General features: G+C 68.3%; 59 protein-coding genes, 1 other RNA gene and 1 pseudogene (1 of these 61 only partly in view). 23 read left to right on the top strand and 38 right to left on the bottom strand.

Annotation, left to right across the window (positions count from 1 at the left end; all coding sequences use genetic code 11):
- Window positions 1-1,213, top strand: the 3' portion of a protein-coding gene (gene ctaD, locus AC3A3H_RS05600) for an aa3-type cytochrome oxidase subunit I (RefSeq protein ID WP_487613560.1). 536 nt of this gene lie to the left of the window's left edge; 1,213 of the gene's 1,749 nt are visible here — the last part of the coding sequence; its start codon lies beyond the left edge, outside the window; the stop codon is at window positions 1,211-1,213.
- A 3-nt stretch (window positions 1,214-1,216) separates the two neighbouring features.
- Window positions 1,217-1,639, top strand: a complete 423-nt coding sequence (locus AC3A3H_RS05595; RefSeq protein ID WP_487613559.1) for a cytochrome c oxidase subunit 4 — start codon at window positions 1,217-1,219, stop codon at window positions 1,637-1,639.
- Window positions 1,640-2,065: 426 nt separating this feature from the next.
- On the opposite strand, the gene AC3A3H_RS05590 is transcribed toward AC3A3H_RS05595, so the two are convergent.
- The 5 genes from AC3A3H_RS05590 to ctaE form a co-directional block, all read right to left on the bottom strand.
- Window positions 2,066-2,902: a methyltransferase domain-containing protein gene (locus tag AC3A3H_RS05590; RefSeq protein ID WP_487613558.1), complete on the bottom strand. Its 837-nt coding sequence runs from the start codon at window positions 2,900-2,902 to the stop codon at window positions 2,066-2,068.
- An 81-nt stretch (window positions 2,903-2,983) separates the two neighbouring features.
- On the bottom strand, window positions 2,984-4,603 hold the full coding sequence (gene qcrB, locus AC3A3H_RS05585; protein ID WP_487613557.1) for a cytochrome bc1 complex cytochrome b subunit: 1,620 nt from the start codon (window positions 4,601-4,603) through the stop codon (window positions 2,984-2,986).
- A complete protein-coding gene (gene qcrA, locus AC3A3H_RS05580; protein WP_487613556.1) occupies window positions 4,600-5,673 on the bottom strand; it encodes a cytochrome bc1 complex Rieske iron-sulfur subunit in 1,074 nt (357 codons plus the stop codon). Before qcrA ends, qcrB begins: the two co-directional genes overlap by 4 nt.
- 44 nt (window positions 5,674-5,717) lie before the next feature.
- Window positions 5,718-6,572 (bottom strand): cytochrome bc1 complex diheme cytochrome c subunit, encoded by an 855-nt coding sequence (gene qcrC, locus AC3A3H_RS05575; protein WP_487613555.1) that lies wholly within the window; start codon window positions 6,570-6,572, stop codon window positions 5,718-5,720.
- Window positions 6,573-6,596: 24 nt separating this feature from the next.
- On the bottom strand, window positions 6,597-7,241 hold the full coding sequence (ctaE, locus tag AC3A3H_RS05570) for an aa3-type cytochrome oxidase subunit III (RefSeq protein ID WP_487613554.1): 645 nt from the start codon (window positions 7,239-7,241) through the stop codon (window positions 6,597-6,599).
- Window positions 7,242-7,373: 132 nt separating this feature from the next.
- Between ctaE and trpD the strand changes: the two genes are divergently transcribed.
- The 4 genes from trpD (at window position 7,374) to dhaM (ending at window position 10,882) form a co-directional block, all read left to right on the top strand.
- On the top strand, window positions 7,374-8,423 hold the full coding sequence (trpD, locus tag AC3A3H_RS05565) for an anthranilate phosphoribosyltransferase (RefSeq protein WP_487613553.1): 1,050 nt from the start codon (window positions 7,374-7,376) through the stop codon (window positions 8,421-8,423).
- A gap of 25 nt (window positions 8,424-8,448) precedes the next feature.
- The gene (gene dhaK, locus AC3A3H_RS05560) at window positions 8,449-9,450 is read left to right on the top strand and encodes a dihydroxyacetone kinase subunit DhaK (RefSeq protein WP_487613552.1); all 1,002 of its coding nucleotides are present in this window, start codon (window positions 8,449-8,451) and stop codon (window positions 9,448-9,450) included.
- Window positions 9,451-9,521: 71 nt separating this feature from the next.
- A complete protein-coding gene (gene dhaL, locus AC3A3H_RS05555) occupies window positions 9,522-10,154 on the top strand; it encodes a dihydroxyacetone kinase subunit DhaL (RefSeq protein ID WP_487613551.1) in 633 nt (210 codons plus the stop codon).
- Window positions 10,151-10,882, top strand: a complete 732-nt coding sequence (dhaM, locus tag AC3A3H_RS05550) for a dihydroxyacetone kinase phosphoryl donor subunit DhaM (RefSeq protein ID WP_487613550.1) — start codon at window positions 10,151-10,153, stop codon at window positions 10,880-10,882. The genes dhaL and dhaM overlap by 4 nt, the downstream gene beginning before the upstream one ends.
- Window positions 10,883-10,913: 31 nt before the next feature.
- On the opposite strand, the gene AC3A3H_RS05545 is transcribed toward dhaM, so the two are convergent.
- Both AC3A3H_RS05545 and AC3A3H_RS05540 read right to left on the bottom strand, forming a co-directional pair.
- Window positions 10,914-11,414, bottom strand: a complete 501-nt coding sequence (locus tag AC3A3H_RS05545) for a GNAT family N-acetyltransferase (RefSeq protein ID WP_487613549.1) — start codon at window positions 11,412-11,414, stop codon at window positions 10,914-10,916.
- Window position 11,415: 1 nt separating this feature from the next.
- On the bottom strand, window positions 11,416-12,705 hold the full coding sequence (locus tag AC3A3H_RS05540) for an aspartate aminotransferase type Ic (RefSeq protein ID WP_487613548.1): 1,290 nt from the start codon (window positions 12,703-12,705) through the stop codon (window positions 11,416-11,418).
- Between the two features lie 61 nt (window positions 12,706-12,766).
- Here AC3A3H_RS05540 and AC3A3H_RS05535 point away from each other — a divergent pair, with 61 nt between their 5' ends.
- Window positions 12,767-13,411, top strand: a complete 645-nt coding sequence (locus tag AC3A3H_RS05535; RefSeq protein WP_487613547.1) for a DUF1345 domain-containing protein — start codon at window positions 12,767-12,769, stop codon at window positions 13,409-13,411.
- On the opposite strand, the gene AC3A3H_RS05530 is transcribed toward AC3A3H_RS05535, so the two are convergent.
- Together AC3A3H_RS05530 and AC3A3H_RS05525 are read right to left on the bottom strand one after the other, a co-directional pair.
- Window positions 13,408-13,911 (bottom strand): dihydrofolate reductase, encoded by a 504-nt coding sequence (locus tag AC3A3H_RS05530; RefSeq protein WP_487613546.1) that lies wholly within the window; start codon window positions 13,909-13,911, stop codon window positions 13,408-13,410. The two genes, AC3A3H_RS05535 and AC3A3H_RS05530, sit on opposite strands and share 4 nt — an antisense overlap.
- Complete coding sequence (locus tag AC3A3H_RS05525) at window positions 13,908-14,717, bottom strand: thymidylate synthase (RefSeq protein WP_487613545.1); 810 nt, start codon at window positions 14,715-14,717, stop codon at window positions 13,908-13,910. Before AC3A3H_RS05525 ends, AC3A3H_RS05530 begins: the two co-directional genes overlap by 4 nt.
- A gap of 91 nt (window positions 14,718-14,808) precedes the next feature.
- Here AC3A3H_RS05525 and AC3A3H_RS05520 point away from each other — a divergent pair, with 91 nt between their 5' ends.
- The 4 genes from AC3A3H_RS05520 to rnpB all read left to right on the top strand — a co-directional run bounded on the left by AC3A3H_RS05520 (window position 14,809) and on the right by rnpB (window position 19,209).
- A complete protein-coding gene (locus AC3A3H_RS05520; RefSeq protein WP_487613544.1) occupies window positions 14,809-17,163 on the top strand; it encodes a cytosine permease in 2,355 nt (784 codons plus the stop codon).
- A gap of 48 nt (window positions 17,164-17,211) precedes the next feature.
- The gene (locus AC3A3H_RS05515) at window positions 17,212-18,030 is read left to right on the top strand and encodes a Nif3-like dinuclear metal center hexameric protein (RefSeq protein WP_487613543.1); all 819 of its coding nucleotides are present in this window, start codon (window positions 17,212-17,214) and stop codon (window positions 18,028-18,030) included.
- 34 nt (window positions 18,031-18,064) lie between these two features.
- Entirely contained in the window at window positions 18,065-18,799 is a 735-nt protein-coding gene (locus AC3A3H_RS05510) for a zinc ribbon domain-containing protein (RefSeq protein ID WP_487613542.1), read from the top strand.
- Between the two features lie 40 nt (window positions 18,800-18,839).
- Window positions 18,840-19,209, top strand: an RNA gene (rnpB, locus tag AC3A3H_RS05505) — RNase P RNA component class A.
- Window positions 19,210-19,220: 11 nt separating this feature from the next.
- On the opposite strand, the gene AC3A3H_RS05500 is transcribed toward rnpB, so the two are convergent.
- The 4 genes from AC3A3H_RS05500 to map all read right to left on the bottom strand — a co-directional run bounded on the left by AC3A3H_RS05500 (window position 19,221) and on the right by map (window position 24,259).
- The gene (locus AC3A3H_RS05500) at window positions 19,221-19,943 is read right to left on the bottom strand and encodes a response regulator (protein WP_487613541.1); all 723 of its coding nucleotides are present in this window, start codon (window positions 19,941-19,943) and stop codon (window positions 19,221-19,223) included.
- Window positions 19,940-22,483 (bottom strand): DUF4118 domain-containing protein, encoded by a 2,544-nt coding sequence (locus tag AC3A3H_RS05495; RefSeq protein WP_487613540.1) that lies wholly within the window; start codon window positions 22,481-22,483, stop codon window positions 19,940-19,942. Before AC3A3H_RS05495 ends, AC3A3H_RS05500 begins: the two co-directional genes overlap by 4 nt.
- 29 nt (window positions 22,484-22,512) lie before the next feature.
- On the bottom strand, window positions 22,513-23,328 hold the full coding sequence (ppgK, locus tag AC3A3H_RS05490) for a polyphosphate--glucose phosphotransferase (RefSeq protein ID WP_487613539.1): 816 nt from the start codon (window positions 23,326-23,328) through the stop codon (window positions 22,513-22,515).
- A gap of 64 nt (window positions 23,329-23,392) precedes the next feature.
- On the bottom strand, window positions 23,393-24,259 hold the full coding sequence (gene map, locus AC3A3H_RS05485; RefSeq protein WP_487613538.1) for a type I methionyl aminopeptidase: 867 nt from the start codon (window positions 24,257-24,259) through the stop codon (window positions 23,393-23,395).
- Between the two features lie 12 nt (window positions 24,260-24,271).
- On the opposite strand from map, the gene AC3A3H_RS05480 reads away from it, so the two are divergent.
- The gene (locus tag AC3A3H_RS05480; protein ID WP_487613537.1) at window positions 24,272-24,484 is read left to right on the top strand and encodes an SPOR domain-containing protein; all 213 of its coding nucleotides are present in this window, start codon (window positions 24,272-24,274) and stop codon (window positions 24,482-24,484) included.
- A 37-nt stretch (window positions 24,485-24,521) separates the two neighbouring features.
- On the opposite strand, the gene panB is transcribed toward AC3A3H_RS05480, so the two are convergent.
- Window positions 24,522-25,373: a 3-methyl-2-oxobutanoate hydroxymethyltransferase gene (panB, locus tag AC3A3H_RS05475; RefSeq protein WP_487613536.1), complete on the bottom strand. Its 852-nt coding sequence runs from the start codon at window positions 25,371-25,373 to the stop codon at window positions 24,522-24,524.
- Between the two features lie 92 nt (window positions 25,374-25,465).
- Here panB and glnA (AC3A3H_RS05470) point away from each other — a divergent pair, with 92 nt between their 5' ends.
- Window positions 25,466-26,803 carry a type I glutamate--ammonia ligase gene (glnA, locus tag AC3A3H_RS05470; protein ID WP_487613535.1) on the top strand — a complete coding sequence of 446 codons (1,338 nt, stop codon included), beginning with the start codon at window positions 25,466-25,468 and terminating at the stop codon, window positions 26,801-26,803.
- 7 nt (window positions 26,804-26,810) lie between these two features.
- Window positions 26,811-29,852, top strand: a complete 3,042-nt coding sequence (locus AC3A3H_RS05465; protein ID WP_487613534.1) for a bifunctional [glutamine synthetase] adenylyltransferase/[glutamine synthetase]-adenylyl-L-tyrosine phosphorylase — start codon at window positions 26,811-26,813, stop codon at window positions 29,850-29,852.
- Between the two features lie 73 nt (window positions 29,853-29,925).
- Here AC3A3H_RS05465 and AC3A3H_RS05460 read toward each other — a convergent pair whose 3' ends face one another.
- Window positions 29,926-30,186, bottom strand: coding sequence for a YciI family protein (locus AC3A3H_RS05460; protein ID WP_487613533.1), 261 nt, complete (start codon window positions 30,184-30,186; stop codon window positions 29,926-29,928).
- Window positions 30,187-30,248: 62 nt separating this feature from the next.
- Here AC3A3H_RS05460 and AC3A3H_RS05455 point away from each other — a divergent pair, with 62 nt between their 5' ends.
- Window positions 30,249-31,271, top strand: a complete 1,023-nt coding sequence (locus AC3A3H_RS05455) for a helix-turn-helix domain-containing protein (protein WP_487613532.1) — start codon at window positions 30,249-30,251, stop codon at window positions 31,269-31,271.
- Between the two features lie 129 nt (window positions 31,272-31,400).
- On the top strand, window positions 31,401-32,723 hold the full coding sequence (locus AC3A3H_RS05450; protein ID WP_487613531.1) for an LCP family protein: 1,323 nt from the start codon (window positions 31,401-31,403) through the stop codon (window positions 32,721-32,723).
- Between the two features lie 624 nt (window positions 32,724-33,347).
- Here AC3A3H_RS05450 and AC3A3H_RS05445 read toward each other — a convergent pair.
- The 4 genes from AC3A3H_RS05445 to AC3A3H_RS05430 form a co-directional block, all read right to left on the bottom strand.
- Window positions 33,348-33,572 (bottom strand): helix-turn-helix domain-containing protein, encoded by a 225-nt coding sequence (locus AC3A3H_RS05445; RefSeq protein WP_487613530.1) that lies wholly within the window; start codon window positions 33,570-33,572, stop codon window positions 33,348-33,350.
- A 217-nt stretch (window positions 33,573-33,789) separates the two neighbouring features.
- A complete protein-coding gene (locus AC3A3H_RS05440; RefSeq protein ID WP_487613529.1) occupies window positions 33,790-34,029 on the bottom strand; it encodes a helix-turn-helix domain-containing protein in 240 nt (79 codons plus the stop codon).
- 226 nt (window positions 34,030-34,255) lie between these two features.
- On the bottom strand, window positions 34,256-34,810 hold the full coding sequence (locus AC3A3H_RS05435; protein ID WP_487613528.1) for a recombinase family protein: 555 nt from the start codon (window positions 34,808-34,810) through the stop codon (window positions 34,256-34,258).
- A 193-nt stretch (window positions 34,811-35,003) separates the two neighbouring features.
- Window positions 35,004-35,366 carry a hypothetical protein gene (locus AC3A3H_RS05430; protein ID WP_487613527.1) on the bottom strand — a complete coding sequence of 121 codons (363 nt, stop codon included), beginning with the start codon at window positions 35,364-35,366 and terminating at the stop codon, window positions 35,004-35,006.
- Window positions 35,367-35,475: 109 nt separating this feature from the next.
- On the opposite strand from AC3A3H_RS05430, the gene AC3A3H_RS05425 reads away from it, so the two are divergent.
- Window positions 35,476-35,931 carry a hypothetical protein gene (locus tag AC3A3H_RS05425; protein ID WP_487613526.1) on the top strand — a complete coding sequence of 152 codons (456 nt, stop codon included), beginning with the start codon at window positions 35,476-35,478 and terminating at the stop codon, window positions 35,929-35,931.
- Window positions 35,932-35,960: 29 nt separating this feature from the next.
- Window positions 35,961-36,227 (top strand): hypothetical protein, encoded by a 267-nt coding sequence (locus tag AC3A3H_RS05420; RefSeq protein WP_487613525.1) that lies wholly within the window; start codon window positions 35,961-35,963, stop codon window positions 36,225-36,227.
- Between the two features lie 29 nt (window positions 36,228-36,256).
- Here the strand turns inward: AC3A3H_RS05420 and AC3A3H_RS05415 are convergent, their stop codons facing one another.
- From AC3A3H_RS05415 to AC3A3H_RS05345, 15 genes are all read right to left on the bottom strand, one after another.
- Complete coding sequence (locus tag AC3A3H_RS05415) at window positions 36,257-36,667, bottom strand: hypothetical protein (protein ID WP_487613524.1); 411 nt, start codon at window positions 36,665-36,667, stop codon at window positions 36,257-36,259.
- A complete protein-coding gene (locus tag AC3A3H_RS05410; RefSeq protein ID WP_487613523.1) occupies window positions 36,664-37,083 on the bottom strand; it encodes a DUF7718 family protein in 420 nt (139 codons plus the stop codon). Before AC3A3H_RS05410 ends, AC3A3H_RS05415 begins: the two co-directional genes overlap by 4 nt.
- A gap of 47 nt (window positions 37,084-37,130) precedes the next feature.
- On the bottom strand, window positions 37,131-37,940 hold the full coding sequence (locus AC3A3H_RS05405; protein ID WP_487613522.1) for a tail fiber domain-containing protein: 810 nt from the start codon (window positions 37,938-37,940) through the stop codon (window positions 37,131-37,133).
- 12 nt (window positions 37,941-37,952) lie between these two features.
- The gene (locus AC3A3H_RS05400) at window positions 37,953-39,629 is read right to left on the bottom strand and encodes a hypothetical protein (RefSeq protein WP_487613521.1); all 1,677 of its coding nucleotides are present in this window, start codon (window positions 39,627-39,629) and stop codon (window positions 37,953-37,955) included.
- A 267-nt stretch (window positions 39,630-39,896) separates the two neighbouring features.
- Complete coding sequence (locus AC3A3H_RS05395) at window positions 39,897-40,289, bottom strand: DUF7426 family protein (RefSeq protein ID WP_487613573.1); 393 nt, start codon at window positions 40,287-40,289, stop codon at window positions 39,897-39,899.
- 131 nt (window positions 40,290-40,420) lie between these two features.
- Window positions 40,421-40,765: a hypothetical protein gene (locus AC3A3H_RS05390; RefSeq protein ID WP_487613520.1), complete on the bottom strand. Its 345-nt coding sequence runs from the start codon at window positions 40,763-40,765 to the stop codon at window positions 40,421-40,423.
- A 119-nt stretch (window positions 40,766-40,884) separates the two neighbouring features.
- A complete protein-coding gene (locus tag AC3A3H_RS05385; RefSeq protein ID WP_487613519.1) occupies window positions 40,885-41,316 on the bottom strand; it encodes a hypothetical protein in 432 nt (143 codons plus the stop codon).
- Window positions 41,309-42,109, bottom strand: a complete 801-nt coding sequence (locus tag AC3A3H_RS05380) for a hypothetical protein (RefSeq protein ID WP_487613518.1) — start codon at window positions 42,107-42,109, stop codon at window positions 41,309-41,311. Before AC3A3H_RS05380 ends, AC3A3H_RS05385 begins: the two co-directional genes overlap by 8 nt.
- Window positions 42,110-42,415, bottom strand: coding sequence for a helix-turn-helix domain-containing protein (locus tag AC3A3H_RS05375; RefSeq protein ID WP_487613572.1), 306 nt, complete (start codon window positions 42,413-42,415; stop codon window positions 42,110-42,112).
- Window positions 42,416-42,530: 115 nt separating this feature from the next.
- Window positions 42,531-43,136, bottom strand: coding sequence for a hypothetical protein (locus tag AC3A3H_RS05370; protein WP_487613517.1), 606 nt, complete (start codon window positions 43,134-43,136; stop codon window positions 42,531-42,533).
- Window positions 43,133-43,435, bottom strand: a complete 303-nt coding sequence (locus tag AC3A3H_RS05365; protein ID WP_487613516.1) for a hypothetical protein — start codon at window positions 43,433-43,435, stop codon at window positions 43,133-43,135. Before AC3A3H_RS05365 ends, AC3A3H_RS05370 begins: the two co-directional genes overlap by 4 nt.
- Window positions 43,436-43,658: 223 nt before the next feature.
- Window positions 43,659-44,522 (bottom strand): helix-turn-helix domain-containing protein, encoded by an 864-nt coding sequence (locus AC3A3H_RS05360; protein WP_487613515.1) that lies wholly within the window; start codon window positions 44,520-44,522, stop codon window positions 43,659-43,661.
- Window positions 44,523-45,149: 627 nt separating this feature from the next.
- Entirely contained in the window at window positions 45,150-45,389 is a 240-nt protein-coding gene (locus AC3A3H_RS05355) for a hypothetical protein (protein WP_487613514.1), read from the bottom strand.
- A gap of 27 nt (window positions 45,390-45,416) precedes the next feature.
- Window positions 45,417-46,031: a hypothetical protein gene (locus AC3A3H_RS05350; RefSeq protein ID WP_487613513.1), complete on the bottom strand. Its 615-nt coding sequence runs from the start codon at window positions 46,029-46,031 to the stop codon at window positions 45,417-45,419.
- A complete protein-coding gene (locus AC3A3H_RS05345) occupies window positions 46,031-46,216 on the bottom strand; it encodes a helix-turn-helix transcriptional regulator (RefSeq protein WP_487613512.1) in 186 nt (61 codons plus the stop codon). The genes AC3A3H_RS05350 and AC3A3H_RS05345 overlap by 1 nt, the downstream gene beginning before the upstream one ends.
- A 94-nt stretch (window positions 46,217-46,310) precedes the next feature.
- Between AC3A3H_RS05345 and AC3A3H_RS05340 the strand changes: the two genes are divergently transcribed.
- The gene (locus AC3A3H_RS05340) at window positions 46,311-46,868 is read left to right on the top strand and encodes a helix-turn-helix domain-containing protein (protein ID WP_487613511.1); all 558 of its coding nucleotides are present in this window, start codon (window positions 46,311-46,313) and stop codon (window positions 46,866-46,868) included.
- 9 nt (window positions 46,869-46,877) lie between these two features.
- Entirely contained in the window at window positions 46,878-47,990 is a 1,113-nt protein-coding gene (locus tag AC3A3H_RS05335) for a tyrosine-type recombinase/integrase (protein WP_487613510.1), read from the top strand.
- Window positions 47,991-48,017: 27 nt separating this feature from the next.
- Here the strand turns inward: AC3A3H_RS05335 and glnA (AC3A3H_RS05330) are convergent, their stop codons facing one another.
- Complete coding sequence (gene glnA, locus AC3A3H_RS05330; protein ID WP_487613509.1) at window positions 48,018-49,442, bottom strand: type I glutamate--ammonia ligase; 1,425 nt, start codon at window positions 49,440-49,442, stop codon at window positions 48,018-48,020.
- Between the two features lie 175 nt (window positions 49,443-49,617).
- Here glnA (AC3A3H_RS05330) and AC3A3H_RS05325 point away from each other — a divergent pair, with 175 nt between their 5' ends.
- Together AC3A3H_RS05325 and AC3A3H_RS05320 are read left to right on the top strand one after the other, a co-directional pair.
- Complete coding sequence (locus AC3A3H_RS05325) at window positions 49,618-50,043, top strand: RDD family protein (RefSeq protein WP_487613508.1); 426 nt, start codon at window positions 49,618-49,620, stop codon at window positions 50,041-50,043.
- 50 nt (window positions 50,044-50,093) lie between these two features.
- A complete protein-coding gene (locus AC3A3H_RS05320; protein ID WP_487613507.1) occupies window positions 50,094-51,278 on the top strand; it encodes a low temperature requirement protein A in 1,185 nt (394 codons plus the stop codon).
- An 85-nt stretch (window positions 51,279-51,363) separates the two neighbouring features.
- On the opposite strand, the gene AC3A3H_RS05315 is transcribed toward AC3A3H_RS05320, so the two are convergent.
- The 3 genes from AC3A3H_RS05315 to lipB all read right to left on the bottom strand — a co-directional run bounded on the left by AC3A3H_RS05315 (window position 51,364) and on the right by lipB (window position 53,882).
- Window positions 51,364-52,062, bottom strand: a complete 699-nt coding sequence (locus AC3A3H_RS05315; RefSeq protein WP_487613506.1) for a DUF4191 domain-containing protein — start codon at window positions 52,060-52,062, stop codon at window positions 51,364-51,366.
- A gap of 108 nt (window positions 52,063-52,170) precedes the next feature.
- Window positions 52,171-53,160 (bottom strand): lipoyl synthase, encoded by a 990-nt coding sequence (gene lipA, locus AC3A3H_RS05310; protein ID WP_487613505.1) that lies wholly within the window; start codon window positions 53,158-53,160, stop codon window positions 52,171-52,173.
- Entirely contained in the window at window positions 53,157-53,882 is a 726-nt protein-coding gene (gene lipB / locus AC3A3H_RS05305) for a lipoyl(octanoyl) transferase LipB (RefSeq protein ID WP_487613504.1), read from the bottom strand. The genes lipA and lipB overlap by 4 nt, the downstream gene beginning before the upstream one ends.
- Before the next feature lie 517 nt (window positions 53,883-54,399).
- Here lipB and AC3A3H_RS05300 point away from each other — a divergent pair.
- A pseudogene (locus tag AC3A3H_RS05300) lies at window positions 54,400-54,945 on the top strand (hypothetical protein); the annotation flags it as partial.

Here is a 54,945-nt window from a genome sequence, read left to right as displayed (position 1 = left end):
GGGCCTCGGTCTGTCGGGCTTCGGCACCATCCTCGGTGCGGTGAACTTCATCACGACCATCATCACGATGCGCGCGCCGGGCATGACCATGTTCCGCATGCCGATCTTCACCTGGAACACCCTCGTGACGTCGATCCTCGTCCTGATGGCCTTCCCGGTCCTGGCCGCCGCGCTGTTCGCCCTCGCGGCCGACCGCGTGTTCAACGCGCACATCTACGACGCCGCGAACGGCGGAGCCCTGCTCTGGCAGCACCTGTTCTGGTTCTTCGGCCACCCCGAGGTCTACATCATCGCGCTGCCGTTCTTCGGCATCGTGTCCGAGATCTTCCCGGTGTTCAGCCGCAAGCCGATCTTCGGGTACAAGACGCTGATCTACGCGACGATCGCGATCGCCGCGCTGTCCGTCACCGTGTGGGCGCACCACATGTACGTGACCGGCTCCGTGCTGCTGCCGTGGTTCTCCTTGATGACTATGCTCATCGCGGTGCCGACGGGCGTGAAGATCTTCAACTGGATCGGCACGATGTGGCGCGGCTCGCTGACGTTCGAATCGCCGATGCTGTGGTCGATCGGCTTCCTGATCACGTTCACGTTCGGTGGCCTCACCGGCGTCATCCTCGCGTCGCCGCCGCTGGACTTCCACGTCTCCGACACCTACTTCGTGGTCGCGCACTTCCACTACGTCGTGTTCGGAACCGTCGTCTTCGCGATGTTCGCCGGCTTCTACTTCTGGTGGCCGAAGTGGACGGGCAAGATGCTCAACGACCGGCTCGGCAAGTGGCACTTCTGGCTGCTGTTCATCGGCTTCCACACGACCTTCCTCATCCAGCACTGGCTGGGCGTGGTCGGCATGCCCCGCCGGTACGCGACCTACCTGCCCTCCGACGGCTTCACCTGGATGAACCAGGTCTCGTCGATCGGCGCGGGCATCCTCGCGATCTCGATGATCCCGTTCTTCGTGAACGTGTACCTCACGGCGCGCAACGCTCCGCGAGTGATGGTCAACGACCCGTGGGGCTACGGCCGCTCGCTCGAGTGGGCGACCTCCTGCCCGCCGCCGCGGCACAACTTCACGTCCATCCCGCGCATCCGCTCCGAGTCGCCGGCGTTCGACCTCAACCACCCCGAGGCTGGCATCCCGATCGGCGTCGGCGGCGGCAAGGACGCTCCGGACGCTCCCGTGCTCGACATCTCGAACAACAAGGTGAAGTGACCAATGAGAGCCAATTCCATCCTCTTCTGGATCCTGTCGGTCTTCTTCATCCTCTCGGCGATCGTCTACACGCTGTGGAGCCTGCTCGACCCGATGCACATGAAGGTCGAGTGGGTCGGCACGGTGGCGCTGACGCTGAGCGCCATCCTGGCCGCGTTCATCGCGTTCTACGTGGGCCGCTCGCACGCCGCCCAGGGCGGTGAGCTGCCGGAGGACCGCCTCGACGCCAACATCGACGACGGCGACCCCGAACTCGGTCACTTCTCCCCGTGGAGCTGGTGGCCGGTGTCGCTCGCGGTGGGCGCCGCGCTGGTCATGCTGGGCCTGGCGGTCGGCATCTGGATCTGCTTCATCGGCGTCGCGTTCAGCATCGTCTGCATCGTCGGCTGGGTCTACGAGTACTACCGCGGCTACTTCGCCCGCTGAACCTCGCGCACGTCACGAAGGCCGTCTCCCCTCGGGAGGCGGCCTTCGTCGTCGAGGCGGCGCATTCTCCGCCGCCTCGCGCGTTCCGGGCCCACTTTGCGCCCCCTCGACGTCCCCCATCTACCTGACAGAACACGCCGTCTGGAACCCATGGCAGGCGGCGCGTCCTGTCAGGTAATGCGTCCAGGGGACGCAACACGCCGCGTCGCGGCCGGCGCGGCGGCGTGTTGTGCCCCCTCGTTTGGGAGACGGCCGACGTCGCGCCGCAATCTACCTGACAGGTCACGCCGCTTGGAGGGTGCGTCGGACGGCGTGACCTGGCAGATAGTTCGTCCCCTTGAGCGCGAGGTGGGCTTCGCCCGCCGTCGAGGCGGCGCAGAATGCGCCGCCTCGCGCGATGGGGGCTAGTTTGTGCCGCCTCGCGGGTCAGCGGGGGGTGAAGGTGAGTAGGTCGACGGAGACGGTGGTGGCGTCGACGGGTGCGGGGGCGGCCGCGGCGTGGCGGGCGGACGGGCCCATGCCCGCCAGGGCGGCCCGGAGGGCGTCGTCGAGCGCGAGGTCGTACCGCACAGGTTCGCGCGTCAGCGGGGCGTACAGCGCGTCTGCAGCGGCGATGACGTCCTCGGCCTTGTCGGAGGGGATGTCGAGCATGGTGCCGGCCTCCCGGAGCGACGCGAGGTGGTCGGCGCGGGGAACGACGACCGCGAGCGTGCCACCCGGGCGCAGCACGCGGTGGAACTCGGGGAGGTTGCGGGGCGCGAACACGTCCAGGACCGCGTCCACGCTGTGCGAGCGGACCGGGAGCGGCCGCCAGGTGTCCGCCACCAGGCCGTCGACGTCGGGCGACGAGCGCACGGCGCGGGCGACGGCCGCGGGGGAGAGGTCCATCGCGAGGCCGACGGCGCCGGGGGAGGCGGCCAGCACGGCGCGCAGGTAGTGGCCGGTGCCGGCTCCCGCATCCAGGACGCGCCCGGCCGGGGCGAGCGCGTCCGGGGTGAGCCCGGCCGGGGCGAGCGCGGACGCCAAGGCCCGGGCGATCGGTTCGTAGGCGCCGCCCTCCAGCACCGTGTCGCGCGCGTCCAGCATCTCGGCGGTGTCGCCGACGAACTTGCTTCCGCCGCCGAGCAGCGACACGTAGCCCCGCTTATTGACGTCGTGACGGTGTCCGGCGGCGCAGCCCAGGGTGAGGCGGTCGACCGGTTCGAGGTCCCGCTCGCAGACCGGGCAGCGCAGCCACGACGCCAGGCGGCTCAGGTCGGTCACAGTGGTCTCCACGACGGTCGGTGGGCGGGGGATACGCGAAAGCGCCGGTGCAGAAGCTGCACCGGCGCCTTCACAGCGGGATCAGTGGTGGCCGTGGCCCGACTCGAGCTCCGCGCGGGTCGGCGGGACCAGCCGGTCCTCGAAGAACCAGCGGGACAGGCTCGCGCGCATACGCGTGCCGGCCGTGATCTTGCCGCGCCGGTTCGGGCGGATCATCAGCGGCTCGTAGGTCTCGAAGCTCACCAGACGCCAGCGCTCGTAGTCACTGAGCTGCTCGTGCACCTCGATGAACTCGCCACCGGGGAGCTTCACGATGCGACCGGTCTCGTAGCCGTGCAGGGCGATCGAGCGGTCCTTCTTCTGCAGCGCTAGACAGATGCGCTTGGTGAGGAAGTACGCGACCACCGGGCCGACGAAGAGCAGCGCCTGGAGGGTGTGGATGACGCCCTCCATCGTGAGCATGAAGTGCGTGGCGATGATGTCCGACGAGGCCGCAGCCCAGAACACCGCGTAGAAGGTCACGCCGGCGGCGCCGATGGCCGTGCGGGTGGCCGCGTTGCGAGGACGGTCCAGGATGTGGTGCTCGCGCTTGTCGCCGGTGATCCACGCCTCGATGAAGGGGTAGATCATCACGGTGACGATGAAGACACCGAGGATGACGACCGGGACGATGATGTTGAACGACCAGGTGCGGTTCAGCCAGACGAACTCCCAGCCCGGCGGGACGAGACGCAGCGCGCCGTCCGCGAAGCCGATGTACCAGTCCGGCTGCGTACCGGCGGACACCGGGGAGGGGTCGTACGGGCCGTAGTTCCAGATCGGGTTGATGGTGAAGAGCGACGCCATGAGCGCGACGACACCGAACACGATGAAGAAGAAACCGCCGGCCTTCGCCGCGTACACCGGGAGGACCGGGTAGCCGACGACGTTGCCCTGCGTGCGGCCGGGGGCCGCGTACTGCGTGTGCTTGTGGACGACCACGAACAGCAGGTGCAGCGCGATGAACGCGACGACCAGCGCGGGCAGCAGCAGGATGTGCAGCGTGTAGAGGCGTCCGACGATCGCGGTGCCGGGGAACTCGCCGCCGAAGAGCAGGAACGAGATCCAGGTGCCGACCACGGGGAGGCCCTTGATCAGGCCGTCGATGATCCGGAGGCCGTTGCCCGAGAGCAGGTCGTCCGGGAGCGAGTAGCCGGTGAAGCCCTCGGCCATCGCCAGGATGAACAGCGTGAAGCCGATCACCCAGTTGAGCTCGCGCGGCTTGCGGAACGCGCCGGTGAAGAAGATGCGGAGCATGTGCAGACCGATCGCGGCCACGAACAGCAGAGCCGCCCAGTGGTGGATCTGACGCACGAGCAGGCCGCCGCGCACCTCGAACGAGATGTTCAGCGTGGACTCCATCGCCGCGGACATGTGGATGCCCTTGAGCGGCACGTACGAGCCGTTGTAGACGACTTCCGCCATCGACGCCTGGAAGAAGAACGTCAGGAACGTCCCCGTGAGCAGGATGACGATGAAGCTGTAGAGGGCGACCTCACCGAGCAGGAAGGACCAGTGGTCGGGGAAGATCTTGCGACCGAACTCCTTGACCGCGCCCGAGATGCTGGTGCGGTCCTCGATGTAGTTGGCGGCCGCCGCTGTGAAGCCGCCGCTCTTGACCTGAGTGGGTGCCGCGGGTGCCGCGGCGGTCGAGGTGCTCAATGACGCTCCCAGAAACTCGGGCCGACGGGCTCGTGGAAGTCGCTGCGGGCGACCAGGTAACCGTCGGCGTCAACGGTGATCGGCAGCTGCGGCAGTGGCCGCTTCGCCGGTCCGAAGATGACCTGCGCCTCGTGCGTGATGTCGAACTGCGACTGGTGGCACGGGCACAGCAGGTGGTGGGTCTGCTGCTCGTAGAGGGCCACAGGGCACCCGACGTGCGTGCAGATCTTGGAGTAGGCGACGATGCCGTCGTAGTTCCAGTTCTCGCGGCCCTTGGACACGTGCAGGTCCTCGGGCTTGAGGCGCATGAGCAGGACGGCCGCCTTGGCCTTCTGCTCCAGCATGTCGGGGGCGTCGTTGAGGCCCTCGGGGATGACGTGGAAGGCGCTGCCGAGCGTCACGTCCGACGCCTTGATCGGCGTGCCGGACGGGTCGCGGGTGAGGCGGATGCCCTTGGCCCACATGGTCTGCGACAGCAGCTCGGCCGGGTCCTCGCCCTGCGGCGCGAGACCGCGGAACAGGATGATGCCGGGCAGCGGGAATGCGATCAGCGCACCGATCAGGCTGTTGCGGATGAGCACGCGGCGGTTGAAGCCGGACTCCTCGTCGGCCTGGCGGAAGATCTCCGCGGCGCGCTCGGTGGTCTGCTCGGAGCCGCGCACGGGGTGACGGAGGTCGACGCCCTCCTTCTCGTGCATGAGCGCCTTGCCCCAGTGCACAGCACCGATGCCGATCGCGAGGAGGGCGAGGGTGATGCCGAGGCCGATGAACAGATTATTCAGGCGGACCGAGCCCGGGTCGCTGTCGTTGATCGGGAACGCCAGGTAGGCGGCGACCGCCCAGACGGAGCCCGCGATCGACAGGTAGAACAGCGTGTAGACGGTGCGCTCGGCGCGCCGCTCCTTCTTGGGGTCGAGGTCGGTCACTCGCTGCCGGTGCGGCGGGAAGCCGGGGTTCTCCACGGCGTCGCGGATGATCACCGCCGTCCCGGGGTCACCGGTCCGGTGCACGTCGACGGCCGACGAACTGGCTGGCGTCAGCTCGTGACCGCCGTTCTCGTCCTGTGCCATTGTTCTCCTTCTTACGCTGTGCTTCTACAAGTACGACAGAACGGTCAGTTGGACTTCGCCGTGATCCACACGGTCAGCGCGACGATGGCGCCCAGACCGAAGATCCAGAGGAAGAGTCCCTCGGCCACCGGGCCCAGCGAGCCGAGCTCGAAGCCGCCCGGGGACGGGTTGTTCTGGATGTACTTGAGGTACGTGATGATGTCGGCCTTGCCCTGGGGCGAGATGTTCAGGTCGTTGAACACCGGCATGTTCTGCGGGCCGGTGATCATGGCCTCGTAGATGTGCTTCGCGCTCACACCCGTGAGCGGCGGGGCGAACTTGCCCTCCGTGAGCGCTCCACCCGCGCCGGCGACGTTGTGGCACATCGCGCAGTTGATGCGGAAGAGCTGGGCGCCGTTGGCGGCGTCGCCCTTGCCGGCGAGGTACTTCTGCTCCGGGATCGACGGGCCGGGCGCGAGCGAGGCGACGTAGGCGGCCAGGGCCGCGACCTCCTCGTCGGAGAACTGGACCGGCTTCTGCTCGGCCTGCGGGCCCTGCATCTGCATCGGCATGCGGCCGGTGCCGACCTGGAAGTCGACAGCCGCGGCGCCGACGCCGATGAGCGAGGGGGCGTTGACCGTGCCCTGCGCGTCCATGCCGTGGCAGGTGGCGCAGTTGGCCTGGAAGAGCTTCTCGCCCTGCTCGACGGACGACTTCGTCGCCGTCTGCACCTGCGGGGTGTCCGCGGAGGCGGTGGTGGTCGTGAAGGCGGCGTACGCTCCGCCGGTCAGGCCGAGGCCGATGGCGAGCAGGGCGACGGTGGCGAGCGGGTGGCGGCGGCCGGTCTTGCGCGCTGCCTTCGCGTTACGCGAGGAGGCCGCTGCGCGGGACTTCTGGGTGCCGGGGACGCGGGGACGCATGAGGTGAGGTCAGCTCCTGTTGATCTATCGGATGATGTAGATGACCGCGAACAGTCCGATCCACACGACATCGACGAAGTGCCAGTAGTACGACACGACGATGGCGCTCGTGGCCTCTTTGTGGCCGAAGGTCTTGACCGCGAAGGCGCGGCCGATGACGAGCAGGAAGGCGATGAGGCCGCCGGTGACGTGGAGGGCGTGGAAGCCGGTCGTCAGATAGAAGGCGGAGCCGTAGGCGTTGGCGTCGAGGGAGATGCCCTCGGAGACGAGCGTGGCGTACTCGAGCACCTGGCCGGAGACGAAGATCGCGCCGAGCAGGTACGAGAGGGCGAACCACTCGACCATGCCCCACTTCCAGAACTGGAGCACACCGCCCGCGCGGCGCGGCTGGAGGCGCTCCGCGGCGAACACACCGAACTGGCAGGTCACCGAGCTCAGCACAAGGACGATCGTGTTGGTGAGCGCGTATGGCACGTTGAGGTGCGCCGTCTCGGCGGCCCACAGATCGGGCGACGTCGACTTGAGCGTGAAGTAGATCGCGAACAGACCCGCGAAGAACATCACCTCGGAGCCGAGCCAGACGATGGTGCCGACGGCCACGACATTGGGCCGGTTGATCGCCGGCGCGCTCGTTGCAGGAGAAATGGAGGTGCTCGTCACAAATCCCATTATGGCTGAAAAGAAGCCGTGGTTTTCTCACCTGAAAGGCACGAATCCGCCTCGATTCTGGTGAAGGCCGGTTTCCACCTGGTACAAACCCCCGCCTCCCCGTGGCGTGTCGCCTCCCCATAGGATCGCTGTATGACGGAAATGCAGTCCTGGTCGTCCGTGCTCACCTCACTTCTGGCCCGCGAGGACCTCAGTGTGGCGGACGCGGCATGGGCGATGGACCAGGTGATGGCGGGCGAGGCCACAGAGGCCCAGCTCGCCGCATTCCTCATCGCGCTGCGCGCAAAGGGCGAGACCGTCGACGAGATCGTCGGCTTCCGCGACGCCATCCTCGACCACGCCGTCCCGCTGGACGTCGACCCGATGGCGCTCGACATCGTCGGCACCGGGGGCGACCGGTTCGGCACCGTGAACGTCTCGACCACCGCCTCCATCGTCGCCGCGGCCGCCGGGGTGCCCGTCATCAAGCACGGCAACCGGGCGGCCAGCTCGTCGTCCGGGTCGTCGGACGTGCTGGCGGCGCTCGGGATCGACCTCACGCTCCCGCCGGAGCGGGTCGCCGAGGTGCTGCGGAGCACGGGGATCACCTTCGCGTTCGCCAGCGCCTTCCACCCCGGTTTCGCCAACGCCGGCCCGGTGCGCTCGCAGCTCGGCGTGCCGACCGTGTTCAACTTCCTCGGGCCGCTGTGCAATCCGGCGCGCCCGGAGGCGTCGGCGGTGGGCGTGGCGACGCTCGACCGCATCCCGCTGATCGTCGGCGTGTTCCAGACCCGCGGCGCGACCGCGCTGGTCTTCCGCGGCGACGACGGCCTCGACGAGCTGTCGACCACCGGCCACAGCCACGTCTGGGAGGTCTCCAGGGGCCTCGTCACCGAGCACGACATCGACCCGCGCGATCTGGGCATCCCGCGCGCGAGGATCGAGGACCTGCTCGGAAAGGACGCCGCGTACAACGCGGCTGTCGTGCGTGCCGTGCTCGCGGGCCAGGAGGGCCCCGTGCGCGACATCGTCCTGCTCAACGCGGCGGCCGGGCTCGTGTCCTACGAGCTCGCGTCCGACCCGTCGAGGGTCCAGGTGTCCATCCTGGATCGGTTCCGTTCGCACATGGCGGTCGCCGCCCAGGCGATCGACTCCGGGGCTGCGGCCGCGAAGCTCGAGGAATGGGTCGAGGCGACGCACTGACAGCAAGTGGAAGGAAGGGTTTTCGATGAAGAAGCTCATCAACGACGTACCCGACGTCGTGACCGAGTCCCTCGCGGGGTTCGGACGGGCTCACGCGGACATCGTCACGGTGTCGCAGGACCCCCGCTTCGTCTCCCGGGCCGACGGCCCGGTGCGCGGCAAGGTCGGCCTGGTCAGCGGTGGGGGCAGCGGTCACGAGCCGTTGCACGCCGGATTCGTGGGGCAGGGCATGCTGGACGCCGCCGTCCCCGGTGAGGTCTTCACCTCGCCGACGCCGATGCCGATCGTGGAGGCCACCAAGGCCGCGGACGGCGGCGCCGGCGTGCTCCACATCGTCAAGAACTACACGGGCGACGTGCTGAACTTCGAGACGGCCGCCGACCTGGTGGGCGCGGAGGGCATCTCGGTGCGCGCCGTCGTCACCAACGACGACGTCGCCGTGCAGGACTCCCTCTACACGGCGGGCAGGCGCGGCGTCGCCGGCACCGTGCTGGTCGAGAAGATCGCCGGGGCGGCCGCCGAACGCGGCGACGACCTCGACGCCGTCACCGCGGTGGCGGAGAAGGTCAACGCCAACGTGCGCTCGATCGGCCTCGCCCTCACCGACGGCACCGTGCCGCACGCGGGCGAGCCCGGCTTCGTGCTCCCGGAGGACGAGATCGAGTTCGGCGTCGGCATCCACGGCGAGCCGGGCCGCGAGCGGATCAAGATCGAGCCGGCCGACCGTCTGGTGGACCGGATGATGGACGCCGTCCTCACCGACCTGCCGTTCTCCTCGGGTGACACCGTGCTGCTGTTCGTCAACGGGATGGGCGGCACTCCGCTCTCGGAGCTCTACATCCTGTTCCGGCGGGCGGCGGAGAACCTCGACGAGCGCGGCATCGTCCTCGGCCGGTCGCTGGTCGGCAACTACGTCACCTCGCTGGAGATGCAGGGCGCCTCCATCTCGGTGCTGAAGCTGGACGACGAGCTGACCGCTCTGTGGGACGCGCCGGTGCGCACGGCCGCGCTCCGCTGGGGTGTCTGAGCCGGGCGTGTGGGCCGGGGCGTACGCTCCACACACCGGATGACGGAAACGACACGAGGAAGGATGCGCTGATGGCGCTGGACACGAACTGGGTCTCGTCCTGGATCTCGGCGGCGGCGACGACCGTGACCGAGCACAAGGGGGAGCTGAACACGCTCGACCGGGAGATCGGCGACGGCGATCACGGCGAGAACATGGACCGCGGGCTCCGCGCGTCCGTGGACGCGCTCGCGAAGCTGCCCGCCGACGCGACGCCGTCCGCGGCGCTGCGCTCGGTCGCGATGACCCTGATCTCCACGGTCGGCGGCGCGTCCGGCCCGCTGTACGGCACGGCCTTCCTCAAGGCGGCCGAGCCCGTCGGCGATGCGGACGCGATCGACGGGGAGACCCTCGTCGCGCTGCTCACGGCGGCGCGCGACGGGATCGTGTCCCGCGGCAAGGCGGAGTCCGGCGACAAGACGATGATCGACGCCTGGACCCCCGCGGTGGAGGCGGCCTCGGCCGCGCTCGCCGCGGGGGACGCCCCCGGCGCCATCCTCGACGCCGCCGCGACGGCGGCCGAGCAGGGGTCGGACGCCACGATCCCGCTCGTCGCCCGCAAGGGTCGCGCCAGCTACCTGGGCGAGCGCTCCGCCGGCCACAGGGACCCCGGAGCGCAGTCGACCGCGCTGATCCTGCGGACCGCCGCCGAGGCGGCGGAATGACGGGGGACGCCGGGACCACCGATCGCGTGGGACTCGTCTTCGTCTCGCACAGCTCGCAGCTCGCCGCCGGCGCCGTCGCCCTCGCGGGGCAGATGGCGCCGTCGGTGACGCTGCTGGCGGCGGGCGGCACGGACGACGACGGGATCGGCACCAGCTTCGCGAAGGTGATGACCGCGGTGGGGGAGGCCGACACCGGCTCCGGCGTCGTGGTCGTCAGCGACCTCGGGTCCGCCCTGCTGACGGCCGAGACCGTGCTCGACCTGCTCCCGGAGGACGAGCGCGCCCGCGTGCGCGTGGTCGACGGCCCGTTCGTGGAGGGCGGCGTCGCCGCGGCGGTCGCCGCGGAGACCGGCGCCGACCTCGCGGGGGTGGCGGCCGCGGTGGAGGACGCGCGCTCGGCGTGGGGGGAGGCGGAGGCGCCTGCTGCGCCTGCGCCGGCCGCCGCGGCTGCGCCGGCCGTGCGCGACGCGTCCGGCTACACGCGCGAGGTGCTCGTGCGAAATCCGCAGGGCCTCCATGCCCGCCCCGCCGCCGAGTTCGTGAAGCTGGCCAACACCTTCCCGGTGAAGGTGACGGTCAACGGCAAGGATGCGAAGAGCCTGCTCGGCGTGATGTCGCTCGGCCTCACCGCGGGGGCGACGGCCTCGATCGCGTCCCCGGACGACGAGGGGGAGGCCGCAGTGGACGCCCTGGTGGACCTGGTGGAGAGCGGGTTCGGGGAGGTCTGACCTCCCGTCCCTCCCGTCACTGGCGACCCGGCTAGAGGTCGGCCGCCATCTCCAGCTCGAGGGTGCTGCGGTCGAGCGGGTACGGCTGCGTGTGGCCGGTGAAGGAGAAGCCGCGGCGCTCGTAGTATCGGATCGCCGCCGCGTTGTGCTCGTGCACCTCCAGCAGCAGCCGCCCGGAGCGGGCGCGCGCCCAGTCCGCGACCGCGTCCAGCAGGGCGTCGGCCACGCCGTGCTCGCGCCCGCGCGCCGACGGCGTCACGTACACGCCCACCAGGTGCGGATCCGAGCCCGACGCATGGAAGCCGCCCATCGTTCCCAGCCAGCGGCCGTCGGGCGCCACCGCGGCGAACAGCCGGCTGGTCGGCGAGGCGTTCGCCGCGCGCCGCCTCCAGTGCTCGTCGGGGTGCGTGCGGGCCGTCGCCAGCGTCTCGAGGAATGCGATGGGCGTGTCCTCGAGCATCTCCAGGCGGATCGCGCGGTATGCGACCCAGTCGTCCTCCGTGCTCGGGCGGACGACCCAGCCGTCGGTCACGTCAGTTCCGCTCGGTCAGCAGTGCTTCGGTCTCGGCGAGCAGGATGGCCGTGCAGAGACCGTCGAGGGCCGCGCGGAGCTCGGCGAGCGGCGGGAAGGTCGGGGCGATGCGGATGTTCGCGTCGCGCGGGTCCTCGCCGTACGGGAAGGTCGCCCCGGCCGGTGTGACCGCGATGCCGGCCTCCTTCGCCAGCTGCACCGCACGCTTGGCGCAGCCGTCGAGCACGTCCAGGCTCACGAAGTAGCCGCCCCGCGGCGCGTTCCAGGAGCCGGCGCCCCACGGCTCGAGCCGCGCGCGGAACGCCTCGTCGACCGCCGCGAACTTCGGCTCGAGGATGACGCGGTGCTTCTCCATGTGCGCCGCCAGACCGTCCGCGTCGCCCAGGAACTGCACATGGCGCAGCTGGTTGAGCTTGTCCGGGCCAATGCTCTGGGCGGCCGAGTTGTGCTGGAACCAGGCGATGTTCGCCTGCGACGCCCCGATGAACGCGACACCGGCGCCGGGATAGGTCACCTTGGAGGTGGACGCGAAGATCAGCGGGCGGTCGGGGTTGCCCGCCTCCGCGGCCAGCGCCAGGATGTCGATCGGCTCCGGGCGCTCGTCGCTCAGGTGGTGCACGACGTATGCGTTGTCCCAGAACAGCCGGAAGTCCGGGGCGGCGGTGAGCGAGACCAGCGCGCGGGCGACCTCCTCGCTGTAGACCGCCCCGGTGGGGTTGGAGTACACCGGGACGCACCACATGCCCTTGATGCTGTCGTCGGTCGCCAGCAGCGTCTCGATCGTCTCGATGTCGGGGCCGTCGTCGTTCATCGGCACCGCGATCATCCGGATGCCGAAGCGCTCGCAGATCGTGAAGTGCCGGTCGTAGCCGGGTACGGGCGCGAGGAAGCTGATCGGCTGGTGGCTCCACGGCAGGTCCCCGCCCGGGACGCCGTGCAGCAGCGCCTGCGCGACCGTGTCGTGCATGACGGTGAGGCTGGAGTTGCCGAGGGCGAGGAGCTGGGCGACCGGCACGCGCAGAGCGTCGGCGAAGATCGCGCGCAGCTCCGGGAGGCCGTTCGGACCGCCGTAGTTGCGCAGGTCCGTGCCCGCGGCGTCGCGGTAGGCCCCGTCGGGCAGGTGCAGGAGGTCGTTCGACAGGTCGAGCTGCTCGGCGGACGGCTTGCCGCGCGTGATGTCCAGCGCGAGGCCGGCCGCCTTGAGCTCGTCGTAGGCGCGCGCGAAGTCGGCGTGCGCGGCGCGGAGCGCTTCGGTGTCGAGGTCGGCGAGGGGTGCGGGAGCGGTGGTCACAATCCGATCGTAGCGGCGCGCTGGCGGGGCCGCCCGGCCGGGACGTGCGAACATCCACTCTGTGACGGACGAACTGAAGCGCGGACGCGGCCTCACCCGCGTGAAGCTGTACATCGCCCTGGCGGCGGGCGTCGTCGTGGCGGTCGTGGCCTCCTTCTTCGACGTCGTGCACCACGCGATCATCGCCGGCTGGGCGACCGCCTGCCTGGTGTACGTCGTCTGGGTGTGGTCCACCGTCTGGCGCATGGACGCGAAGGACACCAAGAGCCACGCGACCCTGGAGGATCCCGGCCGCAGGGTCGCGGACCTCGTCCTGCTCATCGCGGCGCTGGCCAGCGTGGTCGCCGTCGTGTGGGTGCTGGTCGACGCGCGGAGCCTGAAGGGCGGCGCGCAGCTCGGCGTGGCCCTGCTCGCCGTCGTGAGCGTCGCGCTGTCCTGGCTGCTCGTCCACACGCTCTACACGCTGCGCTACGCGCGGATCTACTACCGCAGGGACGGCGGCGTCGACTTCAACCAGGAGGAGCCGCCGCAGTACAGCGACTTCGCGTACCTCGCGCTGACGCTCGGGATGACGTTCCAGGTCTCCGACACGAACATCTCCAGCTCCTACCTGCGCCGGACGATCCTCGGCCACACACTGCTGTCGTACGTGTTCGGCACGGTCATCGTGGCGGCGACCGTGAACCTGGTGGCCGGGCTGACCTAGCGCAGGTAGCGCACGAAGCGGTACCGGATGCCGTTCGCGGCGGACAGCCACGGACCGGCTTCGCCGTGCCACTCGGGCCCGAGCTCCGGGGCGACGGTGTCGCCGGCCACCGCGAGGTCGAGCTCGGTGACCTCGACCCGGTCGGCGACGGGGAGGGCCTGGCTGTAGAGCTGCGCGCCGCCGATCACCCAGACGGTGTCGGCCGCGGGGTCGGGTTCGGTGCCGTCCGCGGTCTCGCGCAGGGCGTCGTCCAGCGAGTGCACGACGGTCGCGCCGGGCGCGTCGAACCGGGCGTTGCGCGTCACGACCACGTTCGCCCTCCCGGGGAGCGGGCGGAACCGCTCCGGGAGCGACTCCCAGGTGCGCCGGCCCATCACGACGGGGCCGCCGCCGGTGAGCTCGCGGAAGTGCTTCAGGTCCTCGGGGAGATGCCAGGGCATCACGCCGGCCGCGCCGATCACCCGGTCGTGGGCCTGCGCCCAGATCAGCGCGACGCTCATACGGCGACGGTCGCGCGGATCGCGGGGTGGTGCTGGTAGTTCTCGATGACGAAGTCCTCGTAGCGGTAGTCGAAGATGCTCTCCGGCTTTCGCGCGAACCGCAGGGTAGGCGCCGGATACGGGTCGCGGGTGAGCTGCTCGGTCACCTGCTCGACGTGGTTGTCGTAGATGTGGCAGTCGCCGCCGGTCCAGACGAATTCACCCGGCTCCAGGCCGACCTGCTGGGCGACCATCATCGTGAGGAGAGCGTAGCTGGCGATGTTGAACGGGACACCGAGGAACATGTCGGCGCTGCGCTGGTAGAGCTGGCAGGAGAGCCGGCCGTCTGCGACGTAGAACTGGAAGAACGCGTGGCAGGGCGCGAGCGCCATGTCCGGGATGTCGGCGACGTTCCAGGCCGAGACGATGATGCGCCGGGAGTCCGGGTCGCGGCGGAGGGTGTCGATGACCTGCTGGATCTGGTCGATGTGCGTCCCGTCGGGCGCCGGCCACGACCTCCACTGCACGCCGTAGACCGGGCCGAGCTCGCCGCGCTCGTCGGCCCACTCGTCCCAGATGGTGACGCCGTTGTCGCGCAGCCAGCCGACGTTGCTCTCGCCGCGCAGGAACCAGAGCAGCTCGTAGGCGATGGACTTGAAGTGCACCCGCTTGGTGGTGATCAGCGGGAACCCGTCGGCGAGGTCGAACCGGAGCTGGCGCCCGAACACGCTGCGCGTCCCGGTGCCGGTGCGGTCGGACTTGTGGCTGCCGTTCGCGAGGACGTCGCGCAGCAGGTCTTCGTACGGAGTCGGGATCGGCGTGCTCATCGAGACGATGGTACTTCGCCTGCGGCCGGTGAGGTGGGTGACCCGCGGATGCCCCCTGACCGCTCGGTCCATCCGGTCGTAGGCTTCGGTCATGGAGCGGGCCGATGACGTGGAGGGCGGCGGCGCCGCCGAGCCGGACGGTGCGGTCCGCCACAGCGACGACGAGCTCGCGGACGCCCTCCAGGCCGAGGTCGACCGGGCGACGGCGGCCATCCCGATCGTGGCCGAATCCCGCGCCGAGCGGCCCGCGGCGGAGAGGCCGGTGGCAGAGCGGCCGGTGGCGGAGTCGGTAGAACCGGCTGAGGATGCCGCGGCCGGTCTCAGCGATGCGGAGGTCACGGCGATCGTGGACGCGGACCTCCGGATCCACGACACCTTCGGCGCCATCCAGCATCTGCAGAACGCGCTCCGGGCGCGCGAGACCACCGCGGCCGTGCCCGTCGCGGCCGAGGACGGCGCGGAGGACGACGAGGACGACTGGGTCGGGCCGCCGACGCAGCTCATCAGCTTCGACGACCTCCCCGTCCCGCGGAGGGACCACGGACCGCAGCCGACGTACAGCGCGTGGGTGGGCGCGGCGGTCCCTCAACCGGTGGAGCGCGCGCCGGAGCCGCCGGCGGAGGTGTCGGCGTCGGATGTGTCGCCGCCCAAGTTCCCGACGCTGGCGGTCGAGACCCGCAGTGCCCAGCCCGCAACACCGGAGCCCGCGACGCCGCGCGTCGAGCCGCTCGGTCTCGTTCCGGAGGAGTACGCGCCGAGGGACTCCCAGCCCCTCCCGCTGCTTCCTGCCGCCCTCCCGGCCGCGCTCGCCGCGCCTCCCGCCCCGGTGCCCGCTCCCGCCCCCGCCTCCTCACTCGACCCCACCACCCCCACCCCCACCCCCGAGCGGATCGACGCCGCCGCGGACCACACCCCGGACAGCATCGCGGCCGCCCCACCTGCCCCTCCGACCCCGCCCGCGCCGCACCGGCTCCCCACCGCCGCCGCCGTGCTGGCCGACGCGAGTCCGGTCGCGCCCGCCGCGTTCGTCCCCGAGTCCGTCGATCTCGGGCCCACCCCGCTCGAGCAGCGTGCGGGGCAGGCGTCCCGGCTGTTCTGGCTCTGGTTCGCGGGGACCTCCTCGCTGATCAGCGTCGGAGTGGGAGCGACCCTGTTCCTGCTCGGGCTCAGCCTCCGCCAGCTCCTGGTCGCGACGCTGGTCGGGGTCGCGCTGTCGTTCCTCCCGCTCGGTCTCGGGACGCTGGCGGGCAAGTGGAGCGGGCAGCCGACGATGGTCGTGTCGCGCGCCACGTTCGGGCTGCGCGGCAACGCCCTGCCGACCGTGCTCGCGCTGCTCACGAAGCTGTTCTGGGGAGCGGTGCTGCTCTGGCTGGCCGGGTCGGCCGCCGGTTCGCTGGCGGTCTCCGAGGGCTGGTCGCGGGGCGCGGCGCTCCCGACGGCGATCGCGCTGTTCGTCACCATCGCGGCGGCGGGGGTGGTCGCGTTCTACGGCTACGGACTGGTCTCGCGCGTGCAGCTCGTCCTCACGATCGCGTCCGCCGTGCTGATCGCCACGACGATCGCGGCGACCTGGCGGCACGTCGACATGTCGCGCGCGCTCGCCGTGCCGGACGCGTTCTGGACGCACGTCGTGACCGGTGCGGTGCTGGTGTTCAGCTACGTAGGGCTGGCCTGGGCGATGAGCAGCGCGGAGGTCGCCCGCTACCAGCGCCGCCGTTCGTCCGGGGCAACGGGGATGCTGTGGGCGACGTTCGGGGCCGGCGTGCCGCCGTTCGTGCTCGTCTCCTACGGCGGGCTGCTCGCGGCCTCCGACCCGGAGCTGGCCGGCGAGCTGGCGAGGGACCCGGTGGGCGGCTTCGTGATGCTCGGCCTCCCGGCCTGGTATCCGGTGCCGCTGCTGCTGGCGGTCGGCCTCAGCCTGATCTCTGCGCTCGTGCTCACGATCTACTCGGCGGGCTTCACCCTCGACGCGCTCGGCGTGCGCCTCGGTCGGCGGTGGAGCACGCTGATCGCCGGCGCGGCGATCGGCGTCGCGGGGGTCGTGCTCGCGCTGACGGTGAGCGACCTGGACGTCGTCATCCGTGGCGTGCCCACCGCGCTGTCGGTGCCGGTCGCGGCGTGGGCGGGGCTCTTCGCCGGCGAGATGATGCTGCGCACCCGCCGCTTCCACCACGCCTCCCTGATCCGCAGGGGCGGGGTGTACCCGGACTGGCGCTGGATCAACCTCAGCATGCTCGTGGTCGCGAGCGTGATCGGACTGGGCTTCGTCAGCTCACCGCTGCCGTGGCTGGCCTGGGAGGGCTACCTGTTCCGGCTGCTCGGGGCGGACCCGCACGGTATCGGCGCCAGCAACGTCGGCGTGCTGCTGGCCCTCGGGATCGGTCTGGTCACGCCGATGGTGTCGGGGCTGCACGAGGTGCGCCGCCAGGAGCGCGCGGTCGCCTGACCTGTCCACACCACCAGGCGCCCGGCCCGTCCGGGTAGGCTCTACTCCGTGCCGCACACTCTCCGTTCCGTCTGCGAGGTCGCCGAATCGCTCTGGCCGATCGCCGGAGCGGAGGGCTGGGACGCGCCGGGGCTCGTCTCCGGCGACCCGGCCGCGAGCGTCGAGCGCATCGTGCTCGCCGTGGACGCCGTGGCCGCGACCGTGGAGGAGGCCGTCGGCCTGCACGCGGACCTCCTCATCGCGCACCACCCGCTCCTGCTGCGCGGAGTGACCTCCATCGCCGAGGACCGCTACAAGGGCTCGCTCCTGGCCACCCTGATCCGCAACGACTGCGCCCTGATCGCGGCACACACCAACGCCGACGTGGTCGCCGACGGCACGAGCGCCGTGCTCGCCGCCGCCCTCGGCCTCCGTGACACCGTGCCGATCGCCCCCGCCGCCGACGGCGTGACGGGCATCGGCCGGGTGGGTGCGCTCGCCGAGCCGACGACGCTCGGAGCGCTCGCCCGCGCGCTCGCCGACCTCCTGCCGCCCACGGCCGGGGGAGTCCGCGCGGCCGGCGACTACCACCAGCCCGTGTCGCGCGTCGCCGTGTGCGGCGGCGCAGGCGACTCGCTGCTCTCCAGTGACGCCGTGCGCGGCGCCGACGTCTACATCACGGCCGACCTCCGCCACCATCCGGCGTCGGAGGCACGCGAACAGGCCGTGCTCGGCGGCGGTCCCGCCCTGCTCGACGTCTCGCACTGGGCGAGCGAGTGGCTGTGGCTCGACACCGCGGCCGAGAGCCTGCGGCGTGCGCTGCCCGGCGTGGAGGTCGTGGTGAGCGAGCTGCGCACCGACCCCTGGGATTTCGCGATCCTGCAATGACCCACCGCACGACGACAGCAGAGAGCAGAGCACTGTGAAAGCCAGCCCCTCCGACCAGAACGAGCTCCTCCGGCTGCAGGCCGCCGACACCCGGCTCAGCCAGCTCGACCACACCATCCGCAACCTCCCGCAGACCGCCGAGCTCGCAGCGCTGCAGCCCGACGTGGACGCGCTGCGCGGCCGCTGGATCGGTGCGACGGGCGAGGTGGAGGACGCCCGCGCCGAGCTGAAGCGCGTCGAGTCCGACGTGGAGTTGGTGGAGGCGCGCAAGCGCCGCGACAGCGAGCGCCTGCAGCACACCTCGTCGGTGAAGGACGTGCAGGCGCTGGAGGCCGAGCTCACGTCCCTCGCCAAGCGCCAGGGCGACCTGGAGGAGATCGAGCTCACGGTGATGGAACGGCTGGAGGAGCTCGAGGCGACGCTGGCCTCGATCGAGGCCGAGCGCGGCGAGCTGGACGTCCGGGTGGAGGCCCTGACGGCCTCCCGCGAGGCCGAGGCCGGGACGGTCGGCACCCAGCGTGACGCCCTCGTCCGCGACCGCGCCACCATCGCGGAGGCGCTCCCCGCCGACCTCGTCGCCCTGTACGAGCGGCAGCGGTCGCGGTACGGCGTGGGCGCAGCCCTGCTGCTGCGCGGGGTGTCGATGGGCTCGAACGTGAAGCTCACCGAGTCCGACCTGGCGGAGATCCGCCGGGCGGCCGCGGACGACGTCGTGCTCTGCCCGGACAGCGGGGCGATCCTGATCCGCAACGAGGAGTCGGGGCTCTAGGCCGAGCGCTCGTGCGTGTGCGCTAGTGTGGGGGCCGGAACGGGTCGGCCAGACGGTCGCGTCGGTCCGCGCGAGCGGGCCGCCGAGGAACGTCCGGGCTCCGCAGAGCAGGGTGGTGGGCAACACCCACCCGGGGCAACCCGCGAGAAAGTGCAACAGAGAGCAGACCGCCTCGCACGCGAGTGCGCGGTAAGGGTGAAACGGTGGTGTAAGAGACCACCAGCGGCCGGGGTGACCCGGCCGGCTGGGTAAACCTCGCCTGGAGCAAGGTCAGACAGGGGACCATGAGGCTGCTCGCCTCGTCCCCGGGTAGACCGCTAGAGGGCGGCGGCGACGTCGTCCCGAGAGAGATGGCCGTCCGCGACGCGCAAGCGTCGTGACAGAACCCGGCGTATCGGCCGGCCCGTTCCCTACCTGCCGATCACGTCCCGTCCGCATCCGGATGCGCATCCGGGTCGGTGTCGGGCACGAACCGGTAGCCCATGCCCGCTTCGGTCAGCAGGTAGCGCGGCGACGACGGCACGGGCTCCAGCTTCTTGCGGAGCTGCGCCAGGTACAGCCGCAGGTAGCCGGTGTCATTGGTGTACTGCGGCCCCCACACCTGCGTGAGCAGCGCCTGGCGCGTGACCAGGCGGCGCGGGTTGCGCACCAGCACCTCCAGGATCGCCCACTCGGTCGGAGTCAGCCGCACCGGCGAATCGCCGTCGGCGCCGCGCTTCAGCACCTGGTGGGCCGCCAGGTCGACCGTGATGTCGCCGAACCGCGTCGCCGGCTCGTCGGCCGGCCCGGACTGTCGCCGGGTCAGCGCCCGGATGCGCGCGAGCAGCTCGTCGGCCGCGAACGGCTTGGTGACGTAGTCGTCGGCGCCCGCGTCGAGCGCGTCCACCTTGTCGGCCGAGCCGGTGCGGCCGGAGACGACGAGGATGGGCACGCTCGACCAGCCGCGCAGCCCCTCGATCACCTCGATGCCGTTCAGCTCGGGCATCCCGAGGTCGAGCATGACCAGGTCGGGATGGTGCTCCACCGCCTCCGACAGGGCCTCGACGCCGGTGCGCGCGGTGAGCACGTCGTAGCCGCGGGCGGTCAGGAGGATGCGCAGCGCGCGCAGGATCTGCTGGTCGTCGTCGGCGATCAGGATCCTCATGGGGTCTCCTCCGGGTGGGCTGTGGGCGTGCGGGCAGTGGATGTATGGGCTGTGTGCGTACTGGAAGGGGTGGCCGCAGGCAGCGACACCACCATGGTGAGCCCGCCGCCCGGGGTGTCCTCGGCCTCGAGCGTCCCGCCCATCCCCTCGGCGAAGCCCTTGGAGAGCGCCAGGCCCAGGCCGATCCCGCTGTCGTTGTCCGTGTCGCCCAGCCGCTGGAACGGCAGGAAGACGGCCTCGCGGCGCTCGCCGGGGATGCCGGGCCCGTGGTCGACGACCCGCAGCTGCACCGTCCCACCGAACTCGCTGGCCGCGATGACGGGAGGCCGGCCCTCCGGCGAGAAGCGCAGGGCGTTGCCGAGCAGGTTGACGAGCACGCGCTGCAGCAGCACTCCGTCGGCGAGCACGTCGGGGACGGACTCCGCCAGGTCGAGCTCCACCTGCGCCGGACCGACCCCCAGCTCCTCCAGCGCGGCCGGGATGATGTCCTCCAGCCCGGTCGGCGCGAGCGAGACGCCCAGGACCCCGGCCTGCACCCGGCTGACGTCCAGGAGGTTGGTCACGAGCGTGGCGAGGCCGTCCAGGCTGTCCTCGGCGGTCTCCAGCAGGGCCTCCCTGTCGGCCTCGCTGAGCGCGATGTCGCGCTGGCGCAGCGTGGTCACGGCGGCGGTCGCGGCCGCCAGCGGCCGGCGGAGGTCGTGGCCGACGGCCGCGAGCAGGGCGCTGCGCACCCGGTCGGTCTCGGCGAGCGGCCCGAGCTCGCTCGCGGTGGCGGCGAGCTCTCGGTGCTCCAGCGCCGCGTCGAGCTGCGCGACGATCGCCGCGAGCAGGCGCCGGTCGGCGGCCTCCAGGTCGCGCCCGGACAGCTCCAGCGTGCCGCGGCCGCCGACCGGGATGCGCTGGGTGTGCTCGGAGTCGGCGGGCTCGCCGTCGGTGGTGACGACCTCCTCGCCGTCGAGCAGCCGCACGCCGGCGAGCCCGAACGCCTCGCGCGTGCGGGTGACGAGGGCCTGCAGGGCGTCCTCGCCGCGGATGACGCCGCCGGCGACCGTGGCGAGCAGCTCCGCCTCCGCCCCGGCCCGCTGGGCGGCGCGCGTGCGGCGTGCGGCCTGGTCCACGACCAGGCTCACCAGCGCCGCGATGATGAGGAACAGCACCAGGGCGAGCAGGTGCAGCGGCTCCGCGATGGTGATGGTGTAGAGCGGCTCGACGAAGAAGAAGTCCAGGGTGAGCCCGGAGAGCAGGGCCGCGAACAGCGCCGGCCAGATCCCGCCGATCAGCGCGACGATCACCACCAGGAGCTGATAGCTGAGCACGTCGGCGGTCATCGACTCGTCCGAGCGCATCGTCACGAGCAGCAGCGTCAGCAGTGGGCCGCCGATCACCGCCAGCAGGAATCCGTACACCCGGCGCCGCACGGTCAGGCCGCCGCGCGGGCGCGGCAGTGCGAACCGGCCGCCCGCGCGGGAGTGCGAGACGATGTGCACGTCGATGTCGCCGGACTCCCGGATGACCGTCGCGCCGATCCCGGGCCCGGTCAGGAGCGCCGCGAGCCGGCTGCGCCGCGAGACGCCGATGACCAGCTGCGTGGCGTTCTCGCCGCGCGCGAACTCGACCAGCGCCCGCGGGATGTCGGTGCCGACCACCTGGTGGTAGCTGCCGCCGAGCTGCTCGACCAGTGCGCGCTGCGCCGCGAGGGCGCCCGGCGTCGCCTCGCGCAGCCCGTCCTGGCTGGTGACGTGCACCGCGAGCAGCTCGCCGCCGGCCGAGCGGGCGGCGATGCGGGCGCCCCGGCGCAGCAGGGTCTCGCCCTCCGGCCCGCCGGTGAGCGCGACGACCACGCGCTCGCGGGCCTCCCACGTGCCGGCGATGCCGTGCTCGGCGCGGTACCGCAGCAGCGCGCTGTCGACCTCGTCGGCCAGCCAGAGCAGGGCGAGCTCGCGCAGGGCCGTCAGGTTGCCGAGCCGGAAGTAGTTGGAGAGGGCGGCGTCCACCCGCGCCGCCGGGTACACGACGCCCTCGGCGAGCCGGTCGCGCAGCGCCTGCGGGGCGAGGTCGACGACCTCGATCTGGTCGGCGCGGCGCAGCACGGCGTCCGGGATGGTCTCGCGCTGCTGCACGCCGGTGATCTGCTCGACCACGTCGTTCAGCGACTCGATGTGCTGGATGTTGACCGTCGACATCACGTCGATGCCGGCCGCGAGCATCGCCTCCACATCCTCCCAGCGCTTGGCGTTCGCCAAGCCGGGCGCGTTGGTGTGGGCGAGCTCGTCGACGAGGGCGAGCTGCGGCGCGCGTGCGAGGACCGCGCCGAGATCGAGCTCGGCGAGCTCGACGCCGCGATGCTCGACCGGCCGCCGCGGCACGACCTCGAGACCGTCGAGCATGGCGGCGGTGGCGGCGCGGCCGTGGGTCTCCACGACCGCGACCACCACGTCCTTGCCCAGGGCCTTGAGCCGCTTGCCCTCCTCGAGCATCGCGTACGTCTTGCCGACGCCGGGCGCCGCGCCGAGCATCACCCGGAGGTGGCCACGGGCCATTCGCTCTCGATCCCTCTCTCGGCGTCGGCCTACGCGTCGGGCGAGACGCCGACCTCGGCCGCCCGGCCGCGTGCGCCGGCGTCGCGGCGCTCGTTGCGCACCGCGAGAGCGGCCGCGCCAAGGATGCCCGCGTTGTTGCGGTGGGTGGCCGGGACGATCATCGTGTTGAGCTCCAGCATCGGGAGGAACTCCGCGTAGTTCTTGGACACGCCTCCGCCGACGATGAACAGGTCGGGGGTGAACAGGAACTCGAGCGTCGAGTAGTACTTCTGCAGCCGCTTGGCCCACCTCTCCCAGGAGAGGTCTTCGCGCTCCTTGGCCGAGTAGGCCGCCCGCGACTCGGCGTCGTGGCCGTCGATCTCCAGGTGGCCGAGCTCGGCGTTCGGGATCAGCACGCCGTCGTAGATGAGTGCGGAGCCGATGCCGGTGCCGAGGGTGGTCATGATGACCAGGCCGTCCGTGCCCTTCGCCGCGCCGAACCGCGTCTCGGCGTAGCCGGCGGCGTCGGCGTCGTTGACGAAGTGGATGTCGCGGCCGAGCGCCTTCTCGAACAGCTCCTCGGCGTGCAGCCCGATCCACTTCTTGGAGACGTTCGCCGCCGAGAGGGTGACGCCGTGGCTGACGATCGCCGGGAAGCACACGCCGACCGGCGCGTCCGGCTCCTCGGCGGCCAGCTTCTCGACGATCTCCTTGGTGGTCTCGACGATGTCGTCCGGCTTGCCGCCCTCCGGCGTGGGGAGCTTGACGCGGTCGCTGACCAGCTCACCGCTGTCGAGATCGACCAGCGCCCCCTTGATCCCGGTTCCGCCGACGTCGATGCCGATTGCGTGGTTCTGCGCGCTCATGCCCACGAATCTACCCCGGTGGGACATGCGACGGCAGGAGGCCGGAAGCCGAGCCGGGTGTTCGTCAGGGCAGCGTCAGGACCTCCGCCCCGCGCTCAGTGACCACGAGGGTGTGCTCGAACTGGGCCGTGATGCTGCGGTCGCGCGTGACGACGGTCCAGTCGTCCGCCCACATGTCCCAGTCCTGCGAGCCCAGGGTCAGCATCGGCTCGATCGTGAAGACCATCCCGACCTCCATCACGTCGTCGAACGCGGGGGCGGCGTCGTAGTGCGGGATGATCAGGCCGGAGTGGAACGTTGCCCCGACACCGTGGCCGGTGAAGTCGCGCACCACGCCGTAGCCGAACCGCCTGGCGTAGGACTCGATGGCGCGGCCGATCACGTTGACCTCGCGGCCGGGGGCGACGGCCTTGATGCCGCGGTTCAGCGCCTCCCTGGTCCGCTCGACCAGAAGGGTGACCTCCTGCGACGCGGTGCCGACGATGAAGGTCTGGTTGCTGTCGCCGTGGAAGCCGTTCTTGAATGCGGTGATGTCGATGTTGACGATGTCGCCGTCCGCCAGCACCGTGTCGTCGGGGATGCCGTGGCAGACGACCTCGTTGACCGAGCTGCAGATCGACTTGGGGTAGCCGCGATAGCCGAGCGTCGACGGGTAGGCGTCGTGCTCGATCAGGAACTCGTGGCCGATCGCGTCGAGCTCCTCGGTCGTGATGCCCGGACGCACTGCCTGACCCACCCGCTCGATGGCGCGCGCGGCGATCCGGCCGGACTCCCGGATCAGCTCGATCTCCGCCGGGGAGTACACGTCGCCGCGGTCGGACCGGGCCGGGCCGGCCTTGCCGACGTACTCCGGGCGCGGGATGCGCGGCGGGACCGGACGCAGGGCGGTGACACGGCCGGGGACCAGGTGACCGGCGGAATCCTTGGGCATAGGATCAAGCTTATGACCGGCGAGAACGACTACGGGATCCAGCAGGATGCCGAGCACAAGTACTGGTACAACATGAAGACCGGCCAGGTCGAGCAGGGTTTCCTCTCGCCCGCCCCGAACCGCGTCGGCCCGTTCGACACCCGCGTGGAGGCCGAGCACGCGCTCGAGAAGCTCCGCGAGAACAGTGCGAAGTGGGCCGAGGAGGACGCCGAAGAGGGCAAGTGACCACTGCGGGCTGGCCCCCTCTAGGAGCAGTGTCGCTCTAGAAGCTGTGCTCGGGGCCGGGGAACACCCCGCCCTGCACCTCTGACTTGTAGGTGCGCGCAGCGTTCGAGAGCGCGCCCTTGAGGTCCGCGTACTGCTTCACGAAGCGGGGGATGCGCCCGGTCGTGAACCCCGCCCAGTCCGTCCAGACCAGGAGCTGCCCGTCCACGTGCGGCCCGGCGCCGACGCCGATCGTCGGGATGCGCAGCTCGTGGGTGACCCGCTCGGCGACGTCGGCCGGCACCATCTCCATCACCACCGCGAACGCCCCGGCCTCCTGGACCGCGTGCGCGTCCGCGAGGACCTGCTCCGCACCCTCGCCGCGACCCTGCACGATGTGCCCGCCGAGGCCGTGCTCGCTCTGCGGCGTGAAGCCGATGTGCGCCATCACCGGGATGCCGGCGTCCACGATGCGGCGGATCTGCTTGGCGCTGCGCTGGCCGCCCTCGAGCTTGACCGCGTGCGCGCCGGTCTCCTTCATGAAGCGCACCGCGGTGTGCAGCGCCTCCTGCGGGCCGGTCTCGTACGAGCCGAACGGCATGTCGGCCACCACGAACGCGCGCTTGACCGCCTTCGCAACTGCCCGGGTCAGCGGGATCAGGTCGTCCACGGTGACCGGGAGGGTGGTGTCGTAGCCGAGCACGTTGTTGCCGGCCGAGTCGCCGACCAGCAGGAAGTCGATGCCCGCCTCGTCGAAGATCTGGGCGGTCAGCATGTCGTAGCTGGTCAGCCCGGTGAACGGCTCGCCCGCCTCCTTGGCCGCCTGGAAGTGGCGGGTCCGCACCCGCTTCAGTCCCTCCATCGACGAGGTCGCGGGGTGGACGGAGGGCACAGGGGACTGCTCGCTCATGCGCCTCAGTCTAGTGACGCGGCACGGGCGGCGATCGGGCATGTCCGCGCCCGCGGAACCACTAGTCTGGAGTGGCCGACGAAAGGGGCAGGATGGACAAGCAGCGCGACTTCGTTCTTCGCACCATCGAGGAGCGCGGCGTCAAGTTCGTGAGGCTGTGGTTCACCGACGTGGTCGGCACGCTCAAGTCCGTGGCGATCGCTCCTGCCGAGGTGGAGGGCGCGTTCAGCGAGGGTCTCGGCTTCGACGGCTCCGCCATCGAGGGACTGACCCGCGCGTTCGAGTCCGACCTGCTGGCGCATCCCGACCCCACGACGTTCCAGATCCTGCCGTGGCGCGGGGAGATCGACCCGACGGCGCGGATGTTCTGCGACATCACGACGCCCGACGGCCAGCCGTCGGTGTCCGACCCGCGCAACGTCCTCAAGCGCACGCTCGAGAAGGCGGCCGACCGCGGCTTCACCTTCTACACGCACCCGGAGATCGAGTTCTACCTGCTCAAGTCGTCCACCTTCGGCGACGAGGGCCCGGAGCCCGTGGACTCGGCCGGCTACTTCGACAACGTGCCGGGCGGCACGGCGCACGACTTCCGCCGGCGCTCGGTGCGGATGCTGGAAGACCTCGGCATCTCGGTCGAGTTCAGCCACCACGAGGCGGGGCCCGGCCAGAACGAGATCGACCTCCGCTACGCTGACGCGCTCACCACCGCGGACAACATCATGACGTTCCGCACGGTGATCAAGGAGGTGGCGATCGAGCAGGGCGTCTACGCGACCTTCATGCCGAAGCCGCTCTCCGGCCACCCCGGGTCGGGCATGCACACGCACATGTCGCTGTTCGAAGGCGACACCAACGCGTTCTTCGAGGCCGGCGCGCAGTACCAGCTCTCGAAGACCGGGCGGCAGTTCATCGCCGGTCTGCTCAAGCACGCGCCGGAGATCACGGCGGTCACCAACCAGTTCGTCAACTCCTACAAGCGGCTCTGGGGCGGCGACGAGGCCCCGAGCTTCGTCTGCTGGGGCCACAACAACCGCTCCGCGCTGGTGCGCGTGCCGCTCTACAAGCCGAACAAGGGCCAGAGCTCGCGCGTCGAGTACCGTGCGATCGACTCCGCCGCGAACCCGTACCTCGCGTTCTCGCTGATGCTGGCTGCGGGCCTCAAGGGCATCGAGGGCGGCTACGAGCTGCCGCCGGAGGCCGAGGACAACGTCTGGGCGCTGTCCGACGCCGAGCGCCGCGCGCTCGGCTACAACCAGCTCCCGGCCAGCCTCGACCACGCCATCTCGCTGATGGAGGACTCCGAGCTCGTCGCCGAGACGCTCGGCGAGTCGGTCTTCAACTACGTTCTGCTGAACAAGCGGCGCGAGTGGGCGGAGTACCGGGCGCAGGTCACGCCGTTCGAGCTGCGGTCGAACCTCGAGATCCTCTGACCCGCACGTGACCCGCGAGCAGCTCTCCCTCACGACGCTGGCTCGCGCCGGTTTCGTGGGGCTGAGCTCGGTCCGCGGCGAGCTGGACGAGCTGGTCGAGCTGACCGGCTTCGGCGTCGACGACCTCCTGCCCGCGCTGTCGGCGGCGGCCGATCCGGACACCGCGCTCGCGCTGGCCCTCCGGCTGCTGCGGCACGCACCCGTGCAGACGGCCCGCTACGTCCCGTCGCGCAACGATGCCCGCCGGGTGTTCCGCGTGATCGGCGCGTCGGAGGGCGCAGCGGAGTTCTTCCTCCGCCAGCCGGCCGAGCTGAGCGCGCTCGACTACCCGATCACCGTCCTGCCGACTGCGGACGAGCTGCGCGCCGACCTGCTGGAGTCCGTCGGCGCCGTCGACGGTGTCGCGGCGTTGGAGGACGACGCCGCGCGTGTCGCGCTCCGGGTGCGCTACCGGCGGCGGCTCGTGCAGCTCGCGAGCTTCGACCTCGAGCAGGAGGACCCCGTCGCCGGGTTCGACGCGGTCGCCGCCACCCTGTCCGACCTGGCCGCCGCGGCGCTCGAAGCCTCCCTCGCCGTCGCCCGCCGTCAGACCATCGGCAGCGGCCCCGGCCGGTTCCCCGAGGCCGAGGTGCGCGCGACCCGCTTCGCCGTGATCGGGATGGGCAAGGCCGGCGCGCGCGAGCTCAACTACGTCAGCGATGTGGACGTCATCTACGTCACCGAGGGCGACGAGGCCGCGGGCCTCAGCTCCGGCCGGGCCGTGGACATCGCCACGCGGCTGGCGATGCTCACCCAGCGCGGCATCCACGAGCCCGCGATCGAGCCGGGCCTCTGGGAGGTCGACCCCAACCTGCGCCCGGAGGGCAAGGACGGTGCGCTCGTCCGCACGCTGGAGTCGCACATCGCCTACTACGACCGCTGGGCGAAGGGCTGGGAGTTCCAGGCGCTGCTCAAGGCCAGGCCGCTCGCCGGCGACCGGGAGCTGGGGGAGCGCTACGTCGCGGCGCTCGCGCCCAAGGTGTGGAGCAGCGCGTCGCGCGAGAACTTCGTGGAGTCCGTGCAGCGGATGCGCGAGCGCGTCACCGACAACATTCCCGACGACGAGACCCACTACCAGCTCAAGCTCGGGCCGGGCGGGCTGCGCGACGTCGAGTTCACGGTGCAGCTCCTTCAGCTCGTCCACGGCCAGACCGACGAGCTGGTGCGTCAGCGCGACACGCTGTCGGCCCTGGCCGCGCTCGCCGCGCAGGGCTACATCGGCCGCGAGGAGGCTGCGGCCTTCTCGCAGGACTACCGCACGCTCCGGCTGATGGAGCACCGCCTCCAGCTCCGGCACCTGAGCCGCACGCACCTCATGCCCAGGGACGAGGGCGACGTGCGCATCCTCGCCCGCGCGACCGGGCTGGCGCCGAGCGCCGAGCAGCTGCTGCTGCGCTGGAACGAGATCAAGCACCGCGTGCGCGGCCTGCACGAGCGGCTGTTCTACCGGCCGTTGCTCAGCGCCGTCGCCGCCATGCCCAGCGACGACACCGGCCTGACCGCGGGCGACGGGGCGACCGGCGGCGCCGGCCTGACCAGCGAACAGGCCGAGGCGCGGCTCGCCGCGATCGGCTTCCGCGACCCGCGTGGCGCGCTCGCCCACATCGCCGCGCTCACCGCGGGCGTCTCGCGGCGTGCGACCATCCAGCGCCACCTGCTGCCGGTGCTGCTCCAGTGGTTCGCCGCGGGCGCCGATCCCGATTACGGGCTCCTGACCTTCCGCCGGCTCAGCGAGGATCTGGGCACGACGCACTGGTATCTGCGGATGCTGCGCGACTCCACCGGCGCCGCCGAGCGGCTCACCCGGGTGCTGTCGGGCTCGCGGTTCGCGGGCGAGCTGCTGGGCCGCATCCCGGAGTCTGTCGCCTGGCTGGAGTCCGAGGAGGACCTGCGCCCGCGCTCCGCCGAGGTGCTGGGCGAGGAGACGGCGGCCATCCTCGGCCGGCACCAGTCCGCGGCGACCGCTGCCGCCTCGCTGCGGGCCGTCCGCCGCCGCGAGGTGCTGCGACTGGCTTTCTCCGCGATCCTCGGCTTCAGCACGATCGAGGAGCTCGCCCGCGGGCTCAGCGACGTCAACGAGAACGTGCTCGCGGGGGTGCTGGCCGCAATCCGGGCCGAACGGGACGACACCGCGGCCCTGGAGTTCGCGATCATCGGCATGGGCCGGTTCGGCGGCCGCGAGCTCGGCTTCGGCTCCGACCTCGACGTGATGTACGTCTTCCGCCCGCTCGCGGCGGACCAGGACGCAGCCCACAAGGCCGCCCTCGCGATCGTCGCCGACCTGAACCGGCTCACCGAGGACAACCGCCTCCCGCTCGACCTCGACATCGGGCTGCGCCCCGAGGGCAAGAACGGCGCCGCCGTCCGCTCGCTGGAGGCCTACCGCGCGTACTACCGGCGCTGGTCGCTCACCTGGGAGGCGCAGGCCCTGTTGCGCGCCCGCGGTGTGGCCGGCGACGCGGCGCTGCTCGCCGACTTCGACGCCGTCGCCGACGAGGTCCGCTACCCGGCCGCCATCGGCGAGCAGGAGGTCCGCGAGGTGAAGCGGATCAAGGCCCGCGTCGAGAACGAGCGCCTGCCGCAGGGCGCCGACCCCGCCCGGCATCTCAAACTGGGCCGCGGCTCGCTGAGCGACGTCGAGTGGTTCGTCCAGCTCATCCAGCTCCAGCACGCGGCGGCGATCCCGGCGCTGCGCACGCCGTCGACGCTGGACGCGCTCGCGGTCGCCGTCGACAACGGCCTGGTGGGGGAGGACGACGCCGCCAAGCTCCGCGAGGCCTGGCTGTTCGCTTCCCGCGCCCGCTCGGCGATGACCCTCTGGACCAACAAGACCGCCGACGTCCTCCCGGCCGACCGGGTGGCGCTGGAGGGCGTCGCGCGCCTCCTGGAGTACCCGCCCGGCTCCGCGAGCCGGCTGGAGGAGGACTACCTCGCGGTCACCCGTCGTGCGCGCGCGGTCTTCGAGCGCGCCTTCTACGGCCTCCCGCAGCGGCCGGCGCCGACGGGCTGAGCGGAGGCGTCGCGGTCCGCCGTCGTCCGGACCCGCGCGCCGCCCACCGCGCGCGAGCCCGAACGGCCGGACGTCACATCCCGGGGATGGGCGTCAGCTCGTAGACGTCGATGGTGCCGCCCATGGCACGGTGCGGGTGGCCGGTGAGGAGCGTCTCGACCGCGTCGGCGCCGTCGGCCTCGATGAGCGAGTAGCCGCCGACGCTGCGGTCGGCGCCCTCGGACACGGCGGCCGTCGGCGCACCGAAGTCGAGCAGGCCGGCGCCGACCTGCTGGGCCCAGGAGTTCCAGGCGGCGTTCATCTGCTCGGCCTGCTCGGGAGTGGGCTCCGGCATCGAGCGCGCCAGGCGGGAGGAGTACGCTCGGGAAACATCGCCCACACGACGAACGGAGCCGGTTGTCCGACTACTTCGAGCAGACCTTCGGCTCAAACGACGTGGGGGAGTCCGAGGCCTGGCTCAACGGGCAGTACGGCAGCGTGGACGTCACCCGGCGTCTCACCCGTTACGACGAGCGGGTGGTGGGTGACGAGCGCTTCTTCCTCACCTCGGTGAGCACCCTCGGCCGCTACGAGTGCGCGATCGACCCTGGCACGGTGCTGGTCGTGGCGGCGACTCCGGGATTCCGGTGGGAGTTCGACGGCGAGGAGGGCTCACCGACCGACCGTCCGGCGCTCTTCCAGCCCGGCCGGCCCTATCTGGCGCGGGTGTCCGACTCAGACATCCTCGGCGTCGGCCTACAGACGGAGGCGCTCCAGCGCACCGCGCGGCTGTTCTACGGCCAGGACGACCTCGTCGTCCGGTTCGACGGGGTCCACGCCCGCGGTCCACGGGCGGGCGCCCAGTGGCTCGCCGCCCTGGAGCTCGTGCGCCGGGAGGAGGCGCAGGGCATCCTCGACAACGACCTGATCCGCGCGAGCGCCTACCGGATGCTGGCGGTCGCCGCGCTGGAGTCGTTCCGGCTCGTCGGGGATCGCCGCACGCTCAGGGTCTCCGCCGAGCGCCGCGCGTCGGTCTACCGGGCCGGCGCGCAGTTCCTGCGCGATCACGCGTCGCTGCCGATCACGGTCGAGGACGCAGCGCAGGCCGCGGGGACGTCCACGCGGGAGCTGCTGCTCGCCTTCCGCTCCCAGAACGACGAAGGGGTCACGCCCGCGCGCTACCTCCGCCGGGTCCGGCTCGACGCCGCGCGCCACGAGCTGACCGCCAGCGTCCCCGATGCGCCGGTGGACCTGGGTGCGCCGCTGGAGATGGCTTCGTCGGTGGGCCTGGACGCGCTGGATGGGCCGCTGGACCTGGACGGACCGGCTGCGCCGGCCGACGGCGGCGCGCAGGCGATCGTCGAGCGCTGGGGTTTCGCCTCGCGCCTCGCCTTCGAGCTGGCCTACCGCTGGGAGTACACCAGCCAGCGCGGACGCTGAGTCCGGGCCGCTGCGTCGAACCGTTTCTGGGAGTTCAGCGGGCGTCCGCTGACTGTTCGGGATTTCGGTGGGACGATCGGGACGCCCCGAAGCCCGTCCCGAATCGACACCTCCCGAGGAGACCCCGCCATGCCCTCGCCCCGCCAGCCCGACCCGGCCTTCCCGGTCGGCGACAGCGGCGCCGCCGAGCCCGCCCGCGGCAACGTCGCGCACGCCCGGCGTCGCCGCCTCTCCCCGACGAAGCGGATCCTCCTCTCGGTCGCCGCCGCTGTGGCTGTCGTCCTCGTCGCGGTGGCCGCGTTCGCCGCCTACTCGTATGCAGACCTGTCGAACGGCCTGCACCGCTCCACCATCAGCCTCCCCGGCGGCGCGCAAAAGAAGCCGGTCGCCGAGAGCAACATCCTCGTGATGGGCCTGGACAGCCGGCTGGACGAGAACGGCAACGCGTTGCCGGACGACGTCTACAACGCTCTGCACGCCGGCGGTCAGGGCGACGGCGGCTACAACGCGAACGTGCTGATGCTCATCCACATCCCGGCGGGCGGCAGGAAGGCGGTCGGCATCTCGATCCCGCGCGACGACTATGCGCCGCTGTCCGGCAGCCCCGACGGAGTGTCCGCCTCCAAGATCAAGGAGGCGTACGGCCTGGCGCTCGACCAGAAGCTCACCGAGCTGACGAACGCAGGGACCGCGCACGACGACGCCTACCAGCAGGCCCGCGCCTTCGCACGCCAGACCGAGCTGCAGACCGTCTCGGACTTCCTGGGCGGCGTGCGGATCGACCATTTCGTGGAGGTCACCATGGCCGCCTTCTACCAGGTGGCCCAGACGGTCCAGCCGATCACGGTGTGCGTCGCGCAGGACACCCAGGACCCGTACTCCGGCGCCGACTTCAAGGCCGGCGTGCAGCAACTGACGGCGTCCCAGGCGGTGAGCTTCGTCCGCCAGCGCCGCGACGAGAACAACCCGTCGCTGAACTTCACCGACCTGGATCGGGAGCGCCGCCAGCAGGCGTTCATCGTCTCGCTCGCGACGAAGCTGAAGAAGGCCGACACCTTCGCGAACCCGGCGACCCTCGAGTCGCTGATCGCCGCCGCCAAGCAGAACATCGCCCTTGACTCCGGCTTCGACCTCCTGAGCTTCGCGTCGGAGGCGCAGCACCTGGCGGGCGGCAACATCACCTTCACGACGCTTCCGATCACCGGTTACGGGGTGAAGGACGGCAAGGACGTCAACCTCGTCGACCCGGACCAGATCCACGCGGTGGTCCAGCAGCTCCTCAACCCGGCGACGCCGACCGCGACGCCGACGCCCGGGACGCCGGCCCCGAGCGCACCGGCCCCCTCCACGGCAGCACCCGCGCCGACCCCGTCGAAGGCGCCCGGCCCGAACGGCACTTACACCGACCCGACGGCCCCGCTGCCGTCCGGGGGAGTGCCCTGCGTGAAGTGACCCCCGCAGACGCGGAAAGGGCCGCACCCCCCACGGGATGCGGCCCTTCCACGATCAGCCGAGGTGTCAGACCCCGTAGTACAGCTCGTACTTTCGAGACGCAATTGGGCATGATTGGCGGTGCTTGAATATGCTGGTCAAATTACATTTTCGTGATTGTATGCATTCGTTTGAACGTGCACCAAATCGGGATTCCTGCGGACTAATTGCGGACTGGATGGATTCCTCCGCCGAGAATGCGCGGCCCATCCAGCGGCTAGGGGCGGTGCGGAACCTATTCCGAAGTTCTACACTGTGGGTCGTGACCCCACGCGCTCTGATCCTCGCGACCGCGCAAGCTCAGTTTCCATCGAGCGCGAACAAAACTGTCCTCGTCTACGCAGCTTGGCATCCGGAGCGCTCGACGCTCTCAAGTCCGGCCCCGAACGGTAGCGATGGGTGGGTGACGGTCGGAAAGCCAGCCACGTCTGAAGTCATACGTGACCTGCGCGATCGAGGGTTCACACACGTGAACCTCCAATCCGGCGGTGTGGCCAACCCGTTCCGGGACGTCCCAATCTCGGAGCTCATCGGGAAGCCCTAGCGGCCACGACCGGGCGCCTGCCGAACAAACACAGGAGCCAACTATCCCGGCAACCGTCGCCGTCCACGCGATTGCGGCGACTGGACCGGCTTAGGCTCGATACGTGGCGAGGAGAGCGCAGCTTCGACTTCGGAGATCTTGAAAAGCCACAACTTCCCCGGTTTGAACCCGGGAATCCGGCCCTCGTTCACCCATAACCGGATGGACTGGGCAGACGTTCGAAGATGGGCGGCCAGCTCGTCGGCGGTCACCCACGGCTCACTCATCGATCGCTCCCAAGAGGATCGTCGCCAACCTATAAGGCGGTACGTCTAAGACCTGTGCCGCCTCGAATATCTGAGAAAGCGTGATGTCGCTCAATGCGGATGTCATGGAGGGCAGTCTGTCACGGTTTTCCAACAACTAATCGCCTGTCATATCGATATCGATATGTAACTGGACGTACTTATGGAAAGCTCGAACGATCTGTAGGCTCCGCTGCGCTCACAATCGCCGCCGACCCCGAGACTTACGGGACTGTGCCCACGGGTCAGGCTCAGGCTTGATGAGGAAGGCATCGATCAGCGACAGCTTGAACCGCCACTCCGAACCAACCTTCGTACCTGGGATAGCGCCGGACTTCGCCAGCTCACGCACCGTCCAGGGCTTCTTATCCAGGTGCACCGCAACAACGGGAACACCCACCCACGGCTCAAAATCTTTAGAACTCTCTCCATCTGCCATACGACGAGCATGCACGCGCAGATGACGACGGTTACAGGAGTCGACATTCAACCCCACCCTTGTAAGTGCTGATTCACCCCGTAAAGGTCGGTCGTCGCCCCCGAATATTACGGACCCACCCAATCGCCGCACTGAAATACAAACCGAGTTTCCATCCTGGTTCGCGCGTATCGCGGCACATAGCGGGGCGTCTGCCGTTTGAGAAAGGGGGGCCCGCCGGGGGTGTCTAGTCGACGTTGAGGTACCGGTAGACGGTCGCCCTGGACACACCCACAGCACGGGCAATGTCTGGTGCTGATAGCCCTTGTGACCTCAGCCGTTGCACCTTGGCTGCTGCCTTGGCGTTGACCTTGCGTGGTCGCCCACCGTGCCTGTTGTTGGCGGCGGCAGCGGCGAGGCCGGCGCGCGTGCGCTCGATCATGGTGTCTCGCTCTAGCTGGGCGAATGCAGCCATGATGGTGAGCATGGCGACACCCATCGGCCCGGTAGTGTCTAGGCCCTCAGTGAGGCTCCTGAAGCCGATCTGACGCGCTCTAAGGTCGTCGATGACTTCGAGTACGTGGCGGGTGTTTCTGCCGAGCCTGTCGAGCTTCCATACGGTGAGCACATCCCCGGCCCGGAGGTGGTCGATCGCGGCTGCGAGCTGCGGTCTATCGGTGGATGCACCAGACAGACCGTGGTCGGTGAAGATCCGTTGGGCGCCGGCTTCCTGCAACGCATTCACCTGAAGGTCTAGCTTCTGCTCAACCGTGGATACGCGGGCGTACCCGATGACAGCCATGATCCGCTCCTGTCTCAAAAAGCCGTTGCCGTGAGACTAGAGCAAACGAGACGGAATTAATAGACCCCTCGCCCAATGAATTCGTGGGCGCCTGTTGCTGCGGTGAGTGTCGCATAAAGCCATCGTTTTTGAGACAGGCTCATGCGCGCGCGGGGCGTTTTCCCGAACGGCCACAACGACGCGGACGGACCGATCACGACTCGTTTTGTGGTTTGGGGCTTCCGTCTTCGTTGAAGGGCCATTCGAGGTCTTCGTCCATGTTGGCATTTGCCTCGTCTTCGACGCCTTTGTCGAGTGCGGTGTATTCGGCCCATTCGGCTGCTTCTTCGGGGCTGTCGTGTTGTTGGAGTATGGAGTTGGCGAGCTGGTATGCGAGGTCGAAGATGAGGTTGCGGATTAGTCCGTTGTTCTCGGCTCCCCACCAGGTGAGTAGTTGTTCGATCCGGGCGTTGCAGGCGTCGTGTTCTCCGCGTAGGAGCATTGCTGCGAGTTCGTAGGAGAGGTCGGGGCCGTAGAGTCTGAAGCCTTCGGGTGGCTGCGGGGGTTCGGCGGTCATGGTGGGCCCGATCTATATCGATTGAAAGCAAGAAGTATGCATAGCTGACCAGGGAAAATACGTGCTGGCACCTATTTTAATTGGCTGAGGATCGCTCTACTATTCGTTCATGGACACCACGGCCTATGCGGTCATCTTCAGCGTCGCCATCGTCGGATTCGTCGCGTTCGGAATCTGGTGTTACAAGAACCAGGCCGACAAGAACCGCGCTGACGGCGTGATCGCCACCCTCGCCCTCCCGGATGGTGCACTGCGTCTTACCTCTACTGAGCTGATCGAAGGATGGGGCGACAATGCACCCCGGCATTCGATCGCCGGCCTCTCCGCAAGCGTCGAAGACTCTGGGACAGTCAACCGCAGGCTCACGGTCACTCGCATGGCGACGCTTGGCCCGCTTGCGCTGGCGTTGCCGAAGAAGTTGGACGATCGCGAGCTGTACTTGATGATCGAGGGACCGGATGCGGTGATCCTGCGACAGGTCTATGTGAAGAAGTCCCCCAACATCGGGAAGCAAGCGCGAGAGTTCGCAATGCGCCTCAACCAACTGAGCAACGCCACCAACTGACTCATTCGAACATGTGTTCTAATTAACGCGTGACCCGCCCGAAGCCCATCCGCTACGACAGGGACACCTGGCTAGTCATGCGCAACGACAAGGTGCTACCCAAAGCCGTGATACGCCGCTACACGGATAAGCGGGGCAAAGACCAATACTTACTGATCCGGTGGGACCTCGACCCTGCAGAGCGGCGACTGATGGCGGTATGTGAGTCGCTGGAACGCGCTGACGATCTCGTGCGCTACGACAACAACGTGCACGGTTATTGGGATGGGCCACCCAACCCGCATCCGGGCGGCTAGTCGTTACGACCGTCCAACGGACGGATGGCTCAAGTAAGCGCGAATTCTCTCGAGGCGCTATCAGTGTTTACCCTTACGCGATTGAACGTAAAGGTGCCGCGCGCGCGGCTGCGCTTGCGCTGAAGCATAAACATTCCAACCGATAGAGTCTTTGTGATCTGTTCGGAGTCGGAATCGGGATCGTCCGCTGTTGGCTCACGCCAAAGCTCGATCACGCGGAATGCTTGAGCCTCCGCAACCACAACGTTGGCATGCCCGCCAGCGTTGCGAACGCGCGAAACCACGTCACTCATTTGGTCGCTCGGAAGCGCGACGACAATTGGCCGGCTACCGTCTGGTGCCTGATATGGCATAAAAATAGGCGCGTCAGTACTCGCAAGATGCTTCATAATCTTGCGAGTCAGTGAATTTCGGCGCTCTTCACTGGAGGGGACTGTCACAATGCTCCTCCCACGTATTCACTATATCTTTCCCAGATAGCATCACAAGAGTCCCCGAACGAGTCCTGAACGTCCTTCTGCTCAAAGATTGGTCTCAGCGTTTTGGCTGTACCGGCACCGTGTATCCCGTCTTCATGAAAATGCACGTTTCCGTGGCGGCAATCGATCGAGGCGATTTCTGACCATTCGCCTTCAGCAACTTTGCGGGAGAGAATTACTGCATAGTCCACGAGTTGGCCTTTGTATTTGCTCTGTCTCTGGGTCATCTGCACGGTGGCACCCGCATCGAGGAAGAACTGGAACGTCTCCTCTTCACAGAGAGATGCGTCAGGTGGAACCCACCGTGGGGGGTCGGGAATCGGGACTGGTCTGCGATCACGTTTCGCATTGCGCTGTCGGTCCCCCTTTCTCGCCATGCCATGACTCTATTGCAGGCCCAGCGGCACAGAACTCTCATCAGGAGTCACATTCCGAGTTGAACTTTGATTGCATCCACGTCGGCCGCCAACTGGCCGAAGGCGGACGCGATCACCAACCCGATCCGCTCGTATGCGACCGACAATGTGCGCCCCTTCGCGTCATGGATCACGAACTCCGGGAAGCCAGTTTTGATCAGTTCCTCCGCGATCACGCCCACCTCGACGGGCGCATCGTCGCCGTACGCTTTCACCGCTTCCTTCAACCGGTAGTTCACGACGAGCTGTGACAGCCGCTTGGCGTCCTCAACGGTGTACTGCTTGCGGCGGATGTTCTGCTTGAACCTGCGTGCTGAGGGTGTCGCCCCGAAACGGCCGTCTGGGCCGTTGATGTACGCGGCTACGTAGCCAGTAACGACCGGGTTGCTGAGGGCGTAAGTGCTGTAGAGGGTTCCAGAACCGCCCAGCCTCACGTTGGCCGCGCTGAGATCGCTGGTGAGCGAGCAGGTGGTCCCGGAGAACGAGCCGCCAGCAACACTGCCACTACCCACATTCAGCGACGCTCCACTCAGGGCGCCGCCAGCCGAGATCGATCCGCCCGCGGTGATCGTCGTGCCCGCACTGATCGACCCGGCCGAGTTCAACGCACCCGAACCAACATTCAGGGACCCAGAACCGCTGATGGTGATAGAGCCGCCACCGTTGACCAGGATGCCGCCCGAACCGAACTGGGCAGCCTGAAGCGTGTTGGCCGCCGCCTGCTCCCGCTGCGCTCTTTCTAGGTCGTGCTGCGCTCGCACAATGTCGGATATCCGCGGCGGCATCTGCCACGAAAGGTTCCCGGGACCACCAGGCATGTCTTGATCTCCCTAGATGCGGAACGCGTTGAGTGCCATCGCCACTTTTCCGACGAGTTCGTTCGGATCATTGGCGTGCACATGAAATGTGTTGTGATAAGTGTTTGTTGGCCCTGCCGTGATGGGCTGAGACGCCCGAGAGCCGGTCAGCCGGGCAACCTCCTGCGCGACCCCCAACCGGTTGCCGGAGTTCATTAGCTTGAGCGCGGACCGCCAGTACGATGCCTGACCATGCATGTTCGAAATGACCTCCTCGCCGGGCGCGAGAACAGCGGGAACCGAGTCAACTGACGACGATCCGGCCCCTCTCACTGTGAGACCATCCGCAGCGTGAATCGCGCCCGGAATGGTGCCGCCCCGCGCGAACGCGTAGAGCTGACCGGCGACGCCCGCATTTGCGATCGCCTGCACCTGGACCGTCTTCCCGTGCAACGAGTCAATCCACTTCTGCAAGCCAATGACATTGTTCTTGGCTTCGTCCACCCCCGTCACTGCAACAGCCGTTGTGACGTTCTTCGGAATCAGCCCATACTGGTCCGCCAAGGCGTTCGCTTGGTCAGCAGTCGCACCCGCAGCCTCAGCCGCATTGATGAACGCCTGCCGCGCCGCCGCCATATTCGCGGTCAGAACATCCGTGGATGTTCCTGCCTTCGCCTGAGCTGCGATCAACGCTGTAGCCGACGACGCAATGTTGTCCAGGGCGGACATGTTCTTACGGCCCGCGTCGGTGGTCACATCAAGGCTCTTGCCGTACTGCTTCGTGGCAGCTTCCGCGTCAGCGACGGACTGGTTGTACTGGATGTTCGCCTGCGAGGCGTCCAGGTTGACCTGACCGAGCCCGGACAGTTCCTTGGACAGCTTGTCGGTGGCAGCAGCAGCCGCATCTGTCTTGTCTTTCAGATCCGAGAGAAGATCGCTGTTCTTTACCAACGTGTCATTCGCGCCCTTGGTCGCGTCTGCCTTCTCCCGTTCGCGGATCGCGCCAGCTTGCAAATCCTTATTCTGCTTTCCGATCGCGACACTGACATTTGAGAGCGCCTTGTACTGCTCGTTCTGCTTCTTGGTACCCTCACCCGTCGCCGCTCCAGTCGAACTAAGACTCTTCCGATAGCCGTCGATGATGCCCGAAACCTTGGCGTAAGCAGCCGCGTTTCCAACAGCCGCTTCCGTAGACCCCAACAGAGCATCCGCCGCGGTGCTGCCGAGCGAATCCAACACGGCTTTCAGCGAAGACAGGCCGTTCTTGTACGCCTCTCCCGTGACAGTCGCGTCCTTGGTGGCTTTGATGATTCCGTAGATCGCCAGGGCCCCGGCAGCGCCCATGCCCGCGAACGCACCTGCTACCCCGAGCGCGTACCCCGCAAGCGGCGCGATGAGCGGCAGCAGTGCGACGATCGCCGCCGCGATCAACTGCCACCGCTGAACGCCGGCCGCGTTCGTGTCATTGACACTGCGGAGCGACGTGTTTAGGGACCGAGACGAACCATCAAGCTTCTTCGCCGCCGCATCCACCGCAGCGAGTTTCGTGATCGCCCCGTTGTCGTCAACATCCACCCGGACAGTCGGGTCCGCCCCGCCGAGCTTGCGGGCGGCAGCGTCCGCCGCAGCAAGCTTCTCCATCCAGTCGGATGCGTCAAGCTTCAGCTTGCCGACGATACTGCCGGCAGTAGTGGGACCTTCGTCAACCAAAATCGGTGTCCATTTCGGGGTCGGTCTGGGTGGGATCGGTTGTGGTGGAGGACTCCTCCGGGTCGGGCTGGAAGACGCGTGCTAGACGGCTCTGAGGGCTCGCCAGGAGGCCTTTCACGCGGACGACGAACCACCGCCAGGTCTTGCGTCGGCGGAGCTTCCGAGACGACACATCGACGCCGTACTCGGAATGGAAATCGGCTTCGAGGAACGCCCAGTGCTGAAGGATCTGACCCCACGTCAACGAGACGCCCTGACCCGACGCGGTTACTTCTTTCGGGACGCCTTCGTAGTACTCGTAGAGGCCGGTCGTCTCGTCGTACTTGCCCCGTCCGTATTGCGCGATGGCTGCGAGGCCTTCGGCTTTGCCGCCCGCCTCTGCGCCCTGTTCGGCAGCAGGGCCTGAATCTCTTTTGGGTCGCCACCGGTCTTCCACATGATTTCCGCGGAGAAACGGCCCGACTTGAAGTCCGCGAGCGCGGTCAGCATCACTCGCCCGACCCACTCGTCAGGCACATTGTCCGCACGCAGCTCGTCATCCACGCCCCCGAGGAGGATCCCGCGCACCTGGTCGTTCGTAATCGACTCGTCAGGGGTGCCGTCGAGCACGGAGCGGAGGATCAGACCGTCATCGAACGACACTGCCGGCAGGCGATACACCTTCCCCCGGATCCGGAGTTCGAGCGGTTCGATCAGTTCGGTAAGTTCTTCAAATGGCACTGGGTTTCTCCCGGGTTAAATACGAAACCGCCCCTGAAGGCGGTCAGAGTTGTGGTGCGGGGAACGTTGGTTTAGATGGCGTCCCGGATCTCCTGCGCGACGACTGCGAGTGCAGCGTCGGCCTGCTGCACCATCGGCAGCGTCAGGAACAAGGCGTGCCCCGTGTTGTGGTGATATGACAGTTCGTACTCCTGTCGTCGCGCGTATGGGCCAGGAATGTACAGTTCAGCGCCCTCATCAGTCGGCCGCACATCCTCAGAGCCGACAAGATGGCCCGTCTCAACGGGGGTGCCCTTTGCCACCTCAGGCCGGATTACCCCATCCATCGCCTTCATAGCGGCGGGAATCAACGACGCCTCCACGCGTGCAGCGATGTCGTCCAGGTGCAGATCTTCGAAGCTGTACTCAATGCCCACGGACCACCGCCGCAATCGCGTCAGTCTCCGCAAGCGAAAGGTGCACAGCGGCCAGGTCCGCTTTCGGGATCTGACCGACAGCCGCAACGAGTCCTTCGAGCGCTTCGCCCACCGTCGCGTCACGCATACAGCCCGCCCATCGCGTCCCGAACCTTCTGTCCAACCTCTGCGAGCCTGGCGGCCTCGTTGGTGACGTCTCGGCCCAACAGGTTGTTCAGTTCGCCTGCCTGCTCGGCCGCGTAAGCAGCCTGCGGCGTCGCGGATTCCAACCACTCCAGCTTTTCCCGCTGCTCGGGCGTGAGGTCCCGGCGTTTGGCCTCCAGCATGGTCGAACCATAGGAACTCGCCATCGCAGCCATCTGGGGGTGCGTGGCGAATCCCAGAGCTTGCGCATAGAGCCGATCGGCACTGCCATTCACGTAAGCTTCGTGAGCCCGTTCGTCGTCTGTTTTGCCGCCCATATAGTGAGCGAGTTCGCCGGCCTGGAACGCACGGGCACGCTCCTCAGGCGAGGCCGAAGAGACCCATTCTGCGTTTCGCTGTTCAGCCATTCAGGGCCTCCTCCCGCGTGATCTGCCGCAGACCGTCCCGCTTCATGACTTCATCCGAAAAGGCGTTGTTCGGGCCAGTCACGAACAGGCCACCGTCGCGGGTGCGGAAGAACAGAGCATCCTCAGGAATCGCTTGCGCCTCGTGATCGAGGTTCGTCACCATCGAGCGGACAACCTCAATGTCATTAATCGGCCCAGAGCTGGAGTGAGCATCACGGAAGTACGGAACCAGGTCGGTGGACGTTGCAAGGCTGTAGATGAGCGAGGCCAGAATCCGGCCCGAATACTGCAGAGAAAGGACGCGCGTCCCGACCTGGAGCATCGCGTCCGGGCCGTTCACCAGCGCGATTCCGCCATCATCAGGCGACGGGACCAGACGACCATTCATGGCGCCTACATCGAGGTCTTCGGCGCTTTTCCTCCACGTCAAAACCTTGCCGTTGCGGTCCTGGAACGCCTTAGCGAACGCCTTCGCAGCATCCACAACGTTCTCAAACAGAGTCACGATCTCATCACCTGATGCAAGGGACTCGGCGTCAATCTCCTCCCAAAGCTTCGCGAGAGCGACCTGACGCACGCTCTCGTTGTACCGGTCACGGTCGCGGCCCAGTTTGATGAGCTGCGCCTCGGCAAACTCGATAACGGCTTCCTGCGACTTCACCGCGTCCCATTCGCCCCGGCCGTCGAAGAACGCTTCTCGGGCGTCTTCCAGCGCCTGCTTGCCCTGGACTAGAGCAGCCTTCGCTTCCTCAACGTCCGCCGCGGTTACGGCCCTTACTGTTTCCTTCGCCACTTACCGGCCTTTCCCCTCTAACCACGAATCGATTGATGAGGCCGGGATGACCCACACCCGGCCCAACTTCCACCCCTCCAAACGCTTGGTATTGAGTAACCAAGTGACAGTGCGGACGGGTATCCCCATAGCCTCCGCAGCCTGTTTGGTGGAGCGAGTGGAAGCCGGGCCAACCGGCGCATCACCTGATTCAATTTTAGTTGTTAGCACATAGGACTTGCCGTCAACGGCAATAGAATCCGATGCGCGAGACAATGCGTCCAACAGTCGAAGGACCAGGGGATAGTCGGCCGGACTGCGGCGCATCCGCGCGAGATCGTCCAGCATCAACCGCCGCACCCACGGCGCTAGGTGCGGTTCGACTCCGATGCGGCCGTTCTCGACAGGTTGGAGCACGCGAAGCCGGCGAGCGTCCGCCTCGCTACCCGATTCCATCGCCCTCGGCTTCCACTGTGCTGGCGTCATCGCTCTTGAACAGTTCCGGCCATTGAGCCAGCGCCATGCGGTCCATTCGATCGACCTCGGCTGTCTGGCCAGAGGTCAAACCCTCGCGCTTCATGGACGCCCAAGTTACAAAATCGAACTTGTTCGCGGTGGAGTAGTCACGTCTAATGCGCGCCCACGACACGGGATCAAGTCCCAGTTTGTTTGCCTCGTTCGCTGCGGTTGTCTTCCATTTGCGCAGCAGCTCCAGCGGGCTTGTCTGCCCTTTGTCGGATCTAGCAGCCTCCTCGTCGCTCATCCGCGACACCCAAGCTTCAAGGCGCATCACCCTGGCCTCAGAAAGGCAGTAGGACCACAGTCGCTTCTGGAAACGTGGGGCCATCAAGTAGTTCGCGTCGGGATCAGTCAGGATCGTCTCTCGGAACTTCTCCGCCTCCGGCTCCACGAGCGCAGGACTGAACGCCCCGTGAGTCTGCGCCAGCGTGTTTCCCGCTCCGACCCGGTACTCGTTTCCCGCCTGGAAGGGAGGGCGCTGGCCCTCGAACTCCGGCTCCCACCCCTCGGGGATAGGCAGCGGGCTCACTCGGAATCACCCTTGAGCTGTTCGGCGATATCGGCAACTGAACCGCCACCGCTGAGGAATACCAACTGTTCCCGCAGCACGGCCTCCGCACCCGCGCGGCCGCCATACGCGTCGGCGAGCAACGATTCCGCCATCCCCTGGTACGCCAACATCAGATGCAGCATCGCGGAACGGGGGTCTGCCTGCGCGTCCGCCCACGCGAGCAAACGACCTTCAGCCGTCGCCACGTCGCCCCCATCCAGGCATGAATACATGGCCGTGAGAGCTACCAGCATCACCGTGTCATCGGAGTTGGTCAAGATTCGCCCCCAATCTCAGCAGCACCATCGGCGCCCACCGGTGTCCGGTCCCGGGCGCACCTGTCGCACGGCAGTGGGTAGTACTTGTGCTCGGGGCACTCGCTGCCGGGGTAGTAGCCCGTCCGGGGGCGCGGCACAGTCAGGTTGAGCACGTCACAGTCGCCGCAACGGGGCGGGAAGACCTCGCCCACGTGGCGGTCGCATCGGCATCCGTAATCGATCATCAGAAGGGCACTCCTTCGGGAAGGGTTGGGTCGAGTGGTCCGGTATCCAGCTCCGCCGGTTCCGCAGCCTCGCGCAGGCAGCGTCCGCAAGGGGCAAGCTGTGTGTTCGGGTACCCGGGATGAAGTGGGCACTCCGCCGCTTCGATCTCGGATTGCCGCGGTGGACGCCCGTGTCCGTCCGACAGCGACAACGTCTGACGGGCCCTCGCTTCGGGGGTGACCCTCGCTGGGGATTGGTCAACGTCCTCGTCGTTCCAGCGCTGATCCCGAAGCCAGCCGGCGGGCAGCTTCAGAAACTTCTTCTCGGTCCCAGTCGTCAGCAGGTTGTAGCGCTGGGCTCCCGCAAGGATCGCCTCAGCAGATTCGATCTTGCGTGCCGCGCGGTACGCCTTCAGGGCGTCTGCGGGCGCCTGCTTCCGCGGATACGCCTTGTAGAAGTCGGCGAACTCATCCTCGATCGAACGTTTATTTGAATGATCAACTGAATGATCAATGAATGATCCTTTCGCTACGTCACCCTGACGTTTAGGCTTCTGCACCCTGACGTTTAGGGTTTTGCTGTCAGCCGAGTAGGCTGCCTGCCTAGTTGGCTCTGTGCCTACTTGGCTGTCTGACGTCCAGGACTTGTCGAGCGTGATCAGATCCGACGTTCTGTAGCCAGCCGCGGTCGTGCGTCGAGCGCGGTGGAGGATACCCATAGACTCCAGCACGTCGAGCGAGCGTGTGACAGTCGCGAGCGACGCACCGCAGGCCGCGGCTAGCGTCTTCTGGCTGGGGAAACACTGGTGCGTCTTGTCGTCGGCCTTGGCCGCAGTGACGACCAGAACGGCTTTGTGCCAGCCGCTGACGCCGTCGAGATTCATAGCCCATTCGGAAAGTTCGTATCCCATCAACGCACCTCCCGATCGAGAAGCGTGTGGCCCAGCGCCTCGCTGCCGGATGTGTTAAACTTTGGATAACCAACCGAATATTTGTAAGCCGCCTCGTTGCCACCGGGGCGGTTTTCATTTGGGGGTGTAGTCATGCGGCCCCCTTGAAGTCGGCGAGGTTGACCAGCTCGACTAGCAGCAGGCGCGGGCCGACCCGGTTGCCGCGAAGGATGCCGTCTCGGACCCATCGGCGAATGGTTACGTCGCTCACGCAGTAATGGACTGCCGCTTCAGATACGCGGCCCCAATGTGTTTCGGACACAGTTCTCCCTTAAAAGCAGGCGACCGGGCACTTCGCGGAGCGTGATGCTCTGAACGCGAGTTGCCCGGTCGACGCCTGGTACGGCCGTTAGAAAGAAGGACTCCGCATTTGGACTCCTGGTCCTCTAAGCGGGTGCCGCAATCTGGCTTGTGTCCGATCGATGATCGTTATGCTCAGCATAGCACAACATTCGAACACATCTTCGAGTAATGCGGGGGATTCACAGCAATGGGAATGCCCACGATGACGGCGGCATACGGCGAAGGCCCCCCGAGCGGGAGGCCTTCGCCGGTCGACGACTACTTTCGTACCATTTTCGGCACCGCCAGCCACGGCTTGAAGCTCGGGTTGTACAGCTCTTGCCACACGTCGGCGGCGAACTGCTTGGCGTTCCAGCCATTGCGCTTCGCTTCCTTGCGGATCTGTGCGAGTGTCGATCCGCTGTAGTACTTCAAGAGGGCCTGCTGATATGCCGTAAGGGTGGCGGAATCAGTGCCCGCACTGATGCCCGTGGCGGCTGTTGCGATAGAATCAGACATGGTTCATTTCCTTCCAGGGTGATGGATTCAAGCCTCGGGAGCCGCTGCAACGGCGACCGAGGCGTTTTTTTGATGGGGGTATGTGGCGGCGATGCGACCTGAGTTCAGTCGCGTGAAGATGAGTGCGTCCAGTGCGGTCGACGCTTGGTTGCGTCGTATGTGCAGGTCGACCCCGGCCGAGCTGCTGACCTGCCAGTCTCCAACGGTGAAGACGCCGGCTTGCGTTGACCCATCCTGGATGTGGACGATGACTGACTGATCGTTCTTGCGTTCATATTCGCGCTGGAGGCGAAGACTCGGCCGGCCGTTGCGCGTGGTATCGAGGGGTTCCGTCCAGTCGAAGAACGCGAGGAGCCAAAACCTGAGGCTCTCAACATCGATGGAAGCGATTCGGTTGTTCGCTGCGACGAGAACATACGTGGCAGTGGGGGCTAGCACGGCAGCGCCGCCGCCGGGTCGCGCGATCAGATGGCCATCGTCGTCGGCCTGGACTCGATAGACCCTCCCGAATCGAGGGCCGATGTCGGTCCATCCTGCCGGACCGCGTAACAGGTCGGTTATCGCGCGGCGGCGCTCCTCGGCCTCGATCCGTTCTTCCCATCCACCTGAGCCATTGGCAACGTCGGCGGTCCGTTCATCCATCAGGCGACCTCCGGGTTGTCGAACTGTGCGTTGATGTACGCCTCGACATCCTCGGCCCGGAACATGCGTCGTCCGCCGATCTTGGCCGATGTTGGTGCCGTGCCGGCGTGAATCATCCATCTGAGCTGCGCTTCGGACTTGCGGAGCATGTTCGCGACCTCTTCAAGCGTGAGCAGTGTAGGCATTGCTACCCCCGTTCCTAGTTGTGGATTACTGCCATTCATAGTCAACCATGGATTCTTGTGGTGCGCAACTGGCGAATCTAGTAGAGTCCTAGCTATGGGACTTTCCGATGAACAAATAGGCCAGCGGCTCGCGATACTTCGCGGTGGCGAGAGTCAGAGCGGGCTCGCACTGCGAATGAGAGATCGCGGCTTCAAGTGGTCGCAGGCGACAGTGTGGAGCATCGAGAAGGGAGAGCGGCCCTTGCGGTTTAGCGAGGCCGTCGAACTGTCAGCGATTCTGGGATATCAGCTGGAGCAACTGATCGGCGACGAGCTTGATCTCCAACTGGATGTCCTGTTCGTCAAGCCCTACGCCATGGCCCGCGTTAGCGCCGTTCCGCAAATCCGGAAGGCGGTAGTTGAAAGCCTCGACAGGGCGCAGGTGATGGACGAGATCGGGCAACCCCTTACGGGCAGTGTGGAAATGGAGATCCACAACACGATCCTCACCGAGATTCACCTCCATTACTGGCACTCGGTCACCCGCGAGATCAAAAAGAGAACGGGCGATGAAGGCCCATTCGCGTCGGCCGTTCTCGACGCCTGGGAGCGTGATCGCGAAGTCCTGAAGCGTCTCGGCGACATCGCCGATGAGCACATTAGCGAGAGTTGAGGGGTTGCGATGGCGAGCATCAAGAAGCGCCCTGACGGCAAGTGGCGTGCCCGTTATCGCGATGCGACGGGCAAAGAGCATTCCCGGCACTTCAAGTTCAAGGACAACCCGCGCGATCCAGAGAACTCGGCGCAGCACTGGCTCGACCGAGAGACGACCAAACTCGTCACCGGTACGTGGGTAAGCCCGAAGACGGCGAAAATCACGCTGGGGGAGTGGTGCGATACCTGGCTCGCCGGCTACGCAACGAATCGCAAGTCAACGGTCCGTCAGGCCCGCACTCACGTGAAGCGCATCGTCGCGAAGTTCGGCACGCGCCCGCTGGGGAGCCTGCGCCCGTCTGAGGTCAAGAACTGGATGGCCGAACTCAAGGCCGAAGGGCTCGCAGATTCGACGGTCTACGCCCTGCATAGGCGCCTCTCGCAGCTGTACTCCGATGCTGTGCACGACGGCATCGTGCCGAAGTCCCCGGTGAGCCGACGTACCTCGCCGGGAGCGCCGAAGCAGCGGCCCTACGTGGCCACCACAGCGCAGATCTGGGCGCTCCACGACGCGATGCCCGACCACTTCCGCCCTGTCGTTCTGCTGGGCGCGTTCGCTGGCCTCCGGGTGGCCGAGATCGCAGCGCTGCGGGTCGAGGACGTCGACTTCATGCGCGGCGTTATCTCGCCCGCGATCCAATACCCCGGCGAGCCGCTGAAGACAGACATGTCGAAGACGCCGATCCCGATCCCGCACGAGGTCGGGCTAGAACTCAACCGAGTGCCCGCCCATTGGGGGAGCACCACGCTCGTCGTCGGCGCATACGGGCGACCGATCGCGCCGTACACGATCGAAGAGGCATTCCGCGTTGCCCGTGTGACCGTGGACGGCCTGCCTGATGGTTTCCGCATCCACGACCTGCGGCACTACTACGCGTCCCTGCTTATCGCGGCAGGGCTCGACATCAAGACCGTGCAGGCGCGCCTTCGGCACGCCTCAGCGAAGACGACGCTCGACACCTACGGGCACTTGTGGCCGGACAAAGACGAGTCCGCACGAGCTGCGGTGTCGGTCGCTTTCGCGGACCGTCCTGCAACTCGTGCGGACTATTTGCGGACTAACGCGTCCGCGACGTCTTGAAATCCGCGTGATCACGCGGGTTTCTGGCTACACCCCGTAGTACAGCTCGTACTCGAACGGGTGCGGGCGCTGCGCGAGGGGCTTGATCTCCTTCTCGCGCTTGTACTCGATCCAGGTCTCGATGAGCTCCGGGGTGAACACGCCGCCCGCGATGAGGAAGTCGTGGTCGGCCTCGAGCGCGTCGAGCGCCTCGCCCAGCGACGCCGGGACCTGCGGGATGTTGCGGGCCTCCTCGGGCGGGAGCTCGTAGAGGTCCTTGTCGACCGGCTCGTGCGGCTCGATGCGGTTCTTGATGCCGTCGAGGCCGGCCATGAGCTGGGCGGCGAACGCGAGGTACGGGTTGCCCGAGGCGTCCGGCGCGCGGAACTCGATGCGCTTGGCCTTCGGGTTGGTGCCCGTGATCGGGATGCGGATGGACGCCGAGCGGTTGCCGGCCGAGTAGACCAGGTTGACCGGGGCCTCGAAGCCGGGGACCAGGCGGTGGAACGAGTTCACCGTCGGGTTCGTGAAGGCCAGCACAGCCGGGGCGTGCTTGAGCAGGCCGCCGATGTACCAGCGGGCGATGTCGGACAGGCCGCCGTAGCCGGCCTCGTCGTAGAACAGCGGCTTGCCGTCGTTCCACAGCGACTGGTGGGTGTGCATGCCCGAGCCGTTGTCGCCGAACAGCGGCTTCGGCATGAACGTGGCGGTCTTGCCCCACTGCTCGGCCGTGTTCTTCACGATGTACTTGAACTTCAGGATGTCGTCCGCCGCGTGGACCATGGTGTCGAAGCGGTAGTTGATCTCCGCCTGGCCGCCGGTGCCCACCTCGTGGTGCGCGCGCTCCAGGATCAGGCCGGCGTCGATCAGCTTCAGCGAGATGTCGTCGCGCAGGTCGGCCTGCTTGTCGACCGGGCTGACCGGGAAGTAGCCGCCCTTGTACGGGGTCTTGTTGCCGAGGTTGCCGCCCTCTTCGACGCGGCCGGAGTTCCAGGCGCCCTCCTCCGAGTCCACGGAGTAGAAGCTGGAGTTCTGCTTCACCTCGTAGCGCACGTCGTCGAAGATGTAGAACTCGGCCTCGGGGGCGAAGAACGCGGTGTCCGCGATGCCGGTCGAGGCGAGGTACTTCTCCGCCTTCTTGGCGACCTGGCGCGGGTCCTTCGCGTAGATCTCGCCGTTGCGCGGGTTGTAGATGTCGAACACCATGATCAGCGTGCGCTCGGCGCGGAACGGGTCGATGTAGGCGGTCGACACGTCGGGGATCAGCTGCATGTCGGACTCGTGGATCGACGCGAACCCGCGGATCGAGGAACCGTCGAACAGCTGGCCGACCGAGAAGAACTCCTCGTCGACGGTCGCTGCGGGGATGTTGAAGTGCTGCTGAACACCGGGCAGATCGGTGAAGCGGATATCAAGGAACTTGACGTCGGTGTCCTTGATGTACTTGAGCACCTCGGAAGAATCACGGAACATACGGAGGACTCCCAATGGCTTGCGGTGACGGACTGCACCTGCAGCCCAAGCTACACGGTAGGGGGAGGCCGTTTCCCTCCCGTGACGCAAATGTTTCCGGCATGTTACGGCCTGGCCGGTCAGCACCCCGTTTTCGCCGCGGGGAGCGGTCAGCCTCGCCCGGTAAACTTCAGGGGTGCCGCAGAACACCCCGCCCTCCCGCTTCGGCGACCTCGCCCCCAGCCGCTATCCGGGCGAGCGCCTCGGCCTCCCGGAGGCGGGCCCGCGATCCATCGGACGGCTCGGCAGGCGCCTCGGCGCCATCGTCGTCGACTGGGCGATCGCGTCGCTGATCTCGCTGGCGTTCTTCCACTACGACCCGTGGGCGAACATCGGCATCTTCGCGCTGATGCAGGTCGTCTTCATCCCGACGATCGGCGGCAGCATCGGCCACCGGATCTTCGGGATGCGGGTGGTCGCGGTGGCCGGCGGCTGGGTGGGCGTGTGGCGGCCGGTCGTCCGCACCGTGCTGCTGTGCATCGTCATCCCGGCGCTGGTCTGGGACTCCGACCAGCGCGGCTTCCACGACAAGGTGGCGGGCACCGTCCTGATCCGCGGTTAGCCGCGGCGCCTCTCGTCGCGGAGACGGAGGGGCGTCGCTACACTCCTGCCATGCGCGCCTTCGGCTTCGCCCGCGATGTGCTCCGCTCCGACGCCGCCGGCGCCCACCGCGTGACCTACACGGAGTTGTTCTTCGACCTCGTGTTCGTCTTCGCGGTCACCCAGGTGTCGCACCTCCTCCTGCACGACCAGTCCGCCCTCGGGCTGCTGCACGCGGTCATGCTGGCGATGGTGGTCTGGTGGGTGTGGATGTTCACCACCTGGGCGTCCAGCTGGCTCGACCCCGAGCGGGGAGCGGTGCGTGCCCTGTTCGTCGTGCTGATGCTGCTCGGCCTGCTGCTGGCCTCGGCCATCCCGGAGGCGTTCGGCGACCGGGCGGTGCTGTTCGCGGTCAGCCTGGTGCTTATGCAGCTCAGCCGGAGCGTCTTCACACTGTTCGCGTTCGGCCGGTCGCGCCCGGAGCACGCGGTCAACTTCGTCCGCATCATCGTGTGGCACGTGGCGGCTGGGACGCTGTGGCTGGTCGGCGCGTTCCTCCCCGACGAGGGCCGCCTCGTCGTCTGGCTGATCGCCCTGGCCGTGGACTACATCGGGCCCCGGCTGCGGTTCTGGACGCCCGGGCTGGGGAGCTCGCCGCTGTCGAGCTGGAACATCTCCGGCGCGCACATGTCCGAGCGGGTGAGCCTGTTCCTGATCATCGCGCTGGGGGAGTCCATCGTGGTCACCGGCGCCGCGTTCTCGACAGCGCCGCTGGACGTCGTCCACCTCGCCGCGTTCCTGGCGGCCTTCGCGGGCACGGTGCTGCTCTGGCTGCTCTACTTCTCGCACAGCCAGCAGCGCGGCAGCGAGTACCTCGAACGCGCGGCCGAGCGCGGGATGGTCGCGCAGACGGCCTACACGTACATTCCGCTGCTGCTGGTGCTCGGGATCGTGCTCTCCGCGGTCGCGGACGGCCTGGTGCTGCAACGGCCGGTGGGCGTCCCGACGGCGTGGACGGCGGGGATGCTGTGCGGCTCCGGGATCGTCTACCTGGTGGGGCTGCTGCTGTTCCGGCGGGCGACGGGGATGCGCTGGTCGGTCGCCGTGGCGGCGGGCGCGGTCGCGCTCGCGGTGCTCTGGCCGTTCGCGGGACTGCTGCAGACGGCGGTCGTCGTGTGGAGCGTCAACGCGGTGCTGGCGCTCGTCGTCCTCGCCGAGTGGCTCGTCCTCCGCAGCACCCGCACCTCCGCCGACTGACGGCCGAGGGGCACGTCGTTGTCGCTTTTCCGCGCGGGAAGTGACAACGACGTGCCCCTCGACACCTCAGATTGGGAGAGAGTGGTTAGCGGGCGCGCTGGGCCCGGACCTTCAGGGGGTCGACGCCCTTCGGGATCGGCATCGGGTTCTCGAGCGACTGCAGGCGGTTGCTGATCGCGATGACCTCCGCCTTGGTCAGCGTGGGCTTGATCTTGGCGAGTGTGCGCGGGACCTTGTGCAGCGGGACGGAGTCGGAGTCGGGCCCGACCGAGATGGTGGTGACCGGCACGTTCGGCAGCACGCGGTTGATCTTGCGGCGCTCCTCGTCGACCATCCGCTGGGTGCGGGTCTTGGGACCCTCGCTGATGAGCACGACGCCGCCGCGGCCGGTGGCGCGGTAGACCGCGTCCTGCGTCTTGCCGTTGACGGCGATCGGCATCTCCGAGCCGCGCCAGCTGCGCTTGAGCGAGCTGCGCAGCACGGCGCCGACCGCGCCGGGCTGGCCTTCGATCTGCGAGTAGGCGGCGCGCTCGGCGCGGCGGCCCAGGATGATCAGACCGACGAGCACGCCGGCGAGGACGCCCGCGACGATCCAGAGGACCATCGTGAAGATGTTGCCGCCCGACAGGAAGACCGCCATCGCGATGCCCGCGAGGATCGGCAGCACGATTCCGCCCACGATGTAGAGCAGTGCACGGTCGTCGTAGCGGCGGGTCATCTGGAAGACCTGCCACATCTGCTTCAGCCGACCGGGCTCCTTGGTGGACTTGTCCTTACGTGCCATAGACACAAGGATACCGGCTCACCCGGCCGCTGGATGACCTGTTCACGGCGGGCGTAGCGTCGCCCGGAAGGCCGCGCTCGCACAGTCGCGCGGCCTCCCGGAACGGCTTCAGGAGACGGCCTGGGCGAACCCCGCCGACGCGTCGGCGAGGTGCTGCAGCTCGGCCGGGACTTCGCGTCCCTTGGCCTGCATCGACTGCGCCCACAGCCGGCCGGCGCGGTAGGACGAACGCACCAGCGGGCCGGAGAGCACGCCGAGGAAGCCGATCTCCTCGGCCTCGTGCTTGAGCTCGACGAACTCGTCCGGGTGCACCCAGCGGGCGACCGGCAGGTGGCGCGGGCTCGGCCGCAGATACTGCGTGATGGTGATGATGTCCGTGCCGGCGTCGTGGAGGTCGCGGAGCGCCTGGCTGATCTCGTGGCGCTCCTCGCCCATCCCGAGGATGAGGTTGGACTTCGTGATCAGCCCGGCGCGGCGGCCCTGGGTGATGACGTCGAGCGAGCGCTCGTAGCGGAACGCGGGCCGGATGCGCTTGAAGATGCGCGGGACGGTCTCCACGTTGTGCGCGAAGACCTCGGGCTCGGCGGAGAACACCTCGCCCAGGTACTCGGGGTTGCCCGAGAAGTCGGGCACCAGGATCTCGACACCGGTGCCGGGGCTCTGCCGGTGGATCTCCCGGATCGTCTCGGCGTACAGCCACGAGCCCTCGTCCGGGAGGTCGTCGCGCGCCACGCCGGTCACGGTCGAGTAGCGCAGACCCATCTTCGTCACCGATTCGCCCACCCGGCGCGGCTCGTCGCGGTCGAACTCCGCCGGCTTGCCGGTGTCGATCTGGCAGAAGTCGCAGCGCCGGGTGCACTGCGAGCCGCCGATGAGGAACGTCGCCTCGCGGTCCTCCCAGCACTCGTAGATGTTCGGGCAGCCGGCCTCCTGGCAGACCGTGTGCAGCTCCTCTGACTTGACCAGGTTCTGGAGCTGGCGGTACTCGGGGCCCATTTTCGCCTTGGTCTTGATCCAGGCGGGCTTGCGCTCGATCGGCGTCTCCGCGTTCCGGATCTCGAGCCGGAGCATGCGGCGCCCGTCGGGTGCGGCGCTCATGCGGCCACCTCCGCGGTGGCGGTGGCCGGGTTGGTGGCTGCGGAGTGGGCGGCGGCGACCGGGCTGGAGGCCGGGTCGGACAGTGCGCGGTCGAGGGCCGCCTGGATGAGCGGGGCGACCTCCTGCGGCGTCACGGCGCGGCCGAGGACGCGCGAGATCGTGGTCACGCCCGCGTCGCGGATGCCGCACGCGACGATCTTGTCGTAGGGGTCGAGGCTGTTGGAGCAGTTCAGGGCGAAGCCGTGCATGGTGACGCCCTCGGCGACGCGGATGCCGATCGCGGCGATCTTCTCGTCGGCCGGGAGTCCGTCGGGCGTCGTCCCATGCCCCGGCAGCCACACGCCGGAGCGGCCGTCCACGCGCTGGCCCGGGACGCCGAGCTGCACGAGCACGTCGATGAGGACGCCCTCCAGCCAACGCACGTAGCCGACGACGTCGATCGGCTCCGCCAGCCGGAGGATCGGGTAGCCGACCAGCTGGCCGGGGCCGTGCCAGGTGATCTTGCCGCCGCGATCGACGTCGATCACGGGCGTGCCGTCGGTGGGGCGTTCGTCGGGGGAGGTGCGCTTGCCCGCGGTGAAGACGGGGGCGTGCTCGAGCAGGAGGACCGTGTCCGGCGCGCGGCCCGCGGCCACGTCGGCGTGCGTCGCGCGCTGCAGGCGCAGGCCGTCGTCGTACGGGACGTGCTGCGAGCCGAGTCCGGAGACATCGAAGATCGTCATGCAGCCATCCTAAATGGACTGAGTATAGAAATGTCCAGCGACGCCCTGCGCTCCTCCACAGGCGGGGTGCCGGATCGAGTTGTCCACTGATCGTTCAGCGGCCGGGCTGGGGTCCGTGTGGGCGGGGTGTACTGGGGGCATGGAGTTGAGACGGAGACCGGTGGACCTGGCCAGACATGCGGCGGCGATCGCGCGCGTGGAGGGGTGGGAGGTGCTGGGTCGCCACCAGGCGGTCACGGCGGAGGAGTACGAGGACGAGGTGTCGCTCGTCGTCACTGGTGGGACGCTCCGCGGGCGGGCCGTGCTCACGGTGGCGCGGGCACGGGGGCCGGGTGCGCGGCGGATGGACGGGGCTGGTGAGGGAGCGGGAGGGGGTACTGCGGGGGTGCGTGAGGCCGGAGGACGTGGCACGGGAGGGCGTGCTGGGAGAGTGCGTGACGGCAGAGGGCGTGACGGGGGAGTACGTGACACCCGTGGACATCACGCGTCAGGCGCGGACGAGACGATGCGCACTGCGATGACGCGCACTGCGATGACGTGGGACGGGATCGCGTCGCCCCACCTGCCCCGTTCGCTGCCGCCACCAGACAACCGCAGGGCGCGGCGCGGCGAGGTCACGATCCACCTGCGGGAGCATCCGGGTCGCGGGACGCTCGACGAACTGCTCAGCGCGACCGGTGGCGTGACCGCGGGCGAGGCGGTGACCGTGCTCGCCGCCGTGGCACGCGGGCTCGCCGACCTTCACAGGGCGGGTCGCGGCGGGGTGCGCCTCACCCCGGCCGACATCGGCTTCCGCCACGACGGCTGTCCGGTGCTGACCGCCGTCGACCGCCTGAGGCGCCTCGACCAGCGGACGATGGCGGAGGACGTCGCCGCCTTCGCCGCACTGGCGGGAACGGTCTGCGGCGCGGTCGCGGGCGAGCACGGCGTCACGGTCCAGGCCGCGGCGACCGACCGCCGGCACGGCAGCTGGGAGGACGTCGTCGCCGGAGTCCTGCGCGCCGCCGATCCGACGGCGGTCCGCCCCGTGAGCGACCGCGTTGGGGTCGCCGGGGCGCCGGCG

It is taken from the genome of Leifsonia sp. Soil_N53 (assembly GCF_057655165.1).
This window is presented reverse-complemented; position numbering and strand designations above follow the sequence as displayed.

Coding starts and splice junctions, on each gene's coding strand:
- AC3A3H_RS05595 (WP_487613559.1), top strand. CDS start 1,217: ATGAGAGCCAATTCCATCCTCTTCTGGATCCTGTCGGTCTTCTTCATC.
- qcrA (WP_487613556.1), bottom strand. CDS start 5,673: ATGGCACAGGACGAGAACGGCGGTCACGAGCTGACGCCAGCCAGTTCG.
- qcrC (WP_487613555.1), bottom strand. CDS start 6,572: ATGCGTCCCCGCGTCCCCGGCACCCAGAAGTCCCGCGCAGCGGCCTCC.
- ctaE (WP_487613554.1), bottom strand. CDS start 7,241: ATGGGATTTGTGACGAGCACCTCCATTTCTCCTGCAACGAGCGCGCCG.
- trpD (WP_487613553.1), top strand. CDS start 7,374: ATGACGGAAATGCAGTCCTGGTCGTCCGTGCTCACCTCACTTCTGGCC.
- dhaK (WP_487613552.1), top strand. CDS start 8,449: ATGAAGAAGCTCATCAACGACGTACCCGACGTCGTGACCGAGTCCCTC.
- dhaL (WP_487613551.1), top strand. CDS start 9,522: ATGGCGCTGGACACGAACTGGGTCTCGTCCTGGATCTCGGCGGCGGCG.
- dhaM (WP_487613550.1), top strand. CDS start 10,151: ATGACGGGGGACGCCGGGACCACCGATCGCGTGGGACTCGTCTTCGTC.
- AC3A3H_RS05530 (WP_487613546.1), bottom strand. CDS start 13,911: ATGAGCGTCGCGCTGATCTGGGCGCAGGCCCACGACCGGGTGATCGGC.
- AC3A3H_RS05525 (WP_487613545.1), bottom strand. CDS start 14,717: ATGAGCACGCCGATCCCGACTCCGTACGAAGACCTGCTGCGCGACGTC.
- AC3A3H_RS05520 (WP_487613544.1), top strand. CDS start 14,809: ATGGAGCGGGCCGATGACGTGGAGGGCGGCGGCGCCGCCGAGCCGGAC.
- AC3A3H_RS05500 (WP_487613541.1), bottom strand. CDS start 19,943: ATGAGGATCCTGATCGCCGACGACGACCAGCAGATCCTGCGCGCGCTG.
- AC3A3H_RS05495 (WP_487613540.1), bottom strand. CDS start 22,483: ATGGCCCGTGGCCACCTCCGGGTGATGCTCGGCGCGGCGCCCGGCGTC.
- ppgK (WP_487613539.1), bottom strand. CDS start 23,328: ATGAGCGCGCAGAACCACGCAATCGGCATCGACGTCGGCGGAACCGGG.
- map (WP_487613538.1), bottom strand. CDS start 24,259: ATGCCCAAGGATTCCGCCGGTCACCTGGTCCCCGGCCGTGTCACCGCC.
- AC3A3H_RS05480 (WP_487613537.1), top strand. CDS start 24,272: ATGACCGGCGAGAACGACTACGGGATCCAGCAGGATGCCGAGCACAAG.
- panB (WP_487613536.1), bottom strand. CDS start 25,373: ATGAGCGAGCAGTCCCCTGTGCCCTCCGTCCACCCCGCGACCTCGTCG.
- glnA (WP_487613535.1), top strand. CDS start 25,466: ATGGACAAGCAGCGCGACTTCGTTCTTCGCACCATCGAGGAGCGCGGC.
- AC3A3H_RS05460 (WP_487613533.1), bottom strand. CDS start 30,186: ATGCCGGAGCCCACTCCCGAGCAGGCCGAGCAGATGAACGCCGCCTGG.
- AC3A3H_RS05450 (WP_487613531.1), top strand. CDS start 31,401: ATGCCCTCGCCCCGCCAGCCCGACCCGGCCTTCCCGGTCGGCGACAGC.
- AC3A3H_RS05445 (WP_487613530.1), bottom strand. CDS start 33,572: ATGAGTGAGCCGTGGGTGACCGCCGACGAGCTGGCCGCCCATCTTCGA.
- AC3A3H_RS05440 (WP_487613529.1), bottom strand. CDS start 34,029: ATGGCAGATGGAGAGAGTTCTAAAGATTTTGAGCCGTGGGTGGGTGTT.
- AC3A3H_RS05435 (WP_487613528.1), bottom strand. CDS start 34,810: ATGGCTGTCATCGGGTACGCCCGCGTATCCACGGTTGAGCAGAAGCTA.
- AC3A3H_RS05430 (WP_487613527.1), bottom strand. CDS start 35,366: ATGACCGCCGAACCCCCGCAGCCACCCGAAGGCTTCAGACTCTACGGC.
- AC3A3H_RS05425 (WP_487613526.1), top strand. CDS start 35,476: ATGGACACCACGGCCTATGCGGTCATCTTCAGCGTCGCCATCGTCGGA.
- AC3A3H_RS05410 (WP_487613523.1), bottom strand. CDS start 37,083: ATGGCGAGAAAGGGGGACCGACAGCGCAATGCGAAACGTGATCGCAGA.
- AC3A3H_RS05405 (WP_487613522.1), bottom strand. CDS start 37,940: ATGCCTGGTGGTCCCGGGAACCTTTCGTGGCAGATGCCGCCGCGGATA.
- AC3A3H_RS05385 (WP_487613519.1), bottom strand. CDS start 41,316: ATGGCTGAACAGCGAAACGCAGAATGGGTCTCTTCGGCCTCGCCTGAG.
- AC3A3H_RS05375 (WP_487613572.1), bottom strand. CDS start 42,415: ATGCGCCGCAGTCCGGCCGACTATCCCCTGGTCCTTCGACTGTTGGAC.
- AC3A3H_RS05360 (WP_487613515.1), bottom strand. CDS start 44,522: ATGAATCTCGACGGCGTCAGCGGCTGGCACAAAGCCGTTCTGGTCGTC.
- AC3A3H_RS05355 (WP_487613514.1), bottom strand. CDS start 45,389: ATGTCTGATTCTATCGCAACAGCCGCCACGGGCATCAGTGCGGGCACT.
- AC3A3H_RS05350 (WP_487613513.1), bottom strand. CDS start 46,031: ATGGATGAACGGACCGCCGACGTTGCCAATGGCTCAGGTGGATGGGAA.
- AC3A3H_RS05345 (WP_487613512.1), bottom strand. CDS start 46,216: ATGCCTACACTGCTCACGCTTGAAGAGGTCGCGAACATGCTCCGCAAG.
- AC3A3H_RS05340 (WP_487613511.1), top strand. CDS start 46,311: ATGGGACTTTCCGATGAACAAATAGGCCAGCGGCTCGCGATACTTCGC.
- AC3A3H_RS05335 (WP_487613510.1), top strand. CDS start 46,878: ATGGCGAGCATCAAGAAGCGCCCTGACGGCAAGTGGCGTGCCCGTTAT.
- glnA (WP_487613509.1), bottom strand. CDS start 49,442: ATGTTCCGTGATTCTTCCGAGGTGCTCAAGTACATCAAGGACACCGAC.
- AC3A3H_RS05320 (WP_487613507.1), top strand. CDS start 50,094: ATGCGCGCCTTCGGCTTCGCCCGCGATGTGCTCCGCTCCGACGCCGCC.
- AC3A3H_RS05315 (WP_487613506.1), bottom strand. CDS start 52,062: ATGGCACGTAAGGACAAGTCCACCAAGGAGCCCGGTCGGCTGAAGCAG.
- lipA (WP_487613505.1), bottom strand. CDS start 53,160: ATGAGCGCCGCACCCGACGGGCGCCGCATGCTCCGGCTCGAGATCCGG.
- lipB (WP_487613504.1), bottom strand. CDS start 53,882: ATGACGATCTTCGATGTCTCCGGACTCGGCTCGCAGCACGTCCCGTAC.